The sequence below is a fragment of the Bacteroides intestinalis DSM 17393 genome (genome assembly GCF_000172175.1).
Classification (GTDB): Bacteria; Bacteroidota; Bacteroidia; order Bacteroidales; family Bacteroidaceae; genus Bacteroides; species Bacteroides intestinalis.
In genome coordinates this window covers 690,653-748,323 of record NZ_ABJL02000008.1, presented here as the reverse complement: position 1 = coordinate 748,323, position 57,671 = coordinate 690,653, and the positions used below count along the sequence as shown (strand labels likewise).

52 protein-coding genes and 1 pseudogene (2 of these 53 running past the window's edge) are annotated in these 57,671 nt (G+C 39.3%); 41 read left to right on the top strand and 12 right to left on the bottom strand.

Annotated elements, in window-relative coordinates; translation table 11 throughout:
- The 5 genes from BACINT_RS12660 to BACINT_RS12640 form a co-directional block, all read left to right on the top strand.
- Positions 1 to 985 carry the 3' portion of a DUF4434 domain-containing protein gene (locus tag BACINT_RS12660; RefSeq protein WP_007663682.1) on the top strand. The gene continues 626 nt to the left of window position 1, outside the view, so 985 of the gene's 1,611 nt are visible here — the last part of the coding sequence; its start codon lies beyond the left edge, outside the window; the stop codon is at positions 983 to 985.
- 226 nt (positions 986 to 1,211) lie between these two features.
- Positions 1,212 to 2,120 carry a ribokinase gene (gene rbsK / locus BACINT_RS12655; protein WP_007663675.1) on the top strand — a complete coding sequence of 303 codons (909 nt, stop codon included), beginning with the start codon at positions 1,212 to 1,214 and terminating at the stop codon, positions 2,118 to 2,120.
- Between the two features lie 23 nt (positions 2,121 to 2,143).
- Positions 2,144 to 3,151 carry a GRP family sugar transporter gene (locus BACINT_RS12650; protein WP_007663673.1) on the top strand — a complete coding sequence of 336 codons (1,008 nt, stop codon included), beginning with the start codon at positions 2,144 to 2,146 and terminating at the stop codon, positions 3,149 to 3,151.
- Between the two features lie 30 nt (positions 3,152 to 3,181).
- Complete coding sequence (locus tag BACINT_RS12645) at positions 3,182 to 4,741, top strand: DUF4434 domain-containing protein (protein ID WP_007663671.1); 1,560 nt, start codon at positions 3,182 to 3,184, stop codon at positions 4,739 to 4,741.
- A gap of 13 nt (positions 4,742 to 4,754) precedes the next feature.
- Positions 4,755 to 6,749, top strand: a complete 1,995-nt coding sequence (locus BACINT_RS12640) for an NPCBM/NEW2 domain-containing protein (protein WP_007663669.1) — start codon at positions 4,755 to 4,757, stop codon at positions 6,747 to 6,749.
- Between the two features lie 89 nt (positions 6,750 to 6,838).
- Here BACINT_RS12640 and BACINT_RS12635 read toward each other — a convergent pair whose 3' ends face one another.
- The 5 genes from BACINT_RS12635 to BACINT_RS12615 form a co-directional block, all read right to left on the bottom strand.
- Positions 6,839 to 8,167, bottom strand: a complete 1,329-nt coding sequence (locus BACINT_RS12635) for a RagB/SusD family nutrient uptake outer membrane protein (RefSeq protein WP_007663667.1) — start codon at positions 8,165 to 8,167, stop codon at positions 6,839 to 6,841.
- A 20-nt stretch (positions 8,168 to 8,187) separates the two neighbouring features.
- Positions 8,188 to 11,454 (bottom strand): SusC/RagA family TonB-linked outer membrane protein, encoded by a 3,267-nt coding sequence (locus tag BACINT_RS12630; RefSeq protein WP_007663665.1) that lies wholly within the window; start codon positions 11,452 to 11,454, stop codon positions 8,188 to 8,190.
- Between the two features lie 42 nt (positions 11,455 to 11,496).
- Entirely contained in the window at positions 11,497 to 14,124 is a 2,628-nt protein-coding gene (locus BACINT_RS12625) for a zinc-dependent metalloprotease (protein ID WP_007663662.1), read from the bottom strand.
- A 222-nt stretch (positions 14,125 to 14,346) separates the two neighbouring features.
- A complete protein-coding gene (dnaJ, locus tag BACINT_RS12620; RefSeq protein WP_007663659.1) occupies positions 14,347 to 15,528 on the bottom strand; it encodes a molecular chaperone DnaJ in 1,182 nt (393 codons plus the stop codon).
- 10 nt (positions 15,529 to 15,538) lie between these two features.
- Positions 15,539 to 16,171 carry a nucleotide exchange factor GrpE gene (locus tag BACINT_RS12615; protein WP_007663658.1) on the bottom strand — a complete coding sequence of 211 codons (633 nt, stop codon included), beginning with the start codon at positions 16,169 to 16,171 and terminating at the stop codon, positions 15,539 to 15,541.
- Positions 16,172 to 16,390: 219 nt separating this feature from the next.
- Here BACINT_RS12615 and BACINT_RS12610 point away from each other — a divergent pair, with 219 nt between their 5' ends.
- Complete coding sequence (locus tag BACINT_RS12610; protein WP_007663656.1) at positions 16,391 to 18,004, top strand: ABC-F family ATP-binding cassette domain-containing protein; 1,614 nt, start codon at positions 16,391 to 16,393, stop codon at positions 18,002 to 18,004.
- 109 nt (positions 18,005 to 18,113) lie between these two features.
- Here BACINT_RS12610 and BACINT_RS12605 read toward each other — a convergent pair whose 3' ends face one another.
- Complete coding sequence (locus BACINT_RS12605; protein ID WP_007663655.1) at positions 18,114 to 19,175, bottom strand: leucine-rich repeat protein; 1,062 nt, start codon at positions 19,173 to 19,175, stop codon at positions 18,114 to 18,116.
- A gap of 111 nt (positions 19,176 to 19,286) precedes the next feature.
- Between BACINT_RS12605 and BACINT_RS12600 the strand changes: the two genes are divergently transcribed.
- Positions 19,287 to 20,210 (top strand): CPBP family intramembrane glutamic endopeptidase, encoded by a 924-nt coding sequence (locus BACINT_RS12600; protein ID WP_044155024.1) that lies wholly within the window; start codon positions 19,287 to 19,289, stop codon positions 20,208 to 20,210.
- On the opposite strand, the gene BACINT_RS12595 is transcribed toward BACINT_RS12600, so the two are convergent.
- The 4 genes from BACINT_RS12595 to BACINT_RS12585 form a co-directional block, all read right to left on the bottom strand.
- Positions 20,128 to 22,254, bottom strand: coding sequence for a Tex family protein (locus BACINT_RS12595; protein ID WP_007663653.1), 2,127 nt, complete (start codon positions 22,252 to 22,254; stop codon positions 20,128 to 20,130). The genes BACINT_RS12600 and BACINT_RS12595 overlap by 83 nt on opposite strands.
- Before the next feature lie 278 nt (positions 22,255 to 22,532).
- Complete coding sequence (locus BACINT_RS23715) at positions 22,533 to 22,946, bottom strand: N-acetylmuramoyl-L-alanine amidase (RefSeq protein WP_044155023.1); 414 nt, start codon at positions 22,944 to 22,946, stop codon at positions 22,533 to 22,535.
- Positions 22,947 to 22,948: 2 nt separating this feature from the next.
- On the bottom strand, positions 22,949 to 23,056 hold the full coding sequence (locus tag BACINT_RS24565; protein ID WP_158585972.1) for a smalltalk protein: 108 nt from the start codon (positions 23,054 to 23,056) through the stop codon (positions 22,949 to 22,951).
- A 139-nt stretch (positions 23,057 to 23,195) separates the two neighbouring features.
- The gene (locus tag BACINT_RS12585; protein WP_007663647.1) at positions 23,196 to 23,678 is read right to left on the bottom strand and encodes an HU family DNA-binding protein; all 483 of its coding nucleotides are present in this window, start codon (positions 23,676 to 23,678) and stop codon (positions 23,196 to 23,198) included.
- Between the two features lie 217 nt (positions 23,679 to 23,895).
- Here BACINT_RS12585 and BACINT_RS12580 point away from each other — a divergent pair, with 217 nt between their 5' ends.
- The gene (locus BACINT_RS12580) at positions 23,896 to 24,114 is read left to right on the top strand and encodes a DUF4248 domain-containing protein (protein WP_044155233.1); all 219 of its coding nucleotides are present in this window, start codon (positions 23,896 to 23,898) and stop codon (positions 24,112 to 24,114) included.
- A gap of 93 nt (positions 24,115 to 24,207) precedes the next feature.
- Here the strand turns inward: BACINT_RS12580 and BACINT_RS12575 are convergent, their stop codons facing one another.
- Both BACINT_RS12575 and BACINT_RS12570 read right to left on the bottom strand, forming a co-directional pair.
- Positions 24,208 to 25,998, bottom strand: coding sequence for a DUF3987 domain-containing protein (locus BACINT_RS12575; protein ID WP_007663640.1), 1,791 nt, complete (start codon positions 25,996 to 25,998; stop codon positions 24,208 to 24,210).
- A gap of 61 nt (positions 25,999 to 26,059) precedes the next feature.
- Positions 26,060 to 26,680 carry a BT4734/BF3469 family protein gene (locus BACINT_RS12570; protein WP_007663638.1) on the bottom strand — a complete coding sequence of 207 codons (621 nt, stop codon included), beginning with the start codon at positions 26,678 to 26,680 and terminating at the stop codon, positions 26,060 to 26,062.
- A 1,179-nt stretch (positions 26,681 to 27,859) separates the two neighbouring features.
- On the opposite strand from BACINT_RS12570, the gene BACINT_RS12560 reads away from it, so the two are divergent.
- From BACINT_RS12560 to BACINT_RS12395, 33 genes and pseudogenes are all read left to right on the top strand, one after another.
- The gene (locus tag BACINT_RS12560) at positions 27,860 to 28,432 is read left to right on the top strand and encodes a UpxY family transcription antiterminator (RefSeq protein ID WP_007663634.1); all 573 of its coding nucleotides are present in this window, start codon (positions 27,860 to 27,862) and stop codon (positions 28,430 to 28,432) included.
- Positions 28,433 to 28,526: 94 nt separating this feature from the next.
- Positions 28,527 to 29,000, top strand: coding sequence for a UpxZ family transcription anti-terminator antagonist (locus BACINT_RS12555; protein WP_007663628.1), 474 nt, complete (start codon positions 28,527 to 28,529; stop codon positions 28,998 to 29,000).
- Positions 29,001 to 29,559: 559 nt separating this feature from the next.
- On the top strand, positions 29,560 to 30,726 hold the full coding sequence (locus tag BACINT_RS12550) for a capsular polysaccharide biosynthesis protein CapF (RefSeq protein WP_007663623.1): 1,167 nt from the start codon (positions 29,560 to 29,562) through the stop codon (positions 30,724 to 30,726).
- A 6-nt stretch (positions 30,727 to 30,732) separates the two neighbouring features.
- On the top strand, positions 30,733 to 31,761 hold the full coding sequence (gene pseB, locus BACINT_RS12545; RefSeq protein ID WP_007663620.1) for a UDP-N-acetylglucosamine 4,6-dehydratase (inverting): 1,029 nt from the start codon (positions 30,733 to 30,735) through the stop codon (positions 31,759 to 31,761).
- A gap of 2 nt (positions 31,762 to 31,763) precedes the next feature.
- Entirely contained in the window at positions 31,764 to 32,921 is a 1,158-nt protein-coding gene (pseC, locus tag BACINT_RS12540) for a UDP-4-amino-4,6-dideoxy-N-acetyl-beta-L-altrosamine transaminase (RefSeq protein WP_007663617.1), read from the top strand.
- Entirely contained in the window at positions 32,921 to 33,604 is a 684-nt protein-coding gene (gene pseF / locus BACINT_RS12535; RefSeq protein WP_007663615.1) for a pseudaminic acid cytidylyltransferase, read from the top strand. The genes pseC and pseF overlap by 1 nt, the downstream gene beginning before the upstream one ends.
- Before the next feature lie 44 nt (positions 33,605 to 33,648).
- A complete protein-coding gene (locus BACINT_RS12530; protein ID WP_007663613.1) occupies positions 33,649 to 34,611 on the top strand; it encodes a hypothetical protein in 963 nt (320 codons plus the stop codon).
- Positions 34,608 to 35,198, top strand: a complete 591-nt coding sequence (gene pseH, locus BACINT_RS12525) for a UDP-4-amino-4,6-dideoxy-N-acetyl-beta-L-altrosamine N-acetyltransferase (protein ID WP_007663611.1) — start codon at positions 34,608 to 34,610, stop codon at positions 35,196 to 35,198. Before BACINT_RS12530 ends, pseH begins: the two co-directional genes overlap by 4 nt.
- A gap of 4 nt (positions 35,199 to 35,202) precedes the next feature.
- Complete coding sequence (gene pseI, locus BACINT_RS12520; protein WP_007663608.1) at positions 35,203 to 36,234, top strand: pseudaminic acid synthase; 1,032 nt, start codon at positions 35,203 to 35,205, stop codon at positions 36,232 to 36,234.
- A gap of 4 nt (positions 36,235 to 36,238) precedes the next feature.
- Positions 36,239 to 36,469, top strand: coding sequence for an acyl carrier protein (locus tag BACINT_RS12515; RefSeq protein ID WP_007663605.1), 231 nt, complete (start codon positions 36,239 to 36,241; stop codon positions 36,467 to 36,469).
- A complete protein-coding gene (locus BACINT_RS12510; RefSeq protein ID WP_007663602.1) occupies positions 36,466 to 37,215 on the top strand; it encodes an SDR family NAD(P)-dependent oxidoreductase in 750 nt (249 codons plus the stop codon). The genes BACINT_RS12515 and BACINT_RS12510 overlap by 4 nt, the downstream gene beginning before the upstream one ends.
- 3 nt (positions 37,216 to 37,218) lie before the next feature.
- Positions 37,219 to 37,953 (top strand): SDR family NAD(P)-dependent oxidoreductase, encoded by a 735-nt coding sequence (locus BACINT_RS12505; protein ID WP_007663599.1) that lies wholly within the window; start codon positions 37,219 to 37,221, stop codon positions 37,951 to 37,953.
- Positions 37,954 to 37,955: 2 nt separating this feature from the next.
- Complete coding sequence (locus tag BACINT_RS12500) at positions 37,956 to 38,783, top strand: transketolase (protein ID WP_007663596.1); 828 nt, start codon at positions 37,956 to 37,958, stop codon at positions 38,781 to 38,783.
- A 5-nt stretch (positions 38,784 to 38,788) separates the two neighbouring features.
- Entirely contained in the window at positions 38,789 to 39,760 is a 972-nt protein-coding gene (locus BACINT_RS12495; protein ID WP_007663593.1) for a transketolase family protein, read from the top strand.
- Between the two features lie 6 nt (positions 39,761 to 39,766).
- Positions 39,767 to 40,003 (top strand): phosphopantetheine-binding protein, encoded by a 237-nt coding sequence (locus BACINT_RS12490; RefSeq protein ID WP_007663580.1) that lies wholly within the window; start codon positions 39,767 to 39,769, stop codon positions 40,001 to 40,003.
- A 5-nt stretch (positions 40,004 to 40,008) separates the two neighbouring features.
- The gene (locus BACINT_RS12485) at positions 40,009 to 41,421 is read left to right on the top strand and encodes an AMP-binding protein (protein ID WP_007663575.1); all 1,413 of its coding nucleotides are present in this window, start codon (positions 40,009 to 40,011) and stop codon (positions 41,419 to 41,421) included.
- Complete coding sequence (locus BACINT_RS12480; RefSeq protein ID WP_007663573.1) at positions 41,408 to 42,481, top strand: 3-oxoacyl-ACP synthase III family protein; 1,074 nt, start codon at positions 41,408 to 41,410, stop codon at positions 42,479 to 42,481. The genes BACINT_RS12485 and BACINT_RS12480 overlap by 14 nt, the downstream gene beginning before the upstream one ends.
- Positions 42,456 to 43,067, top strand: coding sequence for an MBL fold metallo-hydrolase (locus BACINT_RS12475; RefSeq protein WP_007663568.1), 612 nt, complete (start codon positions 42,456 to 42,458; stop codon positions 43,065 to 43,067). The genes BACINT_RS12480 and BACINT_RS12475 overlap by 26 nt, the downstream gene beginning before the upstream one ends.
- A complete protein-coding gene (locus BACINT_RS12470) occupies positions 43,054 to 44,043 on the top strand; it encodes a hypothetical protein (protein ID WP_007663565.1) in 990 nt (329 codons plus the stop codon). Before BACINT_RS12475 ends, BACINT_RS12470 begins: the two co-directional genes overlap by 14 nt.
- Before the next feature lie 4 nt (positions 44,044 to 44,047).
- Positions 44,048 to 45,067: an NAD-dependent epimerase/dehydratase family protein gene (locus BACINT_RS12465; protein ID WP_007663562.1), complete on the top strand. Its 1,020-nt coding sequence runs from the start codon at positions 44,048 to 44,050 to the stop codon at positions 45,065 to 45,067.
- 24 nt (positions 45,068 to 45,091) lie between these two features.
- The gene (locus tag BACINT_RS12460; protein WP_007663560.1) at positions 45,092 to 46,240 is read left to right on the top strand and encodes a TDP-N-acetylfucosamine:lipid II N-acetylfucosaminyltransferase family protein; all 1,149 of its coding nucleotides are present in this window, start codon (positions 45,092 to 45,094) and stop codon (positions 46,238 to 46,240) included.
- Positions 46,240 to 47,655 carry a lipopolysaccharide biosynthesis protein gene (locus tag BACINT_RS12455; protein ID WP_007663558.1) on the top strand — a complete coding sequence of 472 codons (1,416 nt, stop codon included), beginning with the start codon at positions 46,240 to 46,242 and terminating at the stop codon, positions 47,653 to 47,655. Before BACINT_RS12460 ends, BACINT_RS12455 begins: the two co-directional genes overlap by 1 nt.
- 3 nt (positions 47,656 to 47,658) lie before the next feature.
- Positions 47,659 to 48,821 (top strand): annotated as a pseudogene (locus BACINT_RS12445) (EpsG family protein).
- 1 nt (position 48,822) lies between these two features.
- Positions 48,823 to 49,674, top strand: coding sequence for a hypothetical protein (locus BACINT_RS12440; RefSeq protein ID WP_007663549.1), 852 nt, complete (start codon positions 48,823 to 48,825; stop codon positions 49,672 to 49,674).
- A 2-nt stretch (positions 49,675 to 49,676) separates the two neighbouring features.
- Entirely contained in the window at positions 49,677 to 50,309 is a 633-nt protein-coding gene (locus BACINT_RS12435; protein WP_007663546.1) for a CatB-related O-acetyltransferase, read from the top strand.
- 60 nt (positions 50,310 to 50,369) lie between these two features.
- Positions 50,370 to 51,443, top strand: a complete 1,074-nt coding sequence (locus BACINT_RS12430) for a polysaccharide biosynthesis protein (protein WP_007663542.1) — start codon at positions 50,370 to 50,372, stop codon at positions 51,441 to 51,443.
- Positions 51,444 to 51,620: 177 nt separating this feature from the next.
- Positions 51,621 to 52,802, top strand: coding sequence for a non-hydrolyzing UDP-N-acetylglucosamine 2-epimerase (gene wecB, locus BACINT_RS12425; protein WP_007663540.1), 1,182 nt, complete (start codon positions 51,621 to 51,623; stop codon positions 52,800 to 52,802).
- 6 nt (positions 52,803 to 52,808) lie between these two features.
- Positions 52,809 to 53,828 carry a hypothetical protein gene (locus tag BACINT_RS12420; RefSeq protein ID WP_007663539.1) on the top strand — a complete coding sequence of 340 codons (1,020 nt, stop codon included), beginning with the start codon at positions 52,809 to 52,811 and terminating at the stop codon, positions 53,826 to 53,828.
- Positions 53,801 to 55,042, top strand: coding sequence for a glycosyltransferase family 4 protein (locus BACINT_RS12415; protein WP_007663538.1), 1,242 nt, complete (start codon positions 53,801 to 53,803; stop codon positions 55,040 to 55,042). The genes BACINT_RS12420 and BACINT_RS12415 overlap by 28 nt, the downstream gene beginning before the upstream one ends.
- A 9-nt stretch (positions 55,043 to 55,051) precedes the next feature.
- Positions 55,052 to 55,633 (top strand): acyltransferase, encoded by a 582-nt coding sequence (locus tag BACINT_RS12410; protein WP_007663537.1) that lies wholly within the window; start codon positions 55,052 to 55,054, stop codon positions 55,631 to 55,633.
- A gap of 19 nt (positions 55,634 to 55,652) precedes the next feature.
- Positions 55,653 to 56,507, top strand: coding sequence for a polysaccharide deacetylase family protein (locus tag BACINT_RS12405; protein WP_007663536.1), 855 nt, complete (start codon positions 55,653 to 55,655; stop codon positions 56,505 to 56,507).
- A 7-nt stretch (positions 56,508 to 56,514) separates the two neighbouring features.
- A complete protein-coding gene (locus BACINT_RS12400; protein WP_007663535.1) occupies positions 56,515 to 57,492 on the top strand; it encodes an NAD-dependent epimerase/dehydratase family protein in 978 nt (325 codons plus the stop codon).
- Positions 57,493 to 57,528: 36 nt separating this feature from the next.
- On the top strand, positions 57,529 to 57,671 hold the 5' portion of the coding sequence (locus tag BACINT_RS12395; RefSeq protein WP_007663532.1) for an MraY family glycosyltransferase. 808 nt of this gene lie beyond the right edge of the window; 143 of the gene's 951 nt are visible here — the first part of the coding sequence; it begins with the start codon at positions 57,529 to 57,531; its stop codon lies beyond the right edge, outside the window.

The window sequence follows — 57,671 nt, the reverse complement described above, 5'->3', positions numbered from 1 at the left end:
CGCATGTACAGATGAGGTTTGCATCGACAATCTGGAGCAGCTGACCTCTTATACTCCTGAATTCAAGGGAACTCCCAAGTTCTCCAGTGTTTTCATTCAGCTGAATAGCGTCTATAAAGAGACCGACTGGGACGTAGAATTCAAAGCAAGCCGTGAAGTGGGCATTGACACTTGGATTATCCAGTATGCCGAAGGTTTCAATGACCGTACGAATGAGAAATCTTCTTTCTATTCGCCGACAAATCTGCCGTGGGTGACCAAGCAATATGATATCATGAACCGAATGTTCGATGCTGCCGAGCGTAACGGGATGAAGCTGATTGTTGGACTATATCCCGGTGATTACAGCAAGGAAGATACTACAAAACCGGAACAATATGAATTTCTGGTGGAGCGTAATAAACAAGTATTCGATGAACTGTTTGCCCTTTGGGGGAATCATCCCAGCCTGGCGGGATGGTACATAACCGAAGAATTTCATGACGGCTCGTATCCGGTAGGCTGGCAGCAGGAACCCGCCTTGTCTATGCTGGCTAATTATTTGCAGACAGTGGCGGCTTATGTGAAGTCGAAGTCTCCGAAAGAAGTCTGCATAGCTCCTGCTTTGTGGAGGGGAATGCCTGCTGATCTCTGCGGAAAATGGTTTGGTAAGATATTTGCCCAGACTCCCGATATAGATGTACTTTATCTTCAGGATATAGGCGGACGTTGTCTGGTAGATTTTGATGTGGACCTGCCCAACTGGTTTGCCGAAATAAAGAAAGCCTGCGATGCTAACGGAGTGATTTTCGGAGTAGATATAGAGTCGTTCAAAGAGTGCTGGTGTCCGAGAATTACCATGCGGACCAAACCCTGGATCGAGCTGGAGGAACAGCTGAGAGTAGCCGGAATGTTTACCGATCATATCACGAATTTCAGTTGGGCCACCTTCAAGCCGGGAACAGATACCTATGAAGGGTATAAGAAATATCTTGAAAGAAAATAAGCAATCATACTAAAAGCAAAGTTTCATCGGATGGAACAAAGAGTTTCATCCCTTGAAACTCTTTGTTCCAAGCGGTGAAACTCTCAGTATTGCCTAATGAAACTGAAAGAAACCAATGGTATGCTCAATCAGTAAACGGGAAATACTTGATTATGAATAAGTTTTTAGAAGAAATGTCTTGTCACGGCGATACATACATGCATTTATTTATTAAAAATATAGTACCATGAAGAAAATTATAGTAATTGGCAGTTCCAATATAGATATGGTGGTGAAGACCTCTCATCTGCCGGTCCCCGGTGAAACCATTCTGGGTGGTGAATTCTTTATGCACCAAGGTGGTAAAGGAGCCAATCAGGCAGTTGCAGTGAAAAGGTTGGGTGGTAATCTGATCTTTGTAGCGAAGTTGGGGAATGATATACTGGGACAGCAGTCAGTGGATTATTTCAAGAAAGAGGGAATAGATACAAAATATATCACTCTTGATGAAAACTCTGCTTCCGGAGTTGCTTTGATCAGTGTGGATGATCACGCAGAGAATAGTATAGTGGTGGCTTCCGGAGCCAATATGCTGCTGAACGAGCAGGATGTGGATAAAGTTGTGGAGGAAATGTGCGAAGGAGACATCTTGTTGATGCAACTGGAAATTCCGATTCAAACGGTGGAATATGCTGCCAGGAAAGCTTTTGAAAAAGGGGTGAAGGTAGTCTTGAATCCGGCCCCTGCCCGGAGCCTTCCGAAAGAGTTACTCAGATACCTGTTTATGATTACTCCCAACCGGATTGAAGCCGAAATGCTTACCGGTATAAAGATTGTGAATGATGCTGATGCAGAACGGGTTGCAAAAGAAATCAGTGCGATGGGAGTACAGAATATAATTGTAACTTTGGGTTCGAAGGGCTGCTTGGTGAGAGAAGGCGATACTTCGTATTGTGTGGATGCTTTTAAAGTGGAACCTGTTGATACAACGGCTGCCGGCGATACTTTCAACGGTGCTTTATGTGTGGGACTGGCAGAAGGCATGAACTTGAGGCAATCTGCTGGAATGGCTTCTAAAGCTTCATCTGTTGCCGTGACAAGAATGGGAGCGCAGTCTTCTATTCCGTATCGTAAAGAACTGGACCTGAATGAATAAATTAACCTCTAAAAATACCGATTATGTTTATAGTTGAAAGTTACGGATTGGCAGTGGCGTTGTGTTGGGTTACGATGCTTTGCTGGGGATCGTGGGGAAATACTCAGAAGTTGGCAGCCAAGACCTGGCGCTACGAGTTGTTCTATTGGGATTACGTGATTGGCATCGTTCTTTTCTCTCTGATCTGGGGATTGACTTTAGGTAGTACGGGAGAGGCCGGGAGAGGATTTATACAGGACTTGTTGCAAGTGAGTCCGGAGAACTTCTGGAGCGCTTTCCTGGGTGGTGTGATATTCAATGCTTCTAATATTCTGCTATCGGCTTCTATGTCATTGGCAGGGATGTCGGTTGCTTTTCCTATAGGGGTGGGGCTGGCATTGGTTCTGGGGGTATTTGTCAATTATTTCAGTGTTCCGAAGGGAGATCCCGTCATTCTTTTCCTGGGCGTTTTCCTGATTGTACTGGCTATTATCTTTAATGGAATAGCATCCGGAAAAGTTTCCAAAGCGTCCGGTCAGAGCACCCGTAAGAAAGGTATCCTGGTTGCTGTATGCGCCGGTATCCTGATGGCGTTCTTTTATCGTTTTGTGGCGGCAGCTATGGACCTGGAAAATCTGGAAGCACCCACAGCAGGCATGATGACTCCTTATTCGGCTTTGTTCGTGTTTGCAATAGGTATCTTTATCAGTAATTTCCTGTTCAATACACTGGTGATGAAGAAACCTTTTATGGGAGAACCTGTGTACTACAGCCAGTATTTCAAAGGAAACTTCAATACGCATCTGGTGGGTGTGTTGGGCGGTATAATCTGGGCATTGGGAACTGCTTGCAGCTATATCGCTGCCGGAAAAGCCGGTGCGGCTATTTCCTATGCGCTGGGGCAAGGGGCAACGATGGTAGCCGCCTTGTGGGGACTCTTCATTTGGAAAGAGTTTAAGGGGGCTTCAAAGTCTACCAATCTGTTACTTACGCTGATGCTTATTCTTTTTATCTCCGGTCTGGTACTGATTATAGTGTCCGGAGGAAGTTGATAACTTAATATAGATTTATAAATGTGTACTATGAAGAAGAAATTTCAAATGATAGGATTTGCTCTGTCAGTTTTATTGGTTGCGTTACCGGTAGTTACGGTGGGTGCGGATAATGCCGCTTCCGACAAACAGAAAAAAGAGAAAACCACCGAGTCGGCTTTGGGTGTGAAACCTGTTACAGGTAGCTGGATCAACCTGGCATACAAGGATGTACGTAATAAATATACGAATCCTCAGAGTTTTGATAATATGGACCCGAAATTGTGGGAAGCTAAAGTACGTGAATTGTCGGCTATGGGTATCGAATATCTGGTACTCATGGAGGTTGCCAATGAAGGAAAATCTTATTATCCTTCGCAAATAATGCCTTGGTGGTATAATAAGGATAAGAAAAGTCCTGTGGATGCTATTCTGGATGAAGCAGCCAAACATAATATGAAGATTTTCATGAGTAGTGGCTGGGCAAAGGATCAGGATGATAATCTGCTTGATCCGGCAATTAAGGAACGGCAGCTCCGGATCATGGAAGAGTTGGCATCTCTTTATAAAAACCACAAAGCCTTTTATGGCTGGTATTTACCGGTAGAAGATTGCCTTTGTCCTATTTTTGCGGAGCATGCGGTGCAGTCGGTAAATACCTTATCAGAGAAGGCTAAAAAATTGGCTCCGGGCAAGAAAACCCTGATCTCTCCTTATGGAATCGGATTGTCAGAATTTGATAATCCGGAATATGAGAAGCAAATGCAGAAACTGAAAGTGGATATCATTGCCTATCAGGATGAAGTGGGGTGTGTACGCGATCAGTTCACACTTCCCCGTCTGAAGAAGAACTGGCAGAGATTGCGTGATATTCATAACCGCCTGAATATTGAAATGTGGGCAAATTGTGAGACTTTCACTTGGGAAGAGGGTACCAATGACCGTACTTCTGCCTTGATTCCGGCAGCCTATCCGAGGCTGCTGTCCCAGCAGGTTGCAGCATCTGCGGCGGGGGTTGATAAGATCATTTCATTTATGTTCTACGGTATTATTGAGAATCCTGAGTCAAAGTATCAGTTGGGACAACCTGTCTGGTCGAACAAAGTGTATGCTGACTATATGGACTGGAAGAACGGAAAGGAATATTGGAAACTGATGGAAGCAGCATTTATGGAGAAATTAGTCAATGGAGCGGCTCCGCAAATGATGCTTGGAAAGGCCGGTTTGCAACCGTTACTGGATGGTAAGGTTGCTGAAGAGGATAGTAAGGATGCCCGCTGGGTGAAGTTCGAGGCCGGTTATCATGAATTTGTAGTGGATCTGCAAAAGAAAACCCGTGTTCAGAAAGCTATGTTGCGTATGCTGAATTATAATCCGGAAAAAATAGGTATGCCGATGAAGACATATCTGTATACTTCAATAGACGGTAAAGAGTATAATCTGTCTTCCATAAAAGACGCCCCTTATTTTCCGAACAACAAGCATGATGCCTGGATTGAAAGCATATTGTTTGACCAACTGGATGAAAATGTACGCTATGTAAAGGTCGCTTTTGAAGCTCCGCAACAGGTATATATAGATGAGTTGTTTATTAATCCGGTTCTGAAATAAAAAGCGAAATATTATGAAAACTGGGAAAAACGTAATTATCGCATTGGCTCTTTTGGCAAACTTGTGGTTTGTTTCCTCTTGTAATAACGGGCCGAAGCGTGAAGTTTGGTTGGATGAAGTTTATAAGGACTCCTGTTTTGTACAGGATTGGGGAATACCGCAGATAAATCAGTCTGTGGTATGGACTCCACTTACGGTAAATGGAGTTGTGTATAAGCGGGGTATCGGAGCTCATTCCATCAGCCGTATGCTGTATGATTTGGGTGGTAAGGCCGTTTCAGTGAGTGGCTTGGTTGGAGCGGACGATAACAACCTGTATGCCGGTAAATTGCAGTTCAAGATAATCGGAGATAAAAAAGAACTTTGGAAAAGTGGTGTGATGCGGAAGGGCGATCCCGTAAAAGAGTTCAATGTCAGCCTCTCCGGCATTGATAAAGTGTTGCTATTGGTTGAAGAATGTGGCGATGGCATTATGTACGACCATGCCGACTGGTTGAATGTGAAGTTTGTGACCCATGGAGAGATTACCCCGATACCTGCCTGGCCGAAGCCTGTGGCTAAGGAGAAGTACATTCTGACACCGGAAGCTCCGGAAACTCCACGGATTAATAATCCTCTGGTATATGGCGCCCGTCCGGGAAATCCGTTCCTGATGACGATTATGGCAAGTGGTAACCGGCCAATGACTTTTGAAGCGTCAGGACTTCCTGCCGGACTGAAATTAGATACTTCCACCGGCTTTATTACGGGAAAAACCGAACTTAGAGGAGATTTCAAAGTGCTTCTGAAAGCCATGAACGAAAAAGGTGTAGCCGAAAAAGAAATTACCTTGAAAATAGGAGACCGGATTGCTCTGACTCCTCCGATGGGATGGAACAGTTGGAATTGCTGGGGACTTTCTGTAGATGATGAGAAAGTGCGCGAGGCTGCCCGCATGATGAATGAAAAGTTGCATGCATACGGATGGACGTATGTGAATATTGATGACGGCTGGGAAGCTACCGAACGTACCAAGCAGGGAGAATTGCTCTCCAATGAGAAATTCCCTGATTTTAAAGGCTTGGCTGATTATATTCATTCTCTGGGATTGAAATTCGGTATTTATTCTTCACCGGGACCGACAACATGTGGTGATTATCTGGGCAGTTATCAGCATGAGGAAATAGATGCACGGACCTGGGGCAGATGGGGAGTAGATTATCTCAAATATGATCATTGCGGATATCATGCGGTTCAGAAGGATTCAGAAGAGAAAACAATCCGCGAACCCTATATTGTTATGCGTGATGCATTGGATAAAGTGGATCGGGACATTGTCTATTGTGTGGGATATGGTGCTCCCAATGTCTGGAACTGGGCAAGGGAGGCAGGGGGTGAGCTGTGGCGCACCACCCGTGACATTACTGATGAATGGAATGTGGTGACAGCCATCGGTTGTTTTCAGGATGTTTGTGCTCAGGCTACTGCACCGGGGAACTATAATGATCCCGATATGCTGGTGGTAGGAAAACTGGGTAAGGCTTGGAGAGAGAAGGTTCATGAATCGGCTCTGACTCCTGATGAACAATATTCCCATATCTCTCTATGGTGCATTCTTTCCGCTCCGCTGTTGATCGGTTGTGATATGTCCGATATAGATGATTTTACGTTGAGTTTACTGACAAATAATGAAGTGATTGCTGTGAATCAGGACCTGTTGGCAACACCGGCCACAAAATTGCTGACTGATAATGGGCAGATATGGTATAAGAAACTATATGATGGATCGTATGCAGTAGGATTCTTCCAGATAGATCCTTATTTTATCTTGTGGGATCAGGATGAGGCTGAAGCTATCCAGATGAAGACGTATGATTTCGAATTAGCTCTCAAGCAACTGGGAATTACTGGCAAAGTATCTGTTCGCGATCTGTGGCGGCAAAAAGATTTGGGGGAATATAATGGGGAGTTCCGGACACAGGTTCCCTATCATGGAGTTTCTTTTGTGAAGATAACTCCTGTGGAGTAAATTGTGTGTATCTTAGAAAAAACCTCCTTTCTAATCTTGTCATGGGGATGAGAAAGGAGGTTTTCTTATTTATCAACTCTACTTATTTATCAGTTCGACAACTCCGGATTAGCAGCTATCGCTTCTCTTGGAATTTGAATTGTATAACGCGAATCATCCTGTTCCAATACATAGGTTCCTCCCTTGAGCACTTTTTCAATACGAGGGCGGGTGGTACGGCGTAAGTCGAACCAGCGATGTCCTTCAAAAGCTAATTCACGCGCACGTTCATCCAGAATCTCCTGTATCAGGGCTTCTTTGGTCATTGCGTTCACGGCAGTTGCTTTTACTGTATATGCTTCCGGCGTATAGCGCTTCTGCATTAACTCCAGCAGTCGGGTGCGTGCTTGGGGCAATTTATCCGATTGTGCGGCTGCTTCTGCCGAATTCAGGTACATTTCTCCCACCCGGAAAGAACAACGGAAATCATCTTTTCCGCTTTTTTGGCTGAAGCGATAACCATTCTTGTCGGCAGCTTTAAAATAAGCGTCCAGACGTAAATCGCCTTCTTTGTATAAAGAAGCTAAAGCTTCTGATAGAACAGCAGCCTGTGTGTAGTTAGAAGACATACCGCGTTCTAAGGCAGTAATATTTTCTACAGACTGATAGTTGTTGGGCAGGGTATAAGTTTCTGCATTGAAATCTTCCAATGTATTCTTTTCAGCAAGTATCGCTTCGGCTGCCTGATATGCATTGTCCCATTGTCCCATATATAAATATACACGGGCACGGAGGGCTTTTACAGATAAGGTTGTGAAACGATAAGAAAATTTCTGTTCCCAAGATTCTTTATTAATCAGTTTTTCAGCCTCGTTGATATCTGCAATAACCGCTTCATAAATTTGTGCAACGGTATTCTTCTTCAGAATTTCATTGATATCGCTATTCAGCTTAAGCGGCACGGCTGTCGTCTCTAATGCTCCCGAACGGGTATAGGGCTGACCGTAAAGATTTACCAACAGGAAATGCATGTAAGCACGGAGCAGATAACATTCACCAATCAATTGGTCGATGTCCTCTTCGCTCCCTTCGTTGATGGATTCCCGCTCTTCTATGGTATAGTTGACAGTGAACATGATGCTATAGAAGTTCTTCCACTCAAAAGCAGTGGTTTGTCCCGGTGCGCTGAAGTCATCCCAGCACTCGATTTTTCCGTAACGATCCTGTTCCCAACTATCGTCTTTCACATACAGTTCATCCGAACGAAAACAGGCGAGTCCTCTGGCATCGGGAACGGTCTTATAAGCTGTGGCAATCAGCGCTCTGTACTCAGCTAAAGTCTGGGGGATCACCTTTCCCGTAGGTTGAATGTCAAGCATATCACAAGCAGTCAGTAATACTACGCTGCTCATCAATAACATTATATATATCTTTCTCATTGTTTTAACTCTCTATAAAATTAAAAATTCAGGTTCAGGCTTAGGGTAACAGACTTCGGAGCCGGGGTTGCATACGCGTTGGACATCGTTTCCGGATCAAGATAATTCTTGTAACTTGAACCGAATACTAATAAGTTACGTCCTTCGATGGCAATTGTAGCGGAAGTCATACCCAATTTGCGGCTAAAATTAGTGGGCAATGTATACCCTAAACGGATGTTTTGCAGTCGCACGTAGTTTAGGTCTCTGATCCAGATATCCAGGTTACGGTATATTTCATTCTGGTTTGAATACCACATGTATTCGTCCAGACGTTCATTTTGGCTCAGCAGAACAGGGAAGATTGTTTCCGTGTTTTCCGGAGTCCATCGGTTCAGGATATCGCGGTTCGTATTACGTCCTTTATCAAAGTCAACGATAGAGTAGGTGGGTTGGCTGCGCACCTTTCCACCGAAGTCGAAGCTGAAGTTGACACCCAGTTCAAATGCTTTGTATGTGAAAGTATTATTGAAACCACCGGTATAAGGGCAGTCGGCTGTACCTACATAAGTGTAAAGTTCACGGCGTTCGCGGGCTGTCAGGTCAGTTGCTCCGAATCCCCATTCCTGCAATTTGAAGAATTCCATGGCCGATACGGCTTTTCCGTCTTTACCCTCAAACATCGGATAACCTTCTTCATCCAATCCGGCTGTTTTCAGGGCAAACAAGGCTCCTACAGGATACCCTTCGCGTCCCGGTTCCAAGGCATCTTCGCGCAGTGCTTCTTTCAGTATTTTATTGTTGTTGTATGCGAAGTTGAAGTTGGTGGTCCACATGAAATTCTTGGTGTGGATATTGCGTGTGCTAAGGGCAACCTCAACACCCTGGTTCTGCATACTGGCCCAGTTGACGGTCAACATTTCAAAACCTGTTTCCAGTGGGAGCATTTGGGTTCCAATCAAGTCTACGCCCTTACGATAATAATAGTCTACGCTCAGATTGATAGCCTGATTCAATACTGCAAAGTCGAATCCGGCGTTTACTGAATGGGTTTTCTCCCAACGCAGTTTTTTGTTCGGTGCACCGGAAACATCAATCATATCTTCCGACCCTCCCGGCAGGATATTTTCAATTCTGTAGTTACCCAAAAGGTAAGGAGAGGTGTTCTTGTCAATGTTTCCTTGCAAACCGTAGGATGCACGGACTACCAGATTGTCTATCCATTTGGCATTCGCCATAAAAGGTTCCTGAGAGATACGCCACAAACCACTGACTGAATATAGTGGCAGATAACGGTATTTCTTGTCTACACCGAAAAGGTCGGAACCGTCAAAACGGATACTTCCGCCCAATGTATAGCGGTTCAGCAAAGAGTAAGACAGGGTTGAGAAAGCAGATACGTATGCATTCTCCACATGAGCTTTCTCGTGTAACTTGAAGGCCTGGCTTTCTTCCGGGAAGATGATCGGCTTTGTTGTCAGCGTCTTCCGGTCAAATCCATAACCGGCGCTATACAGCTTTTCCTCCCATGTCTTGCGGATTTCTGTTCCCACCATTATTTCAAATTCATGGATGTCATTGTAGGTATCGCGGTATTCTCCCATCGCTTTCCAAGTGAGCTGGGACAGTGAGTTTTCGTTAGCCTTATGGAATCCTCCTTCCGGCAGGTAAGTTACGCCATTATTACGATGATTCTTCTTCTCTGTACGCATCACATAACTTTCTTCTTCAGCGATTTTTTCGATAGAAGTTTTATCCAGTTGCAAACCGAGTTGGGTGGTAATTTTAAAACGGTCGTCAAATCGCAGTTCAGCGTCGAAGATGGATGAAAGGCCGTTAATGGTAGTTTCGTTACTCGTATTTTTCCGTTCTTCGAAGAGGTTAAGACCAAAATCCATGTCCGTATCATCTTCTACATCCACATCGTAATTATAGTTGCCATTGGCATCATAAGGAGTGAAATAAGGATTTGCCAGACGTGAATAATAGATCGGGTTCGTCAGTCCCCGGTCATCCGGCAAATAAGTAGAGTTCTTACGGCGGTTGGCAAACATGGAAGCACCGACTTTCAATATGCTGTTCACCTTATAGCTGGTCTTCATCACTAAATTCAAACGTTCGGCAGAGACATTGGGAATATTACCGTTTTCCTTCATATATCCGAAAGAAGTGTAATAAGTTGCCTTTTCGCTACCACCGGAAAGAGACAAGTTGTATTCCTGTGTAAATGCATCGCGAAAAAGGATATCACTCCAGTCCGTATTAGTTGCCTTGAGTCTATTGATTGCACCTTGAGCATTGGAGGACAAAGCGTTCCAACCTCCGTCTTTGAAGTTCTGTAGTTCTCCCAATCCGGAGATAATGCGATATACCTCACCTTTGGTTTCTCTGTAAGGATAGCCGGATTCCAGCAAGTCAAGTTCCAGACCTACTTTCTCTTCTGAATTCAATAGATTCAAGCGGTCTATATTCAACTTAGGAGAATATGTCAGCTTGGAAGAGAAGTTAATAACCGGTTTTCCGACTTTACCTTTCTTTGTGGTAATCACAATCACACCGTTAGCTGCGCGGGCACCATAGATGGCAGTTGCGGCAGCATCTTTCAAAACGGTGATATTATCGATATCGGCAGGATTCAGGCCGGCAATGGCGGTTTGTCCTACGTTATCGATATCTTTCAGTACTTCCATACTGGGAATGTTCGTTCCTTCCAATGGAATGCCGTCCAATACCCATAAAGGGTCTTGTGTACCGTTCAGCGAAGAGGTACCGCGGATACGGATTTTAGCAGGAGCTCCCGGGGCACCGGATATATTGCTTACGGAAAGTCCGGCAATTTGTCCGGTCAATGCCTGGTCTATGCTCTTGGCTGCACCTACCATCTGGTCCGAGATATCGATTTTTGACACGGCAGCCGTCAGTTTACGGCGTTCCACAGTCTGGTATCCCGTTACAACTACCGCATCAAGCATATGAGCAGAAGGTTGAAGAGTGATATCATATTGTTTTTTGCCCGGAATGAGTTTTATTTCCACTACATCATAGCCAACGTAGCTACAATAAAACCGGGTAATGCCATCCGGAATTGAAATAGAGAATTTACCGTCGATATCCGTAATGACACCAATAGTCGATTGATTGTTCCCGTTTTTCTTCAGATCCTCAGCCGTCACATAGACAGAAGCACCTATGAGAGGCAATTTATCCTCAGAAGAAATTACTACACCCTCTACTTGTCGCTCTGCGGCAAGGGCGTAAGTGAGTGTTCCTATCAGTAATAGGAACACGACAGATAAGCGTCTTTTCATCCGTTAAAATAATAAAATTAATACTTAAATTGAAAACTGGTTTTAAAGTCCCAATGCTGTGTTGATACGAAGAATCATATCTTTATAATGATATTTGGTTGCCACATCCGATGTTCCTAAGCGACTCTGGAGTAAATCCTTGATACGAAGCAATTCTCCTCGTTTCACGGAGATGGCATCTGAGATGCGATTTAGCTGGGAACCGTAAAAATTCAATTCGCGGCGGGCACCCATACGATCTGAATCCAGTGTACGATGAGCATGCTCGTCACAACTGCAAAGGGGGATTTGGTTATCCAGCAGGAAGTGGTTATCCATTAATTTTTTGTTGATTTTGACTCCTTCGCTTTCGGCAGCAGCTGTAATCAAGGCATCTACAAAGTTTTTCTGTAAGGCACGTGTCATGACATCAGGTAGTGCGCCTCTCTCCGTGGTTGCGAAGATACTGCGGTGTAAACCGTCCATCAACTCTACGGCTGTGAAAGCCTTTTTACCATTCACAGCTTCATTTTCGAGCATACGTACCAGGCGGTTATTGGATAAGAGGTCCCAAAGAATATAAGATTGGGCATTCTTCAATACTTGTGTCGGTGCATTTTCTACTATGCCCAGCGGAGTGTTGCGAAGCAAATAGGTATATTCACCCACTTCTGCGTCGAATAACCACTTCGGGTAAGTCAATACTTCATCAAGTAAGAATTTCAAAGCGGCCTGCTGCTTCTCCTTCTCTACAAAAGTGTAAGTTTTCTGACCGTCACCTACCACTGTATTTTCCATATATATACCCCCTATGTTGGCAAGTACATGGTACAGATAATTATTCCATTGGTTGATCACTGCATAATATAGACGTGAAGCTTCTTCATACGTTTGTCCCTTCTCCCCAGTAGTTGTCCATTTGATAATTTCGGGAACAATCCGTTTCAGGTTTGCAATGCCATACTGGGAAGAACGTACGGCATCATCGCCCAGGTCTTCATTCTGTGCACGGGGATCTACGGCATCACGTACATCCTGCGCCTCACTGTATTTATAAAGACGGTCTGTATGGCGGCTCAGGAAATCATAAAGCAAATCCTTTTCTTCCTCCGGAGTTTCCTTACCATACCAGCGATAACCGTATTCGATGGCAAAAAGATCGTAAGGACCGATATGCGGTGAGAGTGCAGTTATTCCGTCACCGGGTTGTGCTACGTAGTTGAAACGGGCATAATCCATGATGGAAGAAGAGGTAGAGTTCATCCGGTCGGTAAATGACTTGGAACGGAGTGAGTCCGTGGGAAATGCCCATGACCCCATCATGTTATGACGCAATCCTAAAGAGTGGCCTACTTCATGGCAGGCCACAAAACGCATGGCGTCACCCATCAGTTCATCGGATAACTTAATGCCGCGTGCTTCCGGGCGTACAGTACCTGTCTGTACGGTAATCCATTCCTGAAGCATATTCAGCACATTGTGCCACCACATGATGTCCGCTTCCAGAATTTCTCCTGAACGGGGGTCCAGAATAGAAGGACCCATAGCATTTGCCTTGGTTGAGGCTGCATAGGTCAGTACGGAATAGTTCACGTCGTCCATGTCTACCGTCATGCTGTCCGTAATATCTTTGGCGATGATGGCGTTCTTGAAACCGGCATGTTCAAAAGCAACCTGCCAGTCTTCGATACCTTGTTTGATATATTTGCGCCAACGATACGGTGTGGAATTCTCTATGTAGAATACAATCGGTTTAGCCGGTTCCACCAACTCACCACGCAGATAGCGCTCGCGATCTTCCGGTTTCGGTTCCAGGCGCCAGCGAGTGATGAACTGTTGTTTGCTAACCCGTTGTTGTCCGTCGCTATAGCTAAGCAAAGGATTGGTGAAGTAGCCTACGCGGGCATTATCCAGGCGGCCGGTCATCGGGGTTTCCGGCAGTAACATCAGTGACGAACTTACTTCGACAGTTACATAGATGGAAGTCGTTCCTTCGGTCACTTTCGTGGTCAGTTCGGACGTAGCCACCACATTATTCTCGAATGACTTGATTGAGAGAATGCGTGACAGATTCTTGATGGAAGAGGTTCCCAGATTTATATTGGTAAATACATTATTGATGCTTGTCTCTGTACCATCATAAATATCATTCACTTTGATGACCATGGTGGTAGAGTCATTGTTGAATGCCTCGATCTTGAAGCCGGCTATCAATGGAGAAATATAATTATCACGTACCGACTGGCTGATGGCATCTTCGGCAGGAGCGAGGGGAAGAGGGCGGCTTTGACGAATCAGCAACTTGTTTGTTGCCTTATCCAGTTCGAAGCGAACCATCTGGTTTTCATAATTGGTACCGCGGTTCACTCCGGCCTCATTCAGTTCGGAAGGGACACGTTGGAGCTTGTTCACTACCAGCATGTCTCTGCCCAGCAGGTTCGTCGGTACCTCAAAATAGTAATCGTTCTTTTTCTGGTACACATTGAACATACCACGGCGAATGATGCTACCGTCTCCGGTCAGTTTCTCGTACTCGTTTTTTGATTTAACACTGTCGTTAGGTTCACTTTTCTTTTTCTTCCGGAACCATCCCATAGAATCGGGCGTAGAATTTACAGCATGCACTATGACAGGCTCACACATGAAAGCGCCTGTAGCCACTGTAGTCAGCAAAATTGTTTTAAGTTTCATCAGTTATTATCAATTATCATCATGCTCCCCTTTCTACTCATAGAATAGGGGACGGCAAAGATAGTAAAACTATCTATATGAACAGATAGCTGCAATTAGTTTTGACGTTTTTTCTTTTATAACTCAAAGAGTCTTTCAATTATAAAAAAACAGTATCAGTTAGAGTTTATGCTCATTCTTTAACTGATACTGCTAAAAATCTATTTTCAGTTTAAAGTCGGCTTAGTCAAATAAACTCTTGAACTTCTTGAAAATCTTTTCTTTAATAGAAGTATTCGGTTTAAAATTGTCTGAGCCTTCCATTTCTTCGAGTGCTTTTTTCTCATCTTTGTTAAGAGCTTCCGGTACATATACGCTAACATTTACTAATAAATCTCCCGTACCGTATCCGTTCACACTTGGCAGTCCTTTTCCGCGAAGCCGGAGTACTTTACCCGGTTGGGTGCCCGACTCAATCTTCACTTTCACCTTGCCGTCGATGGTGGGTATTTCTACCGCGCCACCTAAAGCAGCTGTCGGGAAGCTGAGAAGCAGGTTGTAAATCAAGTCGTTTTCGTCGCGGATCAGTTCTTTATCCTGTTCTTCCTCTACAAGAATCAACAGGTCACCCGGAACACCATTGTGCTTACCGGCATTTCCTTTACCGCTCATAGAAAGCTGCATACCCTCCATTACACCTTTAGGTATATTCACGCTTACTACTTCTTCACCGTAGACGATACCTTCTCCGGCACACACCTTACATTTATTCTTGATGATTTTTCCTTCGCCACCACAAGTAGGGCAGGTAGTACGGGTCTGCATCGTACCGAGGATTGTCTGCTGGTTGCGAATCACCGATCCGCTACCTTTACAGGTCGGACAAGTTTCCGAACCGCCGTCACCTTCAGCACCCGAACCATGACAATGGTCGCATGGAACATATTTTTTCAGTTTGAATTTCTTTTCTACACCGGTAGAAATTTCTTTCAGGTTCAGTTTGACCTTTACGCGCAAGTCCGAACCGCGAAAACGCGCACGTTGCGAACTTCCACCTCCGAATCCTCCTCCGAAACCGCTGAAACCTCCTCCGAAGCCACCGCTATGTCCACCAAAGATATCTCCGAACATAGAGAAGATATCATCCATAGACATGCCGCCACTGAAGCCACCGAACGGACCACCGTTTCCGGCAGCACCACTCATTCCTGCATGACCGAATTGATCATAACGGGCACGCTTGTCCGCATTGCTTAGTACGTCGTATGCTTCTGCCGCTTCTTTGAATTTTTCTTCCGCCACTTTGTCACCCGGATTCTTGTCAGGATGATATTGAATGGCTTTTTTGCGATAGGCTTTCTTTATTTCCTCTACCGTTGCTGTCTTTTCGACTTCCAGTACTTCGTAGTAATCTCTTTTTTCCATATATATTATGTTATTCTCCTACCACCACTTTGGCATGGCGGATTACTTTGTCGTTTAGCATGTATCCGGTCTGTACACAGTCTAGAATCTTGCCCTTCAAAGCTTTATCCGGTGCGGGAATGACGGCGACTGCTTCGTGGTAATCAGTGTCGAGAGGTTGTTCTTTAGTCTCGATTACTTTTACGCCGTCCTGTGCCAATACAGACATGAACTTGTTATAAATCAATTCCACTCCTTCCTTCACGGCTGCTACATCGGTGGCAGTTTCCATGTTTTTCAGAGCGCGTTCAAAGTCATCCACGATTGGAAGTATACTGCTGATGGTCTTTTCGCCACCGTTCAGGATCAGCTCAGCTTTTTCTTTCATCGTGCGTTTACGGTAGTTGTCAAACTCGGCAGAAAGGCGCAGATACTTATCTTTCTGGTCCTCTATTACTTTGTTTGCTTCTTCCAGCTCTTTGGCAAGCTTTTCCTCTTCTGTCAGGACAGTTTCGTCCTGTACATCTTCCGTTTGGGATTCTTCATTTTCCGCAGCTTCCTTCTGGGCAGCTTCGGACATTAACTCTTCTTCGTTGATGTTTTCTTTTTCTTTCGGGTCCATATTTCTATTCTTATTATTCTTGTAAAAAGGATTTGTTTTCATTGCTGTCAAGGGTTTAAGTTAGTATATCGCTGTACCAACAAAAACTTTGCCAAATAGGCAGCTTTTGTCTAAAACGCCGCAAAGGTAATACTTTTATGTCAGATTGACAGCGCATTTCTACGAGTATTCATAGAAAAATGTCTATCTTTGCACCCGCAAAATACAGAGTAATAGGTATTAGGTAATAAATTGTAAATCGCTAAATAAGAAAATAGATCAATGATTACAGTCTCGAACGTTTCCGTACAGTTTGGAAAAAGGGTGTTGTTTAATGATGTAAACCTGAAGTTTACAAGTGGTAACTGTTATGGTATTATCGGTGCTAACGGTGCCGGAAAATCTACTTTCCTGCGTGCCATATCCGGTGACTTGGATCCTACAACCGGTTCTATTATGTTGGGTCCGGGCGAACGCCTCTCCGTTTTAAGTCAGGACCACTTCAAATGGGATGCGCTTACGGTAATGGATACCGTAATGATGGGGCATACCGTTTTGTGGGATATCATGAAGCAACGTGAAGTGCTTTATGCCAAAGAAGATTTCACGGATGAAGATGGCTTGAAAGTTTCTGAATTGGAAGAGAAATTTGCGGAACTGGATGGTTGGAATGCGGAAAGTGATGCTGCCGCTTTGCTGAGTGGCCTGGGCATTAAGGAAGATAAGCATTATTTGTTGATGGGTGATTTGAGTGGTAAGGAGAAAGTACGTGTCATGCTGGCACAGGCACTTTTCGGTAATCCGGATAACTTGTTGCTGGATGAGCCTACCAATGACCTTGATATGGAGACAGTGATGTGGCTGGAAGATTATTTGGCTAACTTTGAACATACGGTGTTGGTTGTAAGTCACGACCGTCACTTCCTCGATTCTGTTTGTACGCATACGGTCGATATCGATTATGGTAAGATCAATCTCTTTGCCGGTAACTATAGTTTCTGGTATGAATCAAGTCAGTTGGCCTTGCGTCAGCAACAGAACCAGAAGGCTAAGGCAGAGGAGAAGAAGAAAGAACTGGAAGAGTTTATCCGCCGCTTTAGTGCCAATGTGGCAAAGAGCAAGCAGACTACCAGCCGTAAGAAGATGTTGGAAAAACTGAATGTAGAAGAAATCAAACCTTCTTCACGTAAATATCCGGGTATTATCTTTACTCCCGAGCGTGAACCGGGTAATCAGATACTGGAGGTTTCCGGACTGACCAAGACACTGGAAGATGGTACAATACTTTTCCGTGATGTTAATTTCAACGTTGAGAAGGGAGACAAGATTGTATTCCTTTCCCGTGATCCTCGTGCCATGACTTCATTCTTCGAAATTATCAATGAAGAAGCGAAACCGGATGCCGGAACTTTCAACTGGGGCGTCACTATTACTACTGCATACCTGCCGTTGGATAATACTAAATATTTCAATACGGACCTGAACTTGGTGGACTGGTTGAGCCAGTTTGGCGAGGGTAATGAAGTGTATATGAAGAGCTTCCTGGGACGTATGCTGTTCTCCGGTGAAGAGGTGCTGAAAAAAGCAAGTGTGTTATCGGGAGGTGAAAAGATGCGTTGTATGATTGCCCGTATGCAGTTGCGCAATGCCAACTGTCTGATTCTGGATACTCCTACCAATCACCTTGACTTGGAATCTATCCAGGCATTCAATAATAACCTGAAAACTTATAGAGGTAATATCCTGTTCTCCTCACATGACCATGAGTTTATCCAAACGGTTGCCAACCGTATCATCGAACTGACTCCGAACGGTATTATTGATAAGATGATGGAATATGATGAATATATTACTTCGGATCATATCAAGGAGCTGAGAGCAAAAATGTATAGTTAAGTAAGTTACAAGCTATAAAAAAACTACGAGCTACGAGATTTTTCTGTGTGATAAGCTGGCAAGGCATAGCACAGTTACTCGTAGCTCGTAGTTTTTTTGTAGCTCGTAGCTACTTATAAATCAATTTGTTCTTTCCTTCTCCAAACAGGTTGTCTCCTAAAGTCGTAATCTTGTTCCCTGTAGCTACTACATAACGTAGGTTATCACATCCCATAAATGCGCCGTATTCAATAGCCGTCACTCCGGCAGGTAATTCCAATGTACCACATAAACGTCCGCAGCCGCTGAAAGCACGTTGACCGATACTTTTCAAACCTTTGGGAAGCTGAATACGCAGTAAGTATTTCTTCTGGGTGAATGTATATTCGGGAATAGCTGTGGCGCTACATTTACTAAGATCTGCAGCAACGAGATTAGGCATATAATCCCGGATCAGGATAAAATCAGCTTCATCCAGTTTGCCTTCCACAGTCAGGAAGTTTACATCCTTAGGCTGCAAACCGGCTTCTACCAATTCACTGGCAAGGCTTCCCATCAACCCTATCTGTACAGATACTTCTACAGGTTCGCCTTCTATCACGGCAAAGGTATCCCAATGTTTCTTGCCACGGTAAGAGTCACTGCTACCCAGAGGTACAAAAATGGCCGTAATACTATCTGCCAAAGCTTCAGACATCAGATTGGGAGCAGTCTTTTTTCGTAATTGGCATACTTGCAGATTCGTACACCCCTTGAATGCAGCATCTTCTATGTTCTTGATTTTCTCTGAAAGAATAATTTTCCGGAGCGTTGATTTTCCGGTAAAGGTACTGTCATTGGTTTGCTGGCAGAATGCATAAGCAGGTACACAATTTGGTGGATATATATAGAAACGGTCAGGAAAAGTGCCGCTTTTCCCAGCATAAGTACTGATTGACGCATTGGAGATATCCAGTACCTGCAAATTTTTGAATTCATCCCGCAGGTGTTTGAAATCAATAGCGTTCAGTTTTCCGGTCAATGTAAGATGAGTGATGCTGTTGGCTTCATCTTCTGTGAGCATGGATACTAAAGTACCGGGCTTGGCAACGAAAAATGTTTTGTTATTGGCTGGGTTGCCTGTATTTTGTGCAACTGCTACATAAGTACATGCAGCCAGCATTATAGTGGCGAATATTCGTTTTATCTTCATGGCTGTTACATATATGTTTAGACAAATATACGGTTTTTACAGCAAATAGCTTTCTATTTTTAATTTTATAGGTATTTTTGCCGGGGTATTAACATAAAGAAACGAGAGGATATGGAATCAATGAATGAAGATGCAAATACTGTAAAGGAACCGTCAAAACTCGTCACTTATCTGGTTGTTGCAGCAAAGATTATCGTTTATATACTTTTGATGCTGGGATTTACCGGAATGTTGGCAGCTGTTTGCATAAAACCTATCTCTTTTTTTAAGATAAGTGGAATTTTGGAAGAAGTTGTGATGCAGAGTACTTTTCTGGCCGGGAGTTTTTTGGCGGCTTGGACTCTGCTGAAGAATTGGGATCACCTTCCGGTTGCGGATTTGGGATTATCCCTGAAAGGGCGTGCAAAAGACATCTTCTGGGGTACATTTGTTGCCCTGGCAATCTATGCTGTCGGATTTGGAATATTATATGCGATAGGAGAGGTTGAAATTGCTGCCGTGCACTTTAGCGCGTACGAATTGCTGTTGTCCTGGATATTAATGTTGCTGGTTGCCCTTACAGAAGAGATTGCTTTTCGTGGTTTTGTTCTGGGGCATTTGCTGGCCGCAGGTGTAAATCGCTTTGTGGCATTGTTTCTTTCTTCTGCATTGTTTTCCCTGATGCATATTTTTAATCCCAACTTTTCTCTGATTGCTTTTCTGAATATATTGTTGGCGGGAATTTTAATTGGTTCCACCTATATATATACGCGTAATTTATGGTTTGCCATCGCTCTTCATCTTTTCTGGAATTGGCTGCAAGGTCCGATTCTCGGTTTCGAAGTAAGTGGAGGAAGATTGGGCGGTACTTTATTGTCTTTAGAATTACCGGAAGAGAATATCATCAACGGCGGTACATTCGGTTTCGAAGGCTCCATCCTGTGCACCGCGTTGATGATTATTGCTATTGTGATTACTCTGAGATCAGCTTCAAAGCGATCCGTTTGCGATCCGTGTCCACACTCAATACCCGAACCCGGACATGCTGGTGAATAGATACAATCTCATTCGGATCCGAAACAAAACGGTCGGCAAGTTGTGAAAGATGAACCAGACCGTTTTCTTTAATGCCTATATCCACGAAAGCGCCGAAGTTGGTGATATTACCTACAATGCCGGGAAGTTCCATACCTTCATGCAGGTCATTGATTGTACGCACATTCTTGTCAAATTCAAAAATCTTGATCGGACCTCGCGGGTCACGTCCCGGTTTGTCCAATTCTTGTAGAATATCCTTCAAAGTAGGCATGCCCACGGTAGGGGTGAGGTACTTTTCAGGTTGGATTTTCAGGCGCAGTTCCTTGCTGGTAATAAGCTCTGCCACGCTGCATCCCAAGTCTTTGGCCATTTGTTCTACTATACAATAGCTCTCCGGGTGAACGGCTGTGTTATCCAAAGGATTTTTGGATTGCGGAATACGAAGGAAACCGGCACATTGCTCAAAAGCTTTGGCTCCCATGCGCGGCACTTTCATCAGTTGTTTACGCGATGTGAATGCACCATTTTCAGCTCGGTAATTTACTATGTTCTGTGCCAGTTGAGGACCTAACCCCGAAATGTAAGTCAGCAGGTGGCTGCTTGCCGTATTTAGGTTTACTCCCACCAGGTTTACGCAACTTTCTACGGTCAAGTCCAGTGATTTCTTTAATTTCGTCTGGTCTACGTCATGCTGGTATTGACCTACACCGATGGATTTCGGGTCTATTTTCACCAATTCAGCCAACGGGTCCATCAATCGGCGGGCGATGGATACAGCTCCGCGCACTGTGACGTCGTATTCCGGAAATTCATCACGCGCAATCTTGGATGCAGAGTAAATGGAAGCCCCTTGCTCGCTTACAACAAATACCTGAATTTCCTGCCTGAAGGTCTGGTGTTTCAGAAACTCTTCTGTTTCACGACTTGCCGTTCCGTTTCCTACCGCTATGGCTTCTATATGGTAAGCTTCTATCATCTTTTGTATTTTAGACACAGCTTCTGTGGTTTTGTATACCGGGGCATGCGGGTAGATATTCTCATTGTGCAGTAAATTACCTTGCGCATCCAGGCATACCACTTTGCAACCTGTACGGAATCCCGGATCGATGCCCATTACCCGCTTTTGTCCCAATGGAGAAGCCAGTAATAATTGGCGCAGGTTCTGAACGAATACCCGGATGGCTTCTTCGTCCGCCTGTTCTTTACTTTGTGCGGCAAATTCCGTTTCGATAGAAGATTTCAGTAAACGCTTATAGGCATCCTGTACGGCTTCCGCCACTTGTTCTCCGCAAGCATTGTTGCTGCGGACGAAACGGCGTTCCAGACGTTCCACACACTCTTCATCATCAGGGCTTATGCTGACTTTCAATAGCCCTTCGGCTTCGGCACGGCGAATAGCCAGCAATTGGTGTGAGGTGCATTTTTTCAGGGGTTTACTGAATTCAAAGTAATCCCGGTATTTATCAGCTTCACTCTCTTTTCCTTTCACCACTTTAGCCGTGATGACAGCTTGCCGGGAGAAGGCGAAGCGTACGGTGTTACGTGCCTGTTCGTCTTCACTGACCTGTTCTGCAATGATATCCCGTGCTCCTTTCAATGCATCTTCCGCATCTTTCACTTCTCCTTTGACGTATGTTTCTGCGCGCTTCTCCGGGTTCGGTTCCCGCTGCAACATCAGTAGTGTTGCCAAGGGTTCCAGACCTTTCTGGCGGGCTACTTCTGCACGCGTACGGCGTTTGGGTTTGTAGGGTAGGTAAATATCTTCAAGAATGGTACTATCCCAAGTTTCATCAATACGCTTTTGTAGTTCAGGAGTCATTTTTCCCTGTTCGTTGATAGTGTTGACAATGGTTTCTTTTCGTTTAGCCAGCTCATTCAGCTTCTCATATTGGGTTTTGATTGCTTCAATTTGCACTTCATCCAATCCTCCGGTAACTTCTTTACGGTAACGGCTGATGAAGGGAATAGTAGCTCCGTCCGCCAATAAATCGAGCGTATGGCCGATTTGTTTCTCAGAAATACTGAGGGTGGCAGAGATCATGCGGTGAAATAACTGTATCATGTTGAATCGTTTTTTGAATAATAAGCGTCAAAGGTACAAAAGAATTATAAAAAATGCGAATCAGGAGTTGAATGAATTCATATCGGACGGGGTATGAATAAAGTGTGATAAGGTGGTAGAGTGATAAAGTGATAGTGGGATAACGCTCTGTGATATATAGCGCAGCCACTTTATCACCTTACCATCTTATCACTCTTTTTATTCAGCATTCTTTTTTAAGCAAAATTTAAATAGGCACAAAATTCCCGGAAAGCCTTTATTTGAAAAAAGGGAGCTTTTTACAGCCCCCTATATTCCCTTTCCGCATTGAAGCATGGACAAGGTTTTATCGGATTCAAATCATGATGCCCTACAATCAGTGCGCGTGGAAAAATACGTTTCAACTCGCGCAGTAGGGCCAGCAGTGAAGCCTTTTGTTCCAACGTGCGGGTGTCGGACGGTCGGCCTTTGGCATCCAGTCCTCCTTCGTAACAGATGCCGATGGAGTGGCGGTTATGGTTGAGGCAATGCGCACCGATTTTTTCCGTGGGACGGCCACGATGAATCTCTCCGTCGCGGGTTACGTAGAAATGGTAGCCGATGTCGCTGAAGCCACGGTGGCGGATGTGTTCGCGACGACAATCCTCAAGGCTCAGGCACACGCCCTGAGGCGTGGCCGAGCAATGAATAATGAGGAGGGTAATCGTACGCATGGCTACTTGCAGGCGCCTAAACCTAAAGCTCCCACTATGGCGGTGGCTACGGTGATGATTACTTTGAGGACAATACCCCATACAGATTTTGACTTTTTTTCTTCATTCATGGTGAGTAGATAATTAATAGTTAGAACTTAGAAAATTGACTACTTGGAAAATTAATAATTAAATGTTAAGCATTGAAACTTGAAGATTAAATCCTCGCGCAGCCTTTAATTTTTAATTTCTACGGCCTTCGACTTTAGATTATCCCAACGGGTCATCTTCGATTCCCCCGTCGTTTCCTTCGCCGCTTCCGTCGGGCTTATTACCGGACGGTTTACCTTCTACGGTATACATGGAAGACTCCTTCATCTGCCCTTCCAGGTTAATCTGTGCATTGCTCAGTTCTCCCGTGGCACGGGCACGGAGTTTCAGCCCCTTCACGTTGTTGGCCAGCGAGAAGTCGGCAGCGGATTGCGCGCCTTTCTTGCTGACAATCCCCACGGAGAAAATGGCGAGATCGTCCATTTTTACATTCTTTCCGTCCAGAATCAGCTCCTTGGTGCAGGATACCATGTCAGTCAGCACTCCCTTGATGACTCCGGACGAGTAGGGGGTGTTGTGGTTGGACATGTGCTTGGCAAGCTTCTCAATGTCGAAAGTCTCCTCAATTACGGGGCGTGCATACCAGAGACCTTTCAGCGGGCTGTTTTCGCCCGTCACTTGATACTTTTTGTAACGAATCATAGTTTGATAAACAAATTAAGAATTAATAATTAAAAATTAAATATTCACGGTGTTGAACTCAACGATGCAAAGATAATACCGTGTATACGGGTGTTTGTCACTTTCGGATTGTTACGGTCGATTACGGACGGTTTCTGTCTGTTATTTATATGCGTATAGTTGCCAATGTCGTGATTTATAGCTATATTTGATGAAATATAACACATGAATGTCAGATATGAACACTTTTGAAATCCGTACCTATGGGCGCACCGAACTTGCCCAGCTCTATTGTCCCAATCTTTGTCCCGAATCCGCTTACCGCAAGTTGAAGCATTGGATTGAACTTTATCCCGGCCTGTGTGATGACTTGGCCGCTGTGGGGACGTCCTCTCACTCCCGCACCTATACGTCCGCCCAGGTGAGCCTGATAGCGGCTGCACTTGGCGAACCTTAAAGTTGAGGTTGGGCGGCGTAAAGTTGAGGTTGGTACACTTGGTACAGAGGTTCACTGTTTCCGTTTGTTTCGCACACACGTGCGTATCTATGGTTAGGGCTTTTGATAAGTTCCGTTTCCATCCACACTCTCCACCAGACCGTGCTTCTGCAAGCGCTTGAGCCAGGTAGAGGCTGTTCCGGGTTTAATGCCTATCTCTTCGGCTTTTTTTATGAATTCGGCCCGTGTAAATTTCTTTTCCATGCATTGCACCAGTGCATCCCGGTCAGCATTGCCCCGGCTGGTGACTTCGGTAGCAGGTAGGAAGGAGAGGATATGGGTGGTGTGGCGGTAGAGGCTTTCGGCCAGGGACAGCACGGCATGGAAATCGTCGGGAGTGATGATGAGGTTCCATAAGCTGACGATGTGATCCTTCAGATTGTCCGGAGCGGTGTTCGGGTCGGGCGATACATTGGGTGAATCGGCTATCTCTTCGTGCTCCAATGCGCGGAGCATGGCCACCACTTCCATGATGCGGCAGATATTGATGGCCAGACGCGCCACGCTGCTCGACATTTCGTCACCGTTGGTCAGTCCGGAACGTACGAATAGACTGGAGAATAAACGGTTGAATTCCTCTTTCTGCCCGTCGGTGAGGCGCAGGGTGAAAAGTCCGTTCATGACGATGGCCTTCTGCTTTTCTTTCCATTCCATGCCCAGTGCAGTGAATATCTCTTCGAGATTGTTGTCGTTGCGGTCGAACTGGTTCTGCCAGTAGTGTATGGCGGGCATGTAGTAGAATACTTGCCGGGAAAAGAGTCCGTTTTCGGCACTGGGTATCAGGGGCTTCACTTGTGCTGGGGTGCCGGAAAGAAGTACGGCGAGATAGCTCTTTTTCACTTCGCGGTATTCCCGGTCGGTGCGGCGGTTGTAGGAAAGGCCGTCGTGGTCGAAGGCCTTGCGCATGGTGTCGCTCCAGTGGCCGTACTCCGATCCTATGGCGGTGGAGATGGTGTCGGCCTCATTTTCGCATATCAGGCCGGTGCCGTCAGAATCCATCAGGTTCTGCAGGATACCCGTTCCGGTGTTGTTGCCGGAGATGAGGAACATCTTGTTGGGCGGGATTACGGGAGGCTCGGTCTTTGCACGTTCTTTGCCCAGTGTCTCGTACTTTGCTTTTTCGCGGCGATAGGATGCCATATTTTCGGCCACCTGTTTGCGGATTTCATCGTGGAGGGGTTCTACCAGCAGGCGTACCAGCGAGAGCACGCCTTTGCCTGATGCGGGCAGTGCTGTGATGAAAGTCTGTAGACAGGGCGAGATCATTTTTCCTCCGTAGGCACATCGCACGTGCCGTCCCATGCTGGCACCCAGTACGGTGACAGTTCCCAGTAGCAGTACGTCGCATTGGGCACGGGAGGTGCCGTAGCTAACGATGCGTTCCAAGGGATAAGGCCAATGAGTGTGCTCGTCGAAAGTGGGCAGGGGAGAGAGAGGGCTGCTGTCCAGTAGGTTTTCTTCCTCATGTGCGGATACATCTTCTTCACGTGTGCGTGTGTGTGAGGCAGAAGAGGAGTGCGAACCTTGTGTACCAAGTGTACCCCATCCGTGCGGAATTTCGGATTGGACTTTTATGCCGCAAACTTCGGCCAGATGGAAGGCGGTACCTATGTGTACGTTGTTGTGTCCGTTTTTCAGTGCATTGCTGAATAGTTTGTCGGCTGCTCGTGGATCGTACTTTGGTGAGAAACTGCACAAGGTCAGGAAATCTTGGCGGCCCGCTTCGCCACAGTCGGTGGTGATGGCAAATGCCAGTTGTATATACTCTTGATAAGTGGGAGCGATGTCGGCTCCTGCATTTCTGACTGCTTCGGTCAGGCGGTGCAATGCAGATAATTGTTCCATTGGCTTTAAGTATTTTGAATTATAATTTGGGATGTTGATTCGTGATTTTAATTTTCGATGTTTATTTTTTAGTTCTCAAAAGTGCCCCTTCGTCATGGCAGAGGAAGCAGGAGCGTACGAGGTCTTTTCCCGATGTATCCACTCCTTTTCCGGGTTGGCGGTGGTTGCTGTCGTACATGCAGTGTACATAGTTCATGGCCCAGCGGATTCCATCTGTGGCGTTTTGTTCCGAGGCATGAGGAATGAAGGCTTTCACGCCCAGTCCACTGGGACTGATGAATGCCAGTGCGGGACACAGATAAGGGTCATCGAATAATTCTTGTCGTAGGATTTCGGCTTCTTCGGTGGATTCGAGATGATCGATGTCTACTACTACCAGTCCGGACAGCTCTTCCAGGCAGTCGCTTCGGCGACGGGTGAAGATTCCGCAAGGGGTCACGTAGGGCAGTGTTTGCTGCTTCAGGAGACGGCTGGTGTCTTCGTCACCTTGCAGCGCGGCGTTTCGCACTTCAAGAGTCAATGCAGTGAGTTTCTCGTTGGAGGTTATCAGTTTATATATTTCTTCCAGATTTATTGTCCGTAGCGGAGTAAGTGTGGCGCTCTTTACAGTTCTTCCGGTTGTTTTGTCCTTAATCGGCGAGATAGGGGGCATGAATAGTGACATTTTGAAAACATTTTCCATTGCATTTCATTTTTTTAATTATTTCATTTTTAATTCTTTAGTAGGTGTTTGTGTCGGGCAAAAAAAGAAGATGTCACTTTTGGATAAAGCGGCATCTTCTCATCTGCAGGGCTTAATCTTTGCCAAAGCGGGGGCAAAATTAAGTCCTTTTACAACATGTTGTTCAACACTAATTCATACTTGTTTTTTGTTGTTATTTTCTCTTTCTATTTCTCGGATTTGTATACTTGGACTCTTTAAGTAATTCAATCAAATCTTGCCTTATTGTGTTGGCTGATATTCGTTTACCGTTCTTTTGCTGAAACTTTTCTCTTCTGTATAAAAAACGTGCAAGCGTTGCCAATCCGTTTTCTGGAGACGCGTCCAGACAATTTATCATGTAGAGCTCTAAAAATGCTTTTTCTATAATGTCCCGACGGTCGATTATTCTTGTAATCGTAGCCCCGGGTTTGGGCCCTCTTTTTGCCTTAATACCTTGTTTTATTGGTTTCTTACTATTATTCTTGTTCTTTTTTGCAGTTTTTTTTTGCTGCTGTATTTACTTTATTCTTTTCCATATTTCAGATGTTTTTTAATGTTAGAATTAGTGATGGAAAAATATGTTGTAAGTTGCGAAGGTAAGTGTAAAAAGAAGAGTGGACAAGAATATCGGGATTAATGTTACTTTGAAACTTTTCTCTATGTAGCTTAATAGGTTGGTATATAGGAAGATAGGTTCTTGTTTTTTGAGTGCTCAAAAATCGTTCGTTTAATGGTGCAAAGATAAAAGGTATTTTTGGAATGTGCAAGATGTTTAATAAAAATAATCTTGCAAACACTTTCCTCTTTATGTAAACATCTAATATACAAACTGTTATTCTCAAAATAAATGTCATTAATATCTATTCGGATTATTATCCTGACAGCTACTATTCTTTCGTAAATATTTACACATATTAAACGAACGATTAAAAAACGATTTTTCTCTCTAATCTATTCGTTTATAGCTTTTTATATATAAAAAGTTCCATATAATTGTTTCATAGACTTTTTTTCCGTGACGGTAGAAAGTTTTGGAATAAAATGAATGCAAGTTAAGCTACTTAAAATAATCGCATTACATAATTTGACCGGTAGGTATTTCACTACTCCGGTGTCCCTAAAAAATATCCTGACGCGAACTAACTTCGCGAAAATTCCATGAACGAAAGTACTGACTCTCAACTTTCTACTCCTAACTCTCAATTACTCCACTGGTTTGCTGTTCGTGTTTCCTACAGTCGTGAATTGGCTTTGAAAGCTATTTTGGACGAGGAAAACATAGAGAGTTTTATCCCTATGCGTTACGGAATAGTAATGAAAGGTGGTAAGCGTGTACGTAAGTTGGTTCCTGCCATTCATAATCTTGTCTTTATTCATTCTACTCGTAAGCGTATAGACGCTTTGAAGGATGAACTCGAGGGAAAAATGCCTATACGTTTCATTATGAATCGTGAATATTGTCGTCCGGTCGTTATTCCTGATGCGCAGATGCGTAGCTTTATTCTCGTGGCGGGTAGTTACGACGAAGCAGTTCTTTATATTGAGTCAACTGAATTGAACTTGGTGAAAGGTCAGAAAGTTCGTATCACAGATGGTGTCTTCAAAGGTGTTATTGGCGAGTTTGTTCGTATCAGGCATGATCGCCGTGTGGTCGTTAATATTGAAGGTGTCATGGCTATTGCTACTACTTTTATACCCCCTTCGCTTGTTGAACCGGTAGTTGTTGATTGATATTATCATTGATAGTAGCTATTGGTTAATAATACTATTATCATCTTGAATTCGTCAAAGGAAATTCTCTTTTTGGAATAAAACAATTTATAATATGGATTCTAATTCTTCATCATTATTTTCTTTAGCCCATCATCTTCTAACCTATGGGCTAGATGGAAGTCCCATCTATGCGGACCAATTTACACGTTTGAACCGTGATGTCTACGAACGAGCTATTGAACTTTATAATACTCGTGGAACTACGGTTGAGGAGGAGGCTGAACTCTGTCTTGGCTTGTTGGTGGCTTTTGCTGCTACTATTTATGATAATGGTAGTAAGCAGGAATGTATTCAGAGTGTGTTGGATCGTAGCTGGGAGGTGCTTCCAAAACTTTCTCCTTCGTTGTTAAAGGTTAGGCTATTGACGTATTGTTATGGTGAATTTTATGATGAGAGTTTAGCGAAGGAGGCTCATGAAATTATTAACACTTGGAATAAGGGAGAGCTGACTTTGGAACAGACGAAGATTGTGGAGGAGTTGAAGGATTTTGAGGAGAATCAGTATCCGTTTGAGGAGATAAAATAAAATTTATTCATTAAAATATTCAACACATCTGATGAGTAATTGTTGGAAAGTGCATATATAGGAAGGTATTTTTATTGTATGACTTTGAGATTATCTTAGAATTGATTATAAACTACAGACTGAATGATGGAGTCTGCAGGAAATGTCTACAAACTATGTTGGGGGTATTTTCTAGAGAGAGTATTTGTAAGTACTATAGGTGGTATTAAGATAATCTCCAAGCCCTTTCAAGTTATTGTCTATAAGGATATGTGAAAGACATGACTCTTTAGAGTCTTGCATTAATGGTTTTGCGATATGGATATGAGAATATCGGATTTTTGGTAGAGATAATCGCTTTATGCTATAGCATAATTAGTATGGTGAGTAGTCGGTTTGGACTGTTTTGGCAAATTTTATTGGAATTATTAACGGTTGCAGAGAATTTCTGAGTCTGAAATTACGGAATATGGACTTAATGGTATGACAATGACAAAAAATAATAGTAATTTTTTGTGAGGTGTTCTTATAGAAGGAATATATACATTATGAGTAATAACAATTTGTAATTGTTTGAAGAATGAATATACTTATAACAGGCGCTAAAGGTTTTATTGGAAAGAATCTTTGTGCGCAGTTAAGCAATATCGCTACTAATAAAGCTCGTTGGTATAAAGTGGATTCCACTATTACTATAATGGAGTATGATATTGATTCAAAACCTGAGCTACTTGAAGTATACTGTCAAAAGGCAGATTTTGTATTTAATCTAGCAGGAGTTAATAGACCGAAAGATGTTAGTGAGTTTATGAGAGGAAATTATGGTTTCGCTTCCACACTCCTTGATACGTTAAAAAAATATGGGAATAAATGTCCTGTTATGATTTCGTCGTCAAGTCAGGCTGCATTAGACAATCCATACGGGCAGTCTAAAAAAGCCGGAGAAGATTTGATGTTTCAATATGCAAAAGAAACAGGTGCCAAAGTATTGATATATCGTTTCCCTAATCTTTTTGGTAAATGGTGTAGACCTAATTATAATTCTGTTATAGCAACATTTTGCAATAATATTGCCAATGATTTGCCTATTCAGGTAAATGATCCCAATGTAATGTTAAATCTTGTCTATATAGATGACTTAGTAGATGAATTAATAAATGCGTTGACTGGTGATGAATATAGGGAAGGTAAATTTTGTTATGTAGCTAATGTACATAGAGTGCGGTTGGGGGATATTGTGGATTTATTGAATTATTTCAAAAAAGGGAGAACTTCTCTTCAGGTACCTTATGTGAGTGATTCTTTTAAGAAAGCTCTCTATTCAACATTTGTGTCTTATCTGCCGGAATCTAAGATATCTTTTGCTTTGAATATGAATGTAGATACAAGGGGGAGTTTTACAGAGTTTATAAAAACGGAAAATCATGGACAAATATCTATTAATATTTCGAAACCTGGTATAACTAAGGGACAACACTGGCATAACAATAGTGTTGAACGCTTTTTAGTGGTAAGTGGCTGTGGTCTTATTCAGTTGAGAAAAGTGGGTGTAGATGAAAATGGTAATAGATATCCGGTGATTGAATATAATGTGGATGGAAGTAACTTAAGAGTAGTAGAAATGCTTCCGGGATACACCCATAACTTGATTAATCTTTCTGAAACAGAAGACATGGTTACTATTATTTGGAGCAATGATTGCTTTGATCCCAGTCGTCCTGATACATATTATGAACCTGTAGAATAAAAAAATATGCTAAATGGTAAATCTATCCTTATAACTGGTGGAACGGGTTCTTTTGGGAAAAAGTTTGTAGAAACAGTTTTTAGAGATTATCCCGGAATAAAAAAAATTATTGTTTATTCGCGAGGAGAATCAGCTCAATATGTTATGCAGAGGCAATATCCTCATAAACAGTATCCTCAATTGCGCTTTTTTATAGGAGATATAAGAGATAAAGAGCGATTATTGAGAGCATGTAGTGAGGTTGATATTTTAATTCATGCAGCATCTATATCACAACCTGATACTGCAGAATACAATCCGGAAGAGTGCGTGAAAACTAATGTTATAGGAGCTCAGAATGTTATAGATGTAGCTCTTATTTGTAATATAAAAAATATTATTTCACTATCATCAGATAAGGCATGTGCACCAATTAATTTATATGGAGCATCCCAGTTATTATCCGATAAACTTTTTGTTGCAGCCAATAATATAAAGGGAAGAAAAGATATTAAATTTTCTGTTGTTCGTTATGGTAATGTAATAGGGGCAAGAGGTTCTGTTATTCCATATTTTATTGAACGTAGGGATATGGGTGCAAAGGAACTTCCTATTACAGACAAACGGATGACTCGTTTTAATGTTACACAACAGACAGCTGTAGATATGGTGATATGTGCTATACAAAATCACTTAGGAGGAGAGATTTTTATTCCGAAATGTCCGTCATATCGCATTACTGATGTGGCTATGGCAATAGCTCCTAATCTTGCACAAAGTGAAGTTGGTATTCGTCCTAGCGAAAAGTTACACGAACAAATGATATCGAAAGATGATGCGATAAATACGATTGATTTAGGTAGTTCATATGCAATTCTTCCTGCTATAGCGTTTACTGATAACCGCAACAAGGAAACCTATCTTACTCATTATAATGCAAAATCGGTTCCTGAAGATTTTGCTTATGGTTCAGACACAAATACGGAGTGGGAGACTGTTGATTCATTGAGGGATAAAATACGTAGATATGTAAATTCAAATTTTAAAGTAAAATAATTATGATAGACCATACTCTTTCTTATGGTCGCCAGTATATTACTGACGAAGATATTCAGGCTGTGGTAGAGGCTCTTAAATCTGATTATCTCACTCAGGGGCCAAAGATTAATAAATTTGAGAAAGCATTTGCTGAATTTTGTGACAGCAAATATGCTTGTGTGGTAAGTAATGGTACTGCAGCTTTGCATTTGTGTGCTATGGCTTTGGGGATTACCCCCGGCGATAAAATAATTACTACTCCAAATACTTTTGTTGCTAGTGCCAATGGTTTTCGTTATCAAGGAGCAGAGATTGTTTTCTGCGATATTCATCCTCAGACTTTCTTGATTGATTTAGATAGATTAGAAACTATTTTGAAAGCTTCTCCTAAAGGAACATATAAAGCTGTAGTTCCTGTAGACTTTGCTGGATATCCTATTGATGGTGAAAGGATGAGACAACTTGCAGTCGAGTATAATTTTGCTATTGTAGAGGATGCTTGTCATGCTCCAGGTGCTACTTTCACTGATAGTAAAGGAATAGTAAACCGAGTGGGTAATAGTTTATACGCCGATCTTACAGTTTTTTCTTTCCATCCTGTAAAACATATTGCTACAGGTGAGGGTGGAGCTGTAACAACTAACAATAGGGAGCTTTATGAAAAGTTGTGTCTTTATAGAACTCATGGTATTACTCGTGATCCTGAAAAACTGATAAAGCATGATGGAGGGTGGTATTACGAAATGCAAGAACTTGGTTACAACTATCGTTTTACTGAATTTCAAGCAGCATTGGGGATCTCTCAATTAAGTAGAATGGATTGGAGTATTTCTCGCCGTGGGGAGATTGCAAAGAAATATGATAAAGCTTTTGAAGGAACCGTTATTAAAACTCCTTTTAGAGCAGATAATATTCTTCATGCATTTCACTTATATATTATTCAGGTTGATAATAGAAAAGCCTTGTATGACTTTTTGCGTGAGAATAACATCTTTGCCCAAGTTCTTTATGCGCCGGCACACTTGATGCCATATTATAAACAATTTGGATGGAAAGAAGGAGATTGTCCTGTTGCTGAGGAATACTACACTAAGTGTTTGGCATTACCGATGTTTCCTTCACTTACTAATGAAGAACAGGATTGGGTAATTGAAAAGGTTTTAGAATTTGTAAGGTGATGAGGAACATAGCAATTATACCTGCTCGTGGTGGTAGCAAACGTATTCCTCATAAAAATGTCAAGCTTTTTATGGGTAAACCTATCATTGCCTACTCCATTGAAACAGCTCTTTCAACGCATCTCTTTGATGAAGTTATGGTATCAACGGATGATTTGGAAATAGCGGAAGTGGCACGACAATATGGAGCTTCAGTTCCTTTTTTGAGAACAGAAGAAACTGCAAATGATTATGCTACATTAGCAGATGTTATTCGAGAAGTATTGGATAGGTATAAAGAACAAGGAGATTTTTTTGATAATATGTGTTGTATTTTGGCAACTTCTCCACTACTTCTGAATGAGGATATTGTTGTTGGCTATGAAAGATTGATTCATTCGGATTTTTCGTCTATAGTACCTGTTGTACAGTTCTCATATCCTATATTGCGTTCATATGGTATGAACAGTGAGGGGGAAATTTATTTCAATTGGCCGGAATATGCTAAAACTCGTAGCCAGGATTTGGAATCTGCCTATCATGATTCAGGTACATTCTATTGGCATAAGATTGACCGATGGCTCTCTGGTGACATTAAAAGGGGAGGGATAGTGGTTGACGAAGATCGAGTGCAAGATATTGACACAGAACAGGATTGGAGGATGGCAGAATTTAAGTATAAAATGCTATATGTTCGCGGGTAAATACCTAAAATATTAATTCATATTACTGCTATATAATATAAAGATTGAAGAAAAGAATATTATTTCGAGCAGATGCTAATGTCCAAATAGGTTATGGTCATTTTGTTCGTACATTGGCTTTAGCAGATATGCTAAAAGATGATTTTGAGTGTGTATTTTATACTCAAGAACCGACAGAATATCAAAGGCAGGCAGTTGGTGAAGTTTGTGATCTTGTAGCTCTTCCATCTGATGAAACTAAATTTGATGTATTTCTTTCCTGTCTTTCTGGTAATGAAATAGTCTTTTTGGATAATTATTTCTTTACATCTGAATATGAGAGACAAATAAAGAGAAAGGGATGTAAATTGGTTTGTCTGGCTTCATATAATATGCATCACTATTCAGATGTTTTAATTAATTATGTAGAGGAGGATTTTTCAAAGTATTCTGTTGAACCATATACTAAAATATTATGTGGGTTTGAGTGGGTTATTCTTCGCGCACCATTTAGGAAATATAAATCAGAAAAAAAAATATCATCTAATATCATCACAATATGTTTTGGAGGTACAGATCAATATTTATTGACGGAAAAAACATTTAGGTATTTGAAAAACTGTAAACTTCAATATGAAATTCATCTTATAGCTTCTAGTGTTATTGGTACTGAAAGAATTCGTGAGTTTTTGTCAGAAGGGTTAGCGGTTCACATAGATGCTTCCGCACAAGAAATAGCTAACCTTTTTGACATATCAAAATTTGCTATATTATCAAGTAGTATGATCTGCTATGAGGCGTTATCAAGAGGGACAAAGGTTCTTTCTGGATATTATGTTGATAACCAAGTAGGTATGTATAATGCTTTATTGAAGACTAATTCCATTGTACCATTAGGAAATCTGCTTGATGAAAATTATCTAAACTCGTTGGTTGCGGCTTTAACATGTGATAATTTGAACGTAGCATCTTTTATTGATTATTCAAAACAAAAAGAAAAATATATCTCAATCTTTCATTTGTTATGAATATAGATCGAAATAAAATTTATCAAATAAATAACTATACGTATAAAAACTTTGTAGGTCTTACTCTTGAAGAAGTGAAGTTAGTTTGGGAGTGGAGAAATCATGAGGATATACGTAAGTGGATGATAACAAAAGATATTATTCCGTTTGAAAATCATTGTACTTTTGTATATAATTTGTCAGAAAGGAATGATGCATATTATTGGCTATTTTATAGGAATAATATACCGATAGGGGTGTTGAGTATCATAAATGTAGATTATGAACATAAAGAAGGAGAACCTGGATACTACCTTTCACCGTATATGGCAAATTCTGGTATAGGTATAGAGATACAGTATTACTATAAAAAGTTGTTTTTTGACGAATTAGGATTTGAAAATCTTTTTGGGTATCTTTTGTGGGGTAATACTAATGCGTATCAATTATCCAGATTCTTTGGCGCAATAGAGGATAAGATTGTAGAAATTGATGGTCGGAAATATGTGAAAATGCATACGCCTGCAACTGAGTTTCGAAAACTATCAGGAGATAAATTGATAAATCAGTTTGTTAGATTTAACAAACAAAATCCCGTTAAATGGTGATTCTATGAAACTAAAAGAGAATAGAGTTTATATTATTGCTGAATTGTCAGCCAACCATAATCATAATTTTGATTTGGCTGTGAAAACTATTGAAGCAATGGCGGCTTCAGGTGCTGATGCAGTTAAAGTACAAACATATAAGCCGGATTCGCTTGTTATGGATATAAATAACGAACATTTCGGTATGATAAAATCGGGGCTTTGGAAAGGAGTTACCCGTTATCAATTATATACTGATGCTTATATGCCTTATGAATGGCAGCCAGAATTAAAGAATATATCAGAACGGTTAGGTTTGGATTTCTTTTCTACACCATTTGATTTAGAAGGAGTGGCTTTTTTGCAAAAAATGGAAATTCCTATCTATAAGATTGCTTCTTTTGAGATAAATGATATACCTCTTATCAAGCAGGTGGCTAAGGTAGGCAAACCTATAATTATGTCTACAGGTGTTGCCGATTACAATGATATAAAAATAGCTCTTGATGCTTGTTATGAAATGGGTAATAAAGATGTTTCATTGTTGAAATGTACGTCAGAATATCCTGCATCGTTAGAACAGGCTAATCTTTTGACAATTCCTGATATGATTGCTACTTTTAAGACTGTAGTTGGGGTTTCAGATCATACGATGGGGAGTGTGGTGCCAATGACTTCTGTTGCACTAGGTGCAAAAATTATAGAAAAGCATTTTATTTTAGACAGATCGTTAGGTGGGCCAGATTCTTCTTTTTCGATGGAACCTCAAGAATTTAAAAAAATGGTGGATGGTGTAAGAGATGTGGAAAGTGCATTAGGGGGGATAAAAAGAGAAATCTCGGATAGAGAACGGGCTAAAAGAAGAGCCATTTATGCCATTGTGGATATTAATCCAGGTGACATTTTTACCGTTGAGAATACAAAATCGTTTAGGCCTGCTGATGGCTTATCGCCTGTTTATTATGAACAAATGTTAGGGCAAGTAGCTAAGAGATGCATTCCTATGGGAGAACCTTTGCAGTTAAGTGATATTGATATTAATAATAAAATAATTTAAGAATATGGAATTACAGGATTTTATTCAAAACATAGTGAATTTGTTTGATGACATTGACACTAGTAACTTTTCAGTATTGACTGATTTTAAAGATAATGATGAGTGGAATTCGTTATTAGTATTATCTGTTATTGCTATGGTGGATGAGGAATATGGTATCATTATTACAAGTGATGACATTAGACAGGCAAAAACTATTGGAGATTTATATAGCATCGTTAAATCTAAGCAATGAACTATAATCCATTTTCTTTAGAGTACAAACGGATTCTTATAACAGGAGCAGGTAGTGGAATAGGTCGTTCTATTGCCATTGAGGCTGCTAAAATGGGTGCAATACTACTGTTAGTCGATATTAATATAGATGCATTGAATGAAACGGTAGGTATGTTAGAGAGCGAGAATTGTAGTGTGTATCAGATAAATCTTGCTAATTATAATGAGATTTTGGATTTTGTAGAGTTAATTGATCCAATTGATGGGCTGGTGAATAATGCAGGTATTTCGAATACGAAGCCGTTGCATTTTATCAGTGAAGAGGAATATGAGAAGGTATTAGCTGTTAATACTAAAGCACCTATCTTTTTAACTAATCTCTTGTACAAGAGGAAGAAAATTAAGAAAAATGCTTCAATTGTATTCATGTCTTCACTGGCTGGGTTATATACTTTTACTCCTGCGAATGGATTATACTCTTTATCAAAGGGTGCTATTACGTCTTATTCAAAAAGTTGTGCAGTAGAATTTGCAGTGAGGGGGATTCGCTCTAATAGTGTACACCCTTCAATGGTTAATACTGATCTGAAAATGAAATTGAGTTTTTCTGAGGAAGATTATAAGAAGGATATGCAAAAATATCTGTTGAAAAGATATGCGGAACCTTTTGAAATAGCTTACGCCGTTATTTTTTTGCTTAGTGATGCTGCGTCTTATATTACGGGGCATACTTTAATTATAGATGGTGGTAGATCGTTGAAATAGTGCATGAAAGGTAAGAATATTATAATAACAGGTGCGAACCGTGGCATAGGTAAGGTTCTTGTAGAAATGTTTGCGAAAGCTGGTACTAATGTTTGGGCATGCATGCGTAAAGAAAGCGAAAGTTTCATCATGTGGAAAGCAGAACTAGAGCGAGTACATAATGTTTGGATAAAACTTGTTTATTTTGATATAACTGATGGTGAATCACTTAATATTGGAATAAAAAAAATTCTCGATGAGAACTTGAAAATAGATATTCTTATAAATAATGCTGGTATCTCTACTGTGGGATTGTTAAGTCAGACTAAAATAGAGGATGTAAAAGTGTTGTTTGATACCAATTATTTTTCTATGCTCAATATTATTCAGAAAATATCAAAAAAAATGATTAGGCAAAGAAGTGGGGTAATAATTAATATGGGCTCTATTGCAGGTATCGAACCACAGCCAGGTAAGATTGCGTATGGAAGTAGTAAGGCTGCCGTATTATTTATGACCCAATGTTTGGCGAAAGAATTGGGACCTCTTGGAATTAGGGTAAATGCCATAGCTCCTGGACCGATAGAAACTGAAATGATTCAACAATATAATACTGAACAATTAAAACAGTTATCAGTAGAGTCGTCGTTAAGACGTCTGGGTAAAACAGAAGAAATTGCTCAAGTAGCATTATTCTTGGCATCGGAACGAGCTTCATATATCAATGGTGCGATTATTAAAGTTGATGGAGGACGATAATTATGGAAAGTGGTAAGTTAGATTCTAAAGAACTCATAAATCTTTGTAGAAAAATGCGCCTTCATGCTTTGGATATGGCGTTGGCTGCTGGAAGGCGAGGAGCTCATTTGAGTGGTAGCTTGTCCTGTATTGAAATCTATGCGGTACTTTATGGTTCTATTTTAAAGTATAATGTTTCAAATCCAAGATGGGAAGGACGTGATCGTTTTATTGCGGGTAAAGAGCATGCTCGATTGGCTGAATTTCCTGTAATGGCGGAAATGGGTTTTTTTCCAATTGAAAAGTTAAACTCATATGAAGAAGACAATGGTTTGTTAGTTGGCCATCAAAGGAATTTGGATTTAGGCTTAGAGTATGCTTCCTTAAGTCTGGGTATGGAGCTTTCCTTTGCGGTAGGTAAATCTATTTATGCTAAACAAAATAATCTTCCATATCATGTATATGTTCTTTTGGGAGATGCAGAATGTAATGAAGGTTCTATTTGGGAAGCTGTCCTTACAGCCGGACATTATAAATTGGATAATCTAACTGTGATTGTTGATAGGAACTATATGGCAGTAGATGGCAATACCGAAGATTGGATGGCACAAATGGATATGGAACTTAAGTTTAAATCTTTTGGTTGGGAATCTAAAACGGTGAATGGACATAGTGTCGAGCAGTTGATAGACTCATTACAATATAGGCCAATTGATAAGCCTTATGCTTTGATAGCTGAAACGGTTAAAGGAAAAGGCGTTTCGTTTATGGAGAATAATAAATTATGGCATCAGGCCGTATTGTCAGAAGAGCAATATAAAACAGCTTACGCAGAAATTTTAAATTCATAGAGTATATGGTTATTAGTACTCCACTTATAAAAGCTTATGCTAGATTAGGGCAAAAAGGAGCAGCTGCCGGTATTGGTATGCTTGAAGTAGCTAAAAGCGATCCTAATTTGAGAGTTGTGGTTGCAGATAGTATTGCTATTGCAAGCTTGGATAGATTTTATGCAAACTACCCGGATAAGGTCATTAATGTGGGCATTGCCGAGCAAAATATGATAGGTATTGCAGCTGGTATAGCATCTGAATCTGGTAGTAATGTGTTTGCTTGTACTTATGCTGAATTTATTATTACAAGAACAGTTGAGATGATACGTCAAAATCTCTCTTATCATCAATTTAATGTTAAGTTAATAGGAAATTCTGCTGGTTTTGCAATGGAGACCTTGGCTGTATCTCATTGGGCTACAGAAGATATTGCACTTGTAAGAGCTTTGCCTAATATAATTATTCTTTCAGCTTCTGACTGTTTGGCTGCAATTAAATTAGTCATTGCTGCTTCTTTGATTGAAGGCCCGGTCTATTTACGGTTGTCTGGTGGATTAAATTGTCCTATTGTTTATGAAAAAGATTGTGATTTTACTATTGGTAAATCTAATATAATTAAAAAAGGTGAAGATGTTGCAATCCTTGCAACAGGTTTGATGGTTCGAGAGGCTATGGATGCCGCTGAGATGTTAAAAGAAAAAAATGTTAATGCTACTGTGGTGGATATGTATACTATTAAACCTTTAGATACGGGGCTTTTAGATACTATCTTTTCTACTCATCGTTTGGTTGTTACTGTTGAAGAGCATAATATTATTGGAGGATTGGGTAGTTCCATTGCCGAATATAAGTGTGATAATGATTTACATGTTAGATTAGTAAGAATAGGTGTAAATGATCGGTTTGGAGAACTTGGTTCTTTGAGATATATTTGGAAACAGCATGGATTAACAGCTGAGCAGATAGCTGGTAAAATTGAGTTTTTGTTAAAATAATTAGTTATGACAAATTTGGAGAAATATCAAAATGCGTTTGTGGAAGGTTTGGAACTTCCATGTGAAAGTGTGGAAAGTGCAACGATGGATACTGTTGAACGTTGGGATTCTATTGGACAAATGAGTTTGATGGCAATTATTGAGGATGAGTTTCAAATAGAATTTGAACCTGATGAAATCATTGCTTTTACTTCTTATCAGGCAGGTTTGGACATTTTGAGGAAGCGTAATATTGAATTTTAGTTTATATGATTTTTGATATAGACAAAAAAAGCAAGCTATCAACCGCTATTATTGATGATAGTGGGAATAGGTTGACATATGGAGACTTGACTATCTTTTGTGATACTTTGAAAAGAAAAATTCCTGAAAGAAAACTAGTGTTTTGTTTATGTAAAAACACTGCACCATCATTGGCGGGATTTTTGGCTTTGTATGACAATAAAGATGTTGCTTTATTACTTAATGCTAGTATGGAAAAAGGATTACTTGATAATCTTTATAAAATATATAAGCCTGAGTATATATGGTGTCCTTCAAATATGAGAGAGGTTGGAGAAACGGAGATTATTGAAGAATATTTAGGCTATGTATTATATAAAACAACTAATGATACACCTGCTTTAAATCCTGATTTATCTTTGTTATTAACCACCTCAGGTACTACTGGAAGTCCTAAATTAGTACGTCATAAATATGGCAACATAGAGATTAATGCTCAAAATGTTGCAAATGTATTTGGATGGAATACTACTGAAAGGGGGATCTGTGATTTGCCAATGCAATATACTATGGGGCTGAATGTTATCAATAGTCATTTATATGCTGGTGCAACAGTTTTGCTTCTTTCTAATCATCTCTTAAGTCCGCTCTTTTGGAGTTTTATTAAGGAACAAAGGGGAACTAATTTCACAGGAGTTCCATACAGCTATGAAATCCTGAAGAAAATGAAATTTACTCAAATGGATTTGCCATATCTCAAGACAATGGCTGAGGGCGGGGGGAAACTTTCAAATTCTCTATTTGAGTATTTTTCAGAATATGCCTCTTATAGCGGTAAGCGGTTCATTGCAACTTTTGGTACTACAGAAACATCTGCTAGATTAGCTTATCTTCCAGCTGAGTTGGCAACTAAAAAATGTGCTAGTATAGGTTTCGCAATTCCAGGAGGAACTATTGTATTAAAAGATGACCAAGGTAAAGTTGTAGCTAATTCTCATGTAGAGGGAGAATTGTGTTATCAAGGTCCTAATGTGACAATGGGATATGCGGAGTCTGTAGAAGATTTGGTGAAAGGCGATGAGTTTAAAGGTGAATATTGTACTGGTGATATAGCCTTTAGGGATGAGGATGGCTGCTATTTTATTATTGGTAGGAAAAAACGTTTCTTAAAGTTATTCGGTTTGCGAGTTAGTTTGGATCAATGTGAGAAAATAGTAGCAGATGGATTATTTATTGATTGTGCATGTAGTGGAAATGATAATAGAATGTTTGTGTATATAACAGAGGCAGGAAAAGAAGAACAAGTTAAAAAACTCATTTCAATAAAAACAGGACTTCCTTTAACATCCTTAACTGTAAAATGTGTAGATGAAATTTATCGAAATGAGTCTGGTAAGATCAATTATCGGAAATTAGATAACGAATATGGCATTTTTTAAGATAGATAATGTAAAAATAGCAGGAATCTCTGCTTGCGTACCTCCGAAGCAAGTTGAAAATATAGATTCTACTCTCATAGAAGATAAAAAAGAATTAGAAAAATACATAGAAACCACCGGAGTCAAAAGAAGGTATATTGCCGAAGAGGGAATTTGTTCTTCTGATTTGTGTTTAGAGGCAGCAGAAAAAATAATTGAGGAATTGGATTGGAAAAAGGAAGATATTGAGTGCTTGATATTTGTCTCTCAAACTCCGGATTATATTTTTCCAGCTACAGCATGTGTTCTTCAAGATAGATTAAAACTCTCTTCTAACTGTATGAGTTTTGATATCACTATGAGTTGCCCTGGTTGGATTTACGGACTTTCCACAATTTCTGCAATTTTGAGTGCTGGGAAAATAAAGAAAGGGCTATTGCTTGTAGGGGAAACATCTACCAAAGCTAAATCTCCTTATGATAGAGTAAATTTGTTGGCTGGTGATGCTGGAACAGCTACAGCTCTTGAATTTAATACGTCAGCTTCACCGATCATCTTTGATATGCATACTGATGGAAGTAATTTTAAATCACTGATTATTCCTGATGGTGGATATAGAAACCCTGTAACTAAAGAATCTTTTGAGTATGTAATGTGTAAGGATGATATTTTAAGAAATAGACTCCAAGCGAATATGGAAGGAGATAGTATTTTTTCTTTTGCAGTAAATACTGCTCCTAAAGAGATTAATGCACTTTTATCTAAGTTAGCAGTAGATAAGGCTGATGTAGACTATTTCTTGATTCATCAGGCAAATCAAATGATTAATAAGTTTATTCAAAAGCGGCTGAAAGTTGATGATTCTAAGTGTATATATAATATCACAGATTTTGGTAATACATCATCTACATCTATACCATTAATGATCATTAGTAAACTTAGAGAAAAATTTAATGGGAAGAAAATTGTGTGTAGTGCCTTTGGTACAGGTTTGGCATGGGGGACTATGGTTATGGATACGTCTACGGACGGGGTTTTTCCTGAGTTGATAAGATATGCTGGCGATAAAACAGATAATTAACTCTGTTTACAATTCCAATACATTCCTGCTTTACACGAAGAATAGTAGTGAATGCTGGCTTGTTGATGCGGGAGATGTGGATAAAGTGATAGGTGCTATTCCCGAAGGAAAAAAGTTAGTTGGTGTATTGTTTACTCATACTCATTATGACCATATTTATGGTATTAATGAACTGTTGAGGCAATATCCTGAGTTGATTCTCTATACAAATGAATTTGGAAAAACAGCTTTATTGTCACCTAAATTGAATTGTTCACGTTATCACATGGAGGCAGAAGATATCGTTTGCTGTCGGCCGGAGAATATTATTACTATTAATGAAGGGGAAAAATTGAGGCTCTTTTCTGGCAATGATAGTTTTGTGTCGGTTTATGCGACTCCGGGGCATGACAAAAGCTGTTTATGTTATACAGTAAGTGGCTGTTTCTTCAGTGGTGATTCATATATACCAGGCTTGAAAGTGATTGCTTCTTTTCCTAATAGTAATCGAGTTGATGCAGAAATCTCTCAGCAACGAATAATACAATTGTCTCGTAACTTAAGTTTATATCCTGGTCATGGAAGCGTAGAATATGGTAGAGAATAACATGGTAAGATTTCTTTTATTATTGATGATTGTTTTGAATTCTGGGAGTATTAGTGCTGAGAAAGATTCTTCCCCATACATAATTTCCACAAAAAAAATATATACGGGAAAACCCTATGCTTCATTTACATCATTGATTAATTATAAAGGACGCTTTTATTGTGCATTTCGGGAGGCAAAAAAACATTATGATCCTAGCGGAGAAGATGTTGGGATTATTAGAATTTTGCATTCAAAAAACGGGAAACGTTGGCAGCCTTTTTTATCGTATAGTGTAGATGGTATAGATTTACGGGATCCAAAACTCACAGTAACGCCGGAAGGAAAAGTTATGCTGTTGGTAGAAGAAGTAAAATATGAGAATAAAGTGGCTGTTTTAAGAAAATCATGTGTCAGCTTTTTCTCTTCCAATAAATCACATACAGAATTGATTCCTATAAGTTTTAAACCTAATATGGATTGGAATTGGTTATGGGATGTGTCATGGATAGATGGAATAGCTTATGGTTATATTTATGCACCTTATTTTGCGTTCGTAAAATCTTTTAATGGTATTAATTATAAACTTGTAGATAAACCTACAATTGATAATTCTCCGACAGAGGCATCGGTGGCGAAGTTGGGGGATAAATTTTTCTCCGTTGTACGACGAAAACAGAATGCTTATGTGGGAATAAGTAATGATGGTGATCAATGGCAATGGAAAGATGGAGGTATGCGGATCGGATGTCCTAAACTATTTACTTATAAGGATAACGTTTATACAGTTGGGCGTGCCTATAATGGTAAGATGAATTGCACAGCTCTATTTAAGGTTGATCAAACTAGTGGCAAGTTAGTGATGTTGCTTGAATTATCATCAGATATGGATAGTGCGTATCCTGGCGCAGTTGTAAAAGACGGAATGCTTTATATTTCATATTATCAAGGAGATTTAATGAAAAGTTCTATCTATTTTTCACGGATAAAATTGTAAGACAATGAATTCTATTTATTCACAAGTAGTCAATCCAAACCAAGAATTTTCTATTGTTGGTGGATTATGTAGTCATGGTGAGCGCATACGGATATTGATTTTGGGAGCTTTTGGGTTTATTGGTACAAATATTTTAAAGTTTATTGATGATTATCTTTCTGGACAGTATGAAGTTGTAGTATTTGATAGGACAAATAAGCATCCTAAGGGAGTGGAAATAAATTCTATTTCAAAGGTTTATACTGGCGATATAACATCTACTTTGGACATAGAAAATATATTTAGGAATGAAGCTGAGTTTGATGTTGTTTTGCATTTAGTTACCACAACAGTTCCTGCTGCATCAAATGACTATAGATATGACATAGAAACAAATTTGATTTCTACTATTCAATTATTAGAAATGTGCAAGAAATATAAGGCACATAAAATAATCTATTTATCTTCTGGAGGGGCTATCTATGGTGACATGGCGAATGCTCATTCGGAAAATCAGGTAGCTAAGCCGATATCTTCATATGGAATAACCAAATTGGCTGTTGAAAATTATATGTATCTCTATAAAAGACTCTTTGACTTAGATTATCTAATTGTCAGGTTGTCAAATCCATATGGTCCATATCATTATTCAACGAAGCAGGGAGTTATAAATATTGCTATACAAAAAGCTTTGAGAGGTGAAAAACTGTCTATATGGGGAGATGGGACAGGGTGTAAAGATTATATCTATATTGAAGATTTTTGCAGAATACTATTCATTTTAATAAATATGAATTATAAGAATGAGATTGTTAATATTGGCTCTGGGTCTGTATATTCTTTAAATGATATAGTTGAAACCATTCATAAACAATTGCCTTCTTTTGGATGGGAATATACATGTTGTCACCAAAGCGATGTAGTCGATTTTACATTGGATATAAGTAAATTGTTATCTATAATAGGAGATATGAGATTTATAGCGTTAGCAGAAGGTATTTCTAAAACTTTGGCTTGGCATAAAGATAATAAGTTTGTGTTGTAGGTATTATATTAAAAATATTGATTAATGAAAATACTTCATTTAATTATAGATCATCAAGTGATTGAGCGAATGCTTGGGGTGTATGAGAATGTTTTTCCATATCATAATGATGTTGTTATATTTAGTTTGACTACTGATTTTAAACATTTGCGTAAGTATAAAGAATGTCCAGTGATTCTGCGAAATCAAGGTAGAAAAGAAGGAAAGGTCTTTGATTTCTCTAGCTATACTCATATCATTGCTCATTATTTAACAATGGATATGATTGACTTTATCAAGTCAGCACCAATAGATGTTCATGTTTGTTGGGAGGTGTATGGCGCTGATTTGTATAATCAATTTTTGGAGCCAAATGGTTTTAAGTTATACTATACAGATCCTGTGAGATATGACAAATATAGAGTCTTTAGGAGGTATTTACCATATTTATTTAAACTGGCTCTTGAAGTTAAAGGGTATAAGTATCAATTTAACTTTCAAATCAATAAACAATTTAAATATATTTCTCATCGAATAAATAGTATTCAACATTGTTGTTATTATGATGTAGCGCTTATAGAACAGTATGCTTCAAGAAAGATCTATTCTTATGAGGTTTTTAATTATTCATTATCAGAAGTCTTAGGAAAGTTGAAAGATACTCCTTTCTTTGACGGTGATACAATTATGGTAGGTAACTCAGCTTCTTACTCAAATAATCATTTGTATGTACTGAATTTCCTGAAGAGAATGGATTTGAAAGATGAGTTGAGATTTACTCTTGTTTTGTCTTATGGTGGTAGCAAACAATATGTGAGTGAAGTTGAGAATGCTTATAAATCCTCTTTTCCTCAAAAAGTTGAAGTACTTACAAGTTATCTTCCACTCCAAGTTTATAATCAGATTTTTCTTAAAGTACGCTCCATGATAATGTCCGCCTGGAGACAGGAGTCTATAGGAACTATAATTATGGGGTTTTACCTAGGTGTTAAGGTTTTTATGTCAGAAAGGAGTCCTTTATATAAGTGGTTTGTGGATTGCGGATTTAATGTTTTTGCAATAGAGACAGCGAAAGAAGAGGATTTAGATACTCCGTTATCCATTAAAGACAAGCAACGAAATAGGGAGATTGTTTTGGAACGTTATAATGAGGAAAGGATAGCGCGATCTCTTAAAGAAAATATAGTGGACTAATGGCAGAGACAGGTAAGTCATTTGTTAAGAAATTTATAGGTTTTTCTGTTGTAACCTGGGTTTCTTTTATTATAAGTTTTTTATCTGCACCTATATCTACACGACTATTTGATCCTTCTGTGTTAGGTAAGATAAATATATTTAATACATATACCAATCTTTGGGGAATTTTAATTTTAGTAGGATTGGATCAGGCTTATGCTCGGTTTTATTATGAACGGCCTAATAACAGAACTGTTGGATATCTTTTCACATTTTGTTTTGCAGTGACTTATTCCTTGATTTTGCTGTTTGTTATTCTTGCAATACCATTTAGAGATTTTTTGTCTCAAGTGATGTTTCAAGAGAAAGACAATTTGCTGTTGTGGCTATTTTTCTTAAGTGTTTTTTGTACTGCTACATTAAGATACTTGAACTTGACATATCGGATGGAGAAGGATATTAAGTTGTATACTATACAAGGTATCTTAATGGCTTTGATTTCTAAGGTTCTTTACATTGGGGTGGGTTTTTGGGATTCTTCTTATAAACCAGCTTTAGTAGTGTTGACAGTGTCTCATCTTATTCTTGCGTTAGTTTTTTTATTGATACAGAAAGAACGTTTTGAGAAAATAAGAAAGTATGATAAGGAGGTCACAAAAGAAATATTTTCTTTTGCCATCCCACTGATACCGGTTTCTATCTTGATGTGGGCTAACTCTTCTATTCCACAGATCGTAATGCAAAATACCATGGATTATCATAGTGTTGGCATATTTACTTCTGCTGTAGCATTGGCAAACATAATACTACTTGTGCAAGCTGGATTTAATACTTATTGGGTGCCTTATACTTATGAAAATTATAAAACACAAACAGGGCAATTTTTTAAGGTTCATCGCTATTTAGTTTGTGTCTTAACCCTATTTGGTTTGTTTGTTGTTCTTTCCCAAGATATTATTTTTTTATTGCTTGGTGAGAAGTATAGGGCTGCCAAAGTGTTTTTCCCTTTCTTGATTTTGGCGCCGATTTGTTATATTATTGGTGAGACGACAGGGATGGGTATTGGCATTTCGAAGAAAACTTATTTAAATATAATTGTGTTTATAGTTTCTGTTATCGTTAATATTCTTTTCTGTATGTTACTGCGTATTCCAATGGGAATTCCTGGGATTGCTATTGCTACATCAATAGCGGCTATAGTTTCCATGACTCTAAAAACATACCTTGGTGAAAAACACTATCATGTGGTGGAATCGTATAAATATATGTTTTTTTCAGTGATAGCTATTACTGCTAGTGCTATTGTAACACTTTTGATGGGTAATGTACTTGTAAAATATTCTTTGTTATTAGTTGTTGTGTTTGCTACAGGATTGTTTTTCAGACATGAGGTGAGCGATTTATTCAGATACACAAAAAGTTTTGTTCGTTAATCAATGTTATATACCCTTTCTTTACTCTTTTGTCTTTTTATAGCAATATGGTATGATATTTTAAACCAATCGAGGTATAAGAATACTTGGTATTATATTTTGTTGCTTTGGTTTATTGCTATATCAGCATTGCAGTTTCAGGTTGGTACTGATCTACCTAATTATATGAAAGAATATAAACAGTTTGATGTATATAACTTTGATTTTTTTGATTTGTTTGAAGGGGGGGAGGATAGACGACAGCCAGGATGGATTCTTTTGATGTATGGGTGCAGGTTCTTCACGGGGGACTTCGTCCTTTTTAAAACAATTCAAGCGGTATTTTTAAATGTGGCTGTTTTTTCATTTTTTAAGAAAGAAACAAAAAGTATTTTTTATGTATATTCCTTTATGCGCTTATCAGTTATTTAGTATTAAATTTTAATTTATTACGTCAATCTTTTGCTTTGGGTTTTGCCTTATATAGCTATTCTTATTTGAAGGATAAACAAATAGCTAAGTATTTATTATGTGTGTTTGCTGCATTTATGTTTCATAATTCTGCATTTTTAATATTACTGGCAATACTATTTAATTTTGTGAAATATAAAAAAACGACGCTTTGGTTAACTTTATGTATAGCCATTATATTTATATATTTTATATATACTGTGGATATAACCATGCTGTTTCTTGACTTTTTTAAATCTGAATCTGTTGATTCAAATATATCTTCTATTGGTTTGGGATATATGCAAAGTGAAGATTTGGGAATAAGAGAAGAGTTTGCAATATTTTCTTTGCGACGGTTGTGTATACTTATTGTGTTGATATATGTTCTTTTCAAAACAAAAAATATGCCGTTAATCTATATGGGAGGGGCATATTTAGCTATAAATATTTTAACGGGAATTTTTCCAATAATTTGGCGATTTAGGATATATTTTGATATCAGTTACATGGTAATACTTGCTACGTTTATTAAAGAATTTGAAATGCCTAGGCTAAAAAGTTGTTCTAAATATATGTCTGTTCTTTTTATTTGTGTGATCCTTTACTTTTTTTTAAGAGACTATCTTACTCCTTATGCAGGTTCTTCAATGAGATATATTGATCAATATTATCCGTATCATTCTATATTTGATCCTGTCGTTGAATACGAACGACAAAATTATTTTCAGTTGTAATATGAAAAATGTTTGTAAGAAAATTTATGTCTTTGTTGGTGCGCTGTTAGAGATGTGTGTCTCTATGTTATCAGTTTTATTATTTAGTTCTTTTAGAGCGAATAGAAGTTTTAGGAATATTCAAAAAACATTATATCCTGATACTACTATTCATATTTTGTGTAATGGTCCTTCATTAAAGACTGCAATTTACCAATCTAACTTTGAAGGATTGAATTTACTTGTTGTAAATTATTTCGCATTGACAGATATGTTTTTTATATTAAAGCCGAATTATTATATTATTTTGGATCCAAATCTTTCACGAAAATCATCTAATCAATTAGAGCAAAGAACTAAATTAATTGAAGCTATTGCTGGAATTTCATGGGAGATGAAATTATTTGTTCCCCATGATGTTTCCAATGATTGGATGGAAAAAATCAAAGATAATAGATGCGTTACAATCATTAAATATAATCAGACCCCGGTTTCTGGTTTTAAAACTATATCACATTGTATTTATAAAAAATCCTTAGGTATGCCATTACCTCAAAATGTTCTTAATGCAGCCATCTTTTGTGCGATTAATGCAGGATTTAAAAAACTATATTTATATGGAGCAGAGCATTCGTGGATGAAAAATTTTGATGTTGATGAATGTACTCATCGTATATATTTGAATGATGGGCATTTTTATAAAAGTGAAAACATAAGATATATGACTAAAGGTAGTTATAAAAAATGGTTGAAGTGGATTTATTTGATGATGAATTCACATGATATGTTAAGGGAATATGCAAATTATAGAGGAGTAACTATTCTTAATAGAACTCCCAATTCATTTATCGATGCTTATGATTTTGATAGGTAATTATGATGGGATATTTGAAAGGTTATTTGATTAATATATTTAATCCTTCCGTTTCGCTATTTGCGTTAGTTGATAATATTTCGGTGATTAATAAAAGAGCAAAGATAAAAAGGACAGTAAAGATTATCAATTCTAATATAGGTAGTTATTCTTATATTTCTCCAGGTACAGTAGTTGTCTATGCAGATATAGGGAGATTTTGTTCTATAGGTTCGAACTGTAATATAGGTTTGGCCTCTCATACAGTTAATTATTTGTCAACATCTCCCATTTTTACTGAACATGTAAATTCAACAGGTTCATCTTGGCGTACAGATACTATTTCAACTCCATATAGAAAGATTGAGATTAAAAATGATGTCTGGATTGGAAATAATGTTTGTATTATGGGGGGAGTAAAAATAGGCAATGGAGCTGTTATTGGTGCTGGTGCAGTTGTGACAAAAGATGTGCCAGACTATGCAATTGTGGGAGGAGTTCCAGCAAGAATTATAAAATATAGATTTAGTGAAGATATCATTGACAGATTGAAGAAAATAGAATGGTGGAATTATTCAGATTGTATGTTGAAAAGTAAAATATCTTATTTTTCTGATATATTGACTGTTGAATTATTAAACGAATTTGAAGAATGATATTTTTGTGTTTAAGTGAAATCATTAGTGGAAGTTGAACGATAATATAATATAGTAAAAATGTCTATTTTTAAAGGTAAAATTCTTTTGATTACTGGAGGTACAGGTTCTTTCGGTAATGCAGTTTTACGTCGTTTTCTTGATTCAGATATTAAGGAGATACGTATATTTTCAAGAGATGAAAAGAAACAGGATGATATGCGTCATGCTTTACAAAATCCTAAAGTGAAATTTTATATTGGTAATGTACGTGATAAGGCTTCTGTTGATGTGGCTATGCGTGGTGTAGATTATGTGTTTGCTGCTGCTGCTTTAAAACAAGTGCCAAGTTGTGAGTTTTTTCCAATGGAGGCAACAATGACCAATGTGATAGGTACTGGTAATGTGCTTGCATCAGCAATTGAACATGGTGTGAAGAATGTGGTTGTGCTTTCAACAGATAAGGCTGCATATCCTATTAATGCTATGGGTATCAGCAAGGCACTGATGGAGAAAATTGCGATGGCCAAAGGACGTGAATTGGGGGAAAATGCGCAAACTACTATTTGCTGTACACGTTATGGTAATGTAATGGCAAGTCGTGGTTCGGTGATTCCATTGTGGGTAGAGCAAATAGAACAGGGAAACCCTATAACTATAACCGATCCAAATATGACACGTTTCATGATGACATTGGATGATGCAGTTGATTTAGTTATTTATGCATTTATGCATGGGAAGAATGGAGATCTTTTTGTTCAAAAAGCACCAGCTGCTACTCTTGAAACACTTGCAGAAGCTTTAAAGCAAGTTTATGCAGAAATTAATCCTAAGTATGGTGACACCGAAGTGAAAGTTATTGGTACTCGTCATGGAGAAAAACTTTATGAGACACTTGTTACTCGTGAAGAAATGGCTAAGGCTATAGATATGGGGGATTATTATCGTATTCCTTGTGATAATCGTGATTTGAACTATGATAAATTTTTTAATGAAGGAAATAAAGAAATTGCTAAAATAGAAGATTATCATAGTCATAACACTCGTCGTCTTGATGTAGGGGGCATGAAAGAGCTACTTCTAAAGCTTCGTTTTATTCGTGAAGATTTAGGCCTTCAGCAACGTTCTAAAGCGAAAGAAATACGTTCAGAGTAAAGTTTATATAATCTCAGTAGAGATCATTTTCTCATGTCAGATTTTAATTGTTTTTTATCTACCTCTCGTCTATCTGACATCTTCAGTTGTAATTTGTTTTGATAGATTAACTAGAATAACTACCTAATTAAAATTTAGGTGGATGATGGTTATTTATACTAATTTGTACTTAATAAATTGAATATAAAATTAGATTATTCAGATATTGAGTTTCAGGAGAATGGTAAACTGAAACTCTTGATTATTGTGGGCACACGTCCAGAGATTATTCGTTTGGCGGCTGTCATAAATAAATGTCGTAAATATTTTGATTGTATACTAGCTCATACAGGACAGAATTATGATTATAACTTGAATGGGATTTTCTTTCGTGACTTGAAGTTGAAAGCCCCAGAAGTGTATATGGATGCTGTGGGAGATGACTTGGGTGCCACAATGGGAAATATTATTAATGCCAGTTATAAACTAATGCTTCAAGTGAAGCCTGATGCCGTGTTAGTACTGGGTGATACAAATTCTTGTCTCAGTGTAATAAGTGCCAAACGACTGCATATTCCTATTTTCCACATGGAAGCTGGTAACCGTTGTTTTGACGAATGTTTGCCAGAAGAAACTAATCGTCGTATTGTAGACATTATCTCCGATATGAATCTTTGTTATTCGGAACATGCTCGCAGATACTTGAATGTTGCAGGAGTAGCAAAAGAACGCACTTATGTGACTGGTTCGCCTATGGCAGAAGTACTTCATGAGAATCTACAGGAAATAGAATCTTCAGATATCCACAGAAGATTGAATTTGCAAAAAGGGAAATACATTTTGCTGTCGGCTCATAGAGAAGAGAATATTGATACAGAAAGGAATTTTTGTTCTTTATTTAATGCCATTAATGCTATGGCAGAAAAGTATGATATGCCGATTCTTTATAGTTGTCATCCTCGTAGTCGTAATCGTTTGACTGCAAGTGGATTTAAACTTGATTCTCGCGTGATACAGCACGAACCTCTTGGCTTTCATGATTACAATTGTTTGCAGATGAATGCATATGCTGTAGTGAGTGATAGTGGTACCTTGCCAGAGGAAAGCAGTTTCTTTACTTCGGTGGGTTATCCTTTTCCTGCTATCTGTATTCGTACAAGTACGGAGCGTCCGGAGGCTTTGGACAAAGGAGGATTTGTATTGGCTGGCATTGATGAAAAGTCATTATTGCAGGCAGTGGATACGGCTGTCGAAATGAATAATAATGGAGATAATGGCGTTCCTGTTCCTGATTATATGGATGAGAATGTATCGACTAAAGTTGTGAAACTGATTCAGAGCTATACTGGAGTAGTGAACAAGATGGTTTGGAGAAAGTAGAGAAGGATGGCAGCTATTGAAAAGTTTAAGGATATAAAAGTTTTGGAAGTAACAGATGATTATTTTTTAGGTTCTAAAGGTTACCAAATCTTTAAATATGATTTTTTGCAGAAGAAATATGATTTTTTTGCTAATGTCATAGATGGATATCGTTTTTTTGCTACATATCCTTTATTTAGGAGATTTTTACGTGCTGAAATAAACGGTTTATATTCATTGAAGAATGGAAATTATTTGCTAATTGCAAAGAAGGGCATATTCTATAAGAATAATCATTCTGCTGTTTTTAGAAAGGTATTTTCTATATCAAGAGGATCTAGGCCTCTAAATCTATGTGAGTTGCCTAATGGGCACATTTATTGGGGTGAATATTTTGCCAATATAGAGAAAGAAGCAGTTCATATATATGTATCTATTGATGGTGGTTTAACTTGGAAAATAGCCTATACCTTCTCTGAAGGTAATATAAATCATATCCATGGTTTGTTTTGGGATGAATTTACAAATCAGTTGTGGTTTTGCACAGGCGATAGAGAGAATGAGTGCATTATTGGTTATACTGAGGATGAGTTTCAGACAATAGTTGAGGTGTTTAGGGGAAATCAGGAGTATCGTTCGTGTCAGTTGTTCTTTTATGAACATTTTGTTGTTTTTGCTACAGATTCTCAATATGTGCAGAATGAAATCAAAATGTTTGCTAGGGATTCTATGCAAATTAAATCATTGGTAAAAATACAAGGAACTGCCATAAAGGGAGGACAGTTAGGGAATATATCTTTTCTTTCAACGACAGTAGAGCCATCTAAAATAAATAAAGATAGATATTCACATTTATGGATTACGGATGATGGCATAAATTGGCGTGAAATCTTCAAAGAGAAGAAGGATATATGGCCGTTTATATTTCAATTTGGTAGTATCGAATTTCCCATATATAAATGTGGTAGAGTATTGCAAAGAATCTTTTTTAACGGGAGGGCATTAAAAAATATAGATGGATGTTCGCTTTCAATATCTCTAGAATAGAAATGAAGGTTTTATTAATAACACAGTATTTTTATCCTGAGAATTTTAAAAGTAATGATATTGCTTTTGAATTAGTGAAAAGAGGTTATGAAGTAGATGCACTAGTAGGTATCCCTAATTATCCGGAAGGGCAAATCTATAATGGATATGGTCTCTTTAAGAAACGTCGGGAGAATGTAAAAGGAGTGAATGTATACCGCTCCTTTCAGATACCACGTGGCAAAGGAGGAGGATTAAGGCTAATGATTAATTACCTGAGTTTTGTTTTTTCTTCGTGTTTTAATGTGTTTTTTTATTTTGCTTGGAGAAATTATGATGCAGTAATTGTGCATGAAGTCTCGCCTATATTTCAAGCATATCCTGCTATTCTTCTGAGAAAACTAAGAAAAGTTCCAGTTTACCTATGGGTGTTGGATATATGGCCTGATGCTATGATGTCTGGTGGCGGAATCAAAAATAGGAAAATCTTATCATTTGTAAATAGATTAGTGGTAAATATCTATGGTCAATGTGACAGGATATTGATTAGTAGTAAGCGTTTTACCGAATCTATTTTATCTAAAGGAGATTTTGTTGATAAAATAAAGTATTTCCCTAATTGGAGTGATGACTTATTGAAAGTAGATTCGGAATATCCTATTCCTCAATTACCTGATGGTTTTAAAATAATGCTTGCTGGAAATTTAGGACGTTCCCAAAATTTAGATGCAGTTGTTCAGTTGATTCTATCTTTGAGAGATATAAAGGACTTGAAATGGATATTTATAGGTAATGGAAGTGAAAAGGAATGGCTTGATAATTTTATAGAGGCTAATAAATTGAGTGATGTAGCATTTACATTAGGACGTTTTCCACTTGAAGCAATGCCGGGATTCTTTAAAAAGGCTAATGCTCTGCTTGTTACTTTACGATCAGGATTCCCTCATTTGGGAATGGTAGTTCCTGCACGTTTACAGGCATATATGTCTGCTGGAAGGCCTGTCTTAGCAATGATTGGTAATGGTGGAGCAGACGTGATAAAAGAAGCTAATTGTGGTTATGCTGTTCCTGCGGGAGATTACGAGGCTTTGGCTACTATAATTCGAAATAATGTACTGGTGAATAAGGAGGCTTTTGAGACTTTGGGATATAATGGGCGTTGTTACTTTGAGAGAGAATTTCAAAAAGATATCTGTATAGATAATCTGTGCCGAATACTCAAGGAAGATTTTTAATTAACTAGAATGAAAAAACTAAGTTTAACATACCGTTTCCTTTGTTTTATAGGTTTAAATTATTCAGAGGAGGAATATGGTGATGTCAGTCTATTTAAAGTTATTGGGAAGTTTTTTGGAAACATGTATCATGCTCTTTTATTGAGTATGATGAATTGGGTTATTTTTGAACCAATAAATCCAAGAATGTTACGTCCTTTTCTATTGAGGAGACTTGGCTGTAAGGTAGGCAAGGGAGTATTTATTGGAGATCATGTTGTTGTAGATGAGAATCATGCAGATCATATAATATTAGAAGATCATGTGCATATAGCTAGCGGTACTCGTTTGTTATGCCATCAAAGAGATTTATCTAATTACTGTGTTGGGGATGATTATGCGAAGCTTGGTTATAAACTAGGTATAATCCATATGAAAAAGGGTAGTTTAGTTGGTATGGAATCATTTATTATGCCTGGTGTTACTATTGGTGAGGGTGCAATAGTTGGTGCTGGTTCTTTGGTTACAAAAGATATTCCAGCATGGACAATTGCTGCAGGTAGACCTGCTAAGGTCGTGAAAGAAATTCCTCAGAGAATTTCTGTAAAATAATCTAGTAAATATTATTGTTTTGAATATACTAACCTTCGACATTGAGGACTGGTATAATTGCGACTTTATCTCAGGTGATTTCAATTGGGATAAACATGAAGTGCGTATATATCAGGGAGTAGACCGTATTCTTGCAGAATTGGAGAAACGGAATCAAAAAGGAACATTTTTTTGCCTTGGCTGGATTGCGGAAAGACATCCAGATGTGATTCGTTCTATTCAAAAGCAGGGGCATCATATAGGTTGTCATTCCTATCAACATGAGTTATCTTTCCGTTTTGATGAGAAGACATTTAAAGCAGATACATTGAAGGCGAAACGCCTAATAGAAGATGTGACGGGAGAGGAAGTGAATGCATTTCGTGCCCCGGGATTTTCTATCACTAAGAATAATACTTGGGCGCTTTATTGTCTGGCAGAGATGGGATTCAGATATGATTGTTCTATGTTTCCTGCTCCTCATGATTATGGTGGTATGCCAAGTTATGGAGAAGGTGTTCCGAAACGTATTGATGTTGGTGATGGAAGGATTATCAAAGAGTTTCCAATAAATATCCATCAGATAATGGGTAAACATATTGTTTTTTCCGGTGGTGGTTTCTTCCGTTTATTTCCTTATTGGCTGATTAATCATTGGGGAAGACATAGTGATTATATGATGACTTATTTTCATCCGAGAGATTTTGATGAAGAGCAACCTGTCATGAAAAGCTTACCTGTAATGCGTCGTTTTAAGAGTTATGTTGGCATAAAAGGGGCTTTTACTAAGTTTCAAAGGGTATTGGATCATTATGAGTTTTATAATGTAGAACAGGCTGATAAGCTTATTAATTGGAATACTATTCCTATAATGCGATTAGATGATTTAAAATAAGAGACTCATGAATATACTTATTACAGGAATTCACGGTTTTGTGGGCTCCAATCTAGTTATTGCCCTAAAAAAGCGTCATGTTCTTTATGGTCTTGATATCGTCGCTCCTGAAAAGGAGGGAGTAGTGAAGACTTTTGCTTGGGAAGATATTGAATCAACTTCTTTTCCAATGCAGCGTTTGCCACAATTTGATGCCATCATCCATCTGGCCGGTAAAGCACATGATACAAAGAACCAGTCTGTTGCACAGGCGTATTTTGATATCAATACAGGACTGACTCAGAAGATCTTTGATTTCTTTCTGGAATCTACAGCTAAAAAGTTCATATTCTTTAGTTCAGTGAAGGCTGCTGCCGATAGTGTAGTAGGGGATGCGTTGAAGGAAGATGTGGTACCTACTCCAATAGGACCTTACGGAGAGAGTAAGATAGCAGCCGAGAATTATATTCTCGATAAATTAAAAAATAAGAATGAAAAATTAAAACTACATGATGATAGGAAGCAGGTATATATATTGAGACCCTGCATGATTCATGGCCCGGGCAATAAAGGAAACCTGAATTTGCTTTATAATGTGGTAAAGAAAGGTATTCCCTGGCCTTTGGGAGATTTTGAGAATAAGCGTTCGTTCACTTCGATTGATAACTTATGTTATGTGGTGGAAGGTTTGCTGACAAAGAATGTAGCGAGTGGCATTTATCACATGGGTGATGACGAAGCCCTATCTACAAATGAATTGATTACTCTCATGTGTGAGGCTATGGGTAAAGCACCTCATATCTGGAAGATGAACCGGAAGATGATGGAAGGTTGTGCAGGTTTAGGAACTTTACTTCATCTGCCGCTGAATACTGAACGTTTGCGGAAACTGACGGAGAATTACGTGGTTAGTAATGAGAAGATTAAAGCTGCACTTGGCATTGAACGAATGCCTGTTCGTGCTGCTGATGGGATTATGAAAACGATAAAATCGTTTTCAAATTAATAATTAACATTTAAAATTAAAGGGGCAAGTACGGTTATGTATTACCTGATTATATTGGTTCTGCTATTTCTGGCAGAACTTTTTTATTTTAGAATAGCTGATAAGTGCAATATCATCGATAAGCCCAATGAGAGAAGTTCTCATACCCGGATTACTTTGCGTGGTGGCGGAATCATTTT

Excerpts from the sequence above, each read along its gene's own strand:
- BACINT_RS12650 (WP_007663673.1), top strand. The coding sequence starts at position 2,144 with ATGTTTATAGTTGAAAGTTACGGATTGGCAGTGGCGTTGTGTTGGGTT.
- BACINT_RS12585 (WP_007663647.1), bottom strand. The coding sequence starts at position 23,678 with ATGATTCGTTACAAAAAGTATCAAGTGACGGGCGAAAACAGCCCGCTG.
- pseF (WP_007663615.1), top strand. The coding sequence starts at position 32,921 with ATGAGGAACATAGCAATTATACCTGCTCGTGGTGGTAGCAAACGTATT.
- BACINT_RS12515 (WP_007663605.1), top strand. The coding sequence starts at position 36,239 with ATGGAATTACAGGATTTTATTCAAAACATAGTGAATTTGTTTGATGAC.
- BACINT_RS12640 (WP_007663669.1), top strand. The coding sequence starts at position 4,755 with ATGAAAACTGGGAAAAACGTAATTATCGCATTGGCTCTTTTGGCAAAC.
- BACINT_RS12645 (WP_007663671.1), top strand. The coding sequence starts at position 3,182 with ATGAAGAAGAAATTTCAAATGATAGGATTTGCTCTGTCAGTTTTATTG.
- BACINT_RS12495 (WP_007663593.1), top strand. The coding sequence starts at position 38,789 with ATGGTTATTAGTACTCCACTTATAAAAGCTTATGCTAGATTAGGGCAA.
- pseB (WP_007663620.1), top strand. The coding sequence starts at position 30,733 with ATGCTAAATGGTAAATCTATCCTTATAACTGGTGGAACGGGTTCTTTT.
- BACINT_RS12605 (WP_007663655.1), bottom strand. The coding sequence starts at position 19,175 with ATGAAGATAAAACGAATATTCGCCACTATAATGCTGGCTGCATGTACT.
- BACINT_RS12550 (WP_007663623.1), top strand. The coding sequence starts at position 29,560 with ATGAATATACTTATAACAGGCGCTAAAGGTTTTATTGGAAAGAATCTT.
- BACINT_RS12480 (WP_007663573.1), top strand. The coding sequence starts at position 41,408 with ATGGCATTTTTTAAGATAGATAATGTAAAAATAGCAGGAATCTCTGCT.
- BACINT_RS12625 (WP_007663662.1), bottom strand. The coding sequence starts at position 14,124 with ATGAAACTTAAAACAATTTTGCTGACTACAGTGGCTACAGGCGCTTTC.
- BACINT_RS12580 (WP_044155233.1), top strand. The coding sequence starts at position 23,896 with ATGAACACTTTTGAAATCCGTACCTATGGGCGCACCGAACTTGCCCAG.
- BACINT_RS12555 (WP_007663628.1), top strand. The coding sequence starts at position 28,527 with ATGGATTCTAATTCTTCATCATTATTTTCTTTAGCCCATCATCTTCTA.
- BACINT_RS12575 (WP_007663640.1), bottom strand. The coding sequence starts at position 25,998 with ATGGAACAATTATCTGCATTGCACCGCCTGACCGAAGCAGTCAGAAAT.
- pseC (WP_007663617.1), top strand. The coding sequence starts at position 31,764 with ATGATAGACCATACTCTTTCTTATGGTCGCCAGTATATTACTGACGAA.
- BACINT_RS12400 (WP_007663535.1), top strand. The coding sequence starts at position 56,515 with ATGAATATACTTATTACAGGAATTCACGGTTTTGTGGGCTCCAATCTA.
- BACINT_RS12470 (WP_007663565.1), top strand. The coding sequence starts at position 43,054 with ATGGTAGAGAATAACATGGTAAGATTTCTTTTATTATTGATGATTGTT.
- BACINT_RS12630 (WP_007663665.1), bottom strand. The coding sequence starts at position 11,454 with ATGAAAAGACGCTTATCTGTCGTGTTCCTATTACTGATAGGAACACTC.
- BACINT_RS12570 (WP_007663638.1), bottom strand. The coding sequence starts at position 26,680 with ATGGAAAATGTTTTCAAAATGTCACTATTCATGCCCCCTATCTCGCCG.
- BACINT_RS12635 (WP_007663667.1), bottom strand. The coding sequence starts at position 8,167 with ATGAGAAAGATATATATAATGTTATTGATGAGCAGCGTAGTATTACTG.
- BACINT_RS12615 (WP_007663658.1), bottom strand. The coding sequence starts at position 16,171 with ATGAAAACAAATCCTTTTTACAAGAATAATAAGAATAGAAATATGGAC.
- BACINT_RS12420 (WP_007663539.1), top strand. The coding sequence starts at position 52,809 with ATGGCAGCTATTGAAAAGTTTAAGGATATAAAAGTTTTGGAAGTAACA.
- BACINT_RS12435 (WP_007663546.1), top strand. The coding sequence starts at position 49,677 with ATGATGGGATATTTGAAAGGTTATTTGATTAATATATTTAATCCTTCC.
- BACINT_RS12505 (WP_007663599.1), top strand. The coding sequence starts at position 37,219 with ATGAAAGGTAAGAATATTATAATAACAGGTGCGAACCGTGGCATAGGT.
- dnaJ (WP_007663659.1), bottom strand. The coding sequence starts at position 15,528 with ATGGAAAAAAGAGATTACTACGAAGTACTGGAAGTCGAAAAGACAGCA.
- BACINT_RS12485 (WP_007663575.1), top strand. The coding sequence starts at position 40,009 with ATGATTTTTGATATAGACAAAAAAAGCAAGCTATCAACCGCTATTATT.
- BACINT_RS12560 (WP_007663634.1), top strand. The coding sequence starts at position 27,860 with ATGAACGAAAGTACTGACTCTCAACTTTCTACTCCTAACTCTCAATTA.
- BACINT_RS12475 (WP_007663568.1), top strand. The coding sequence starts at position 42,456 with ATGCTGGCGATAAAACAGATAATTAACTCTGTTTACAATTCCAATACA.
- pseH (WP_007663611.1), top strand. The coding sequence starts at position 34,608 with ATGAATATAGATCGAAATAAAATTTATCAAATAAATAACTATACGTAT.
- BACINT_RS12430 (WP_007663542.1), top strand. The coding sequence starts at position 50,370 with ATGTCTATTTTTAAAGGTAAAATTCTTTTGATTACTGGAGGTACAGGT.
- BACINT_RS12410 (WP_007663537.1), top strand. The coding sequence starts at position 55,052 with ATGAAAAAACTAAGTTTAACATACCGTTTCCTTTGTTTTATAGGTTTA.
- pseI (WP_007663608.1), top strand. The coding sequence starts at position 35,203 with ATGAAACTAAAAGAGAATAGAGTTTATATTATTGCTGAATTGTCAGCC.
- BACINT_RS12490 (WP_007663580.1), top strand. The coding sequence starts at position 39,767 with ATGACAAATTTGGAGAAATATCAAAATGCGTTTGTGGAAGGTTTGGAA.
- BACINT_RS12500 (WP_007663596.1), top strand. The coding sequence starts at position 37,956 with ATGGAAAGTGGTAAGTTAGATTCTAAAGAACTCATAAATCTTTGTAGA.
- BACINT_RS12460 (WP_007663560.1), top strand. The coding sequence starts at position 45,092 with ATGAAAATACTTCATTTAATTATAGATCATCAAGTGATTGAGCGAATG.
- rbsK (WP_007663675.1), top strand. The coding sequence starts at position 1,212 with ATGAAGAAAATTATAGTAATTGGCAGTTCCAATATAGATATGGTGGTG.
- BACINT_RS12610 (WP_007663656.1), top strand. The coding sequence starts at position 16,391 with ATGATTACAGTCTCGAACGTTTCCGTACAGTTTGGAAAAAGGGTGTTG.
- BACINT_RS24565 (WP_158585972.1), bottom strand. The coding sequence starts at position 23,056 with ATGAATGAAGAAAAAAAGTCAAAATCTGTATGGGGTATTGTCCTCAAA.
- BACINT_RS12465 (WP_007663562.1), top strand. The coding sequence starts at position 44,048 with ATGAATTCTATTTATTCACAAGTAGTCAATCCAAACCAAGAATTTTCT.
- BACINT_RS12440 (WP_007663549.1), top strand. The coding sequence starts at position 48,823 with ATGAAAAATGTTTGTAAGAAAATTTATGTCTTTGTTGGTGCGCTGTTA.
- BACINT_RS12415 (WP_007663538.1), top strand. The coding sequence starts at position 53,801 with ATGTTCGCTTTCAATATCTCTAGAATAGAAATGAAGGTTTTATTAATA.
- BACINT_RS12595 (WP_007663653.1), bottom strand. The coding sequence starts at position 22,254 with ATGATACAGTTATTTCACCGCATGATCTCTGCCACCCTCAGTATTTCT.
- BACINT_RS12600 (WP_044155024.1), top strand. The coding sequence starts at position 19,287 with ATGGAATCAATGAATGAAGATGCAAATACTGTAAAGGAACCGTCAAAA.
- BACINT_RS23715 (WP_044155023.1), bottom strand. The coding sequence starts at position 22,946 with ATGCGTACGATTACCCTCCTCATTATTCATTGCTCGGCCACGCCTCAG.
- BACINT_RS12455 (WP_007663558.1), top strand. The coding sequence starts at position 46,240 with ATGGCAGAGACAGGTAAGTCATTTGTTAAGAAATTTATAGGTTTTTCT.
- BACINT_RS12510 (WP_007663602.1), top strand. The coding sequence starts at position 36,466 with ATGAACTATAATCCATTTTCTTTAGAGTACAAACGGATTCTTATAACA.